Annotated in this window: 44 protein-coding genes, 1 pseudogene and 1 riboswitch (1 of these 46 running past the window's edge); of the genes and pseudogenes, 20 read left to right on the forward strand and 25 right to left on the reverse strand. The window is 64.5% G+C overall.

Annotation, left to right across the window (positions count from 1 at the left end):
* The 8 genes from scpA to QJT78_RS10320 all read right to left on the reverse strand — a co-directional run.
* Positions 1 to 199: the 5' end (the start) of a methylmalonyl-CoA mutase gene (gene scpA / locus QJT78_RS10285; RefSeq protein WP_038952474.1), read on the reverse strand. The gene continues 1958 nt to the left of window position 1, outside the view; 199 of the gene's 2157 nt are visible here — the first part of the coding sequence; its start codon is at positions 197 to 199; its stop codon lies beyond the left edge, outside the window.
* Between the two features lie 23 nt (positions 200 to 222).
* Positions 223 to 687, reverse strand: coding sequence for a GFA family protein (locus QJT78_RS10290; protein ID WP_028153540.1), 465 nt, complete (start codon positions 685 to 687; stop codon positions 223 to 225).
* Positions 684 to 2555 (reverse strand): methylmalonyl-CoA mutase family protein, encoded by a 1872-nt coding sequence (locus tag QJT78_RS10295; protein ID WP_028153541.1) that lies wholly within the window; start codon positions 2553 to 2555, stop codon positions 684 to 686. The genes QJT78_RS10290 and QJT78_RS10295 overlap by 4 nt, the downstream gene beginning before the upstream one ends.
* An 81-nt stretch (positions 2556 to 2636) precedes the next feature.
* The gene (gene folK, locus QJT78_RS10300) at positions 2637 to 3128 is read right to left on the reverse strand and encodes a 2-amino-4-hydroxy-6-hydroxymethyldihydropteridine diphosphokinase (protein ID WP_028153542.1); all 492 of its coding nucleotides are present in this window, start codon (positions 3126 to 3128) and stop codon (positions 2637 to 2639) included.
* Position 3129: 1 nt separating this feature from the next.
* A complete protein-coding gene (folB, locus tag QJT78_RS10305; protein ID WP_008553485.1) occupies positions 3130 to 3498 on the reverse strand; it encodes a dihydroneopterin aldolase in 369 nt (122 codons plus the stop codon).
* Complete coding sequence (gene folP, locus QJT78_RS10310; RefSeq protein WP_028153543.1) at positions 3495 to 4355, reverse strand: dihydropteroate synthase; 861 nt, start codon at positions 4353 to 4355, stop codon at positions 3495 to 3497. The genes folB and folP overlap by 4 nt, the downstream gene beginning before the upstream one ends.
* 243 nt (positions 4356 to 4598) lie before the next feature.
* Entirely contained in the window at positions 4599 to 5006 is a 408-nt protein-coding gene (locus QJT78_RS10315; protein ID WP_028153544.1) for a DUF4332 domain-containing protein, read from the reverse strand.
* 24 nt (positions 5007 to 5030) lie between these two features.
* Positions 5031 to 5396 carry a hypothetical protein gene (locus tag QJT78_RS10320; protein ID WP_028153545.1) on the reverse strand — a complete coding sequence of 122 codons (366 nt, stop codon included), beginning with the start codon at positions 5394 to 5396 and terminating at the stop codon, positions 5031 to 5033.
* A 349-nt stretch (positions 5397 to 5745) separates the two neighbouring features.
* On the opposite strand from QJT78_RS10320, the gene QJT78_RS10325 reads away from it, so the two are divergent.
* From QJT78_RS10325 to QJT78_RS10335, 3 genes are all read left to right on the forward strand, one after another.
* On the forward strand, positions 5746 to 7371 hold the full coding sequence (locus tag QJT78_RS10325; RefSeq protein WP_028153546.1) for a helicase HerA-like domain-containing protein: 1626 nt from the start codon (positions 5746 to 5748) through the stop codon (positions 7369 to 7371).
* A 188-nt stretch (positions 7372 to 7559) separates the two neighbouring features.
* A complete protein-coding gene (locus tag QJT78_RS10330) occupies positions 7560 to 8888 on the forward strand; it encodes a glycosyltransferase family 87 protein (protein ID WP_038942567.1) in 1329 nt (442 codons plus the stop codon).
* A gap of 24 nt (positions 8889 to 8912) precedes the next feature.
* Positions 8913 to 10307: a M20/M25/M40 family metallo-hydrolase gene (locus tag QJT78_RS10335; RefSeq protein WP_038942569.1), complete on the forward strand. Its 1395-nt coding sequence runs from the start codon at positions 8913 to 8915 to the stop codon at positions 10305 to 10307.
* Positions 10308 to 10636: 329 nt separating this feature from the next.
* Here the strand turns inward: QJT78_RS10335 and QJT78_RS10340 are convergent, their stop codons facing one another.
* Positions 10637 to 11416, reverse strand: a complete 780-nt coding sequence (locus tag QJT78_RS10340; RefSeq protein WP_028153549.1) for a class II aldolase/adducin family protein — start codon at positions 11414 to 11416, stop codon at positions 10637 to 10639.
* 214 nt (positions 11417 to 11630) lie between these two features.
* The gene (locus QJT78_RS10345) at positions 11631 to 13280 is read right to left on the reverse strand and encodes a glycosyltransferase family 39 protein (RefSeq protein ID WP_212481824.1); all 1650 of its coding nucleotides are present in this window, start codon (positions 13278 to 13280) and stop codon (positions 11631 to 11633) included.
* A gap of 312 nt (positions 13281 to 13592) precedes the next feature.
* Here QJT78_RS10345 and QJT78_RS10350 point away from each other — a divergent pair, with 312 nt between their 5' ends.
* Together QJT78_RS10350 and QJT78_RS10355 are read left to right on the forward strand one after the other, a co-directional pair.
* A complete protein-coding gene (locus tag QJT78_RS10350) occupies positions 13593 to 14453 on the forward strand; it encodes a hypothetical protein (protein ID WP_028153551.1) in 861 nt (286 codons plus the stop codon).
* Positions 14454 to 14611: 158 nt separating this feature from the next.
* The gene (locus QJT78_RS10355) at positions 14612 to 15025 is read left to right on the forward strand and encodes a MucR family transcriptional regulator (RefSeq protein WP_038942574.1); all 414 of its coding nucleotides are present in this window, start codon (positions 14612 to 14614) and stop codon (positions 15023 to 15025) included.
* Between the two features lie 5 nt (positions 15026 to 15030).
* On the opposite strand, the gene QJT78_RS10360 is transcribed toward QJT78_RS10355, so the two are convergent.
* Both QJT78_RS10360 and QJT78_RS10365 read right to left on the reverse strand, forming a co-directional pair.
* A complete protein-coding gene (locus QJT78_RS10360; protein WP_028149946.1) occupies positions 15031 to 15459 on the reverse strand; it encodes a SufE family protein in 429 nt (142 codons plus the stop codon).
* 68 nt (positions 15460 to 15527) lie between these two features.
* Complete coding sequence (locus tag QJT78_RS10365; protein ID WP_028149945.1) at positions 15528 to 15953, reverse strand: DUF5330 domain-containing protein; 426 nt, start codon at positions 15951 to 15953, stop codon at positions 15528 to 15530.
* Positions 15954 to 16362: 409 nt separating this feature from the next.
* Between QJT78_RS10365 and QJT78_RS10370 the strand changes: the two genes are divergently transcribed.
* From QJT78_RS10370 to QJT78_RS10380, 3 genes are read left to right on the forward strand one after another with little or no spacing between them, the layout of a single operon-like run.
* Positions 16363 to 18234: a PAS domain-containing sensor histidine kinase gene (locus tag QJT78_RS10370; protein WP_028149944.1), complete on the forward strand. Its 1872-nt coding sequence runs from the start codon at positions 16363 to 16365 to the stop codon at positions 18232 to 18234.
* Positions 18227 to 18940 (forward strand): peptidoglycan-binding domain-containing protein, encoded by a 714-nt coding sequence (locus tag QJT78_RS10375; protein ID WP_028149943.1) that lies wholly within the window; start codon positions 18227 to 18229, stop codon positions 18938 to 18940. Before QJT78_RS10370 ends, QJT78_RS10375 begins: the two co-directional genes overlap by 8 nt.
* A 57-nt stretch (positions 18941 to 18997) precedes the next feature.
* Entirely contained in the window at positions 18998 to 19342 is a 345-nt protein-coding gene (locus tag QJT78_RS10380; RefSeq protein WP_028149942.1) for a DUF1491 family protein, read from the forward strand.
* Here QJT78_RS10380 and QJT78_RS10385 read toward each other — a convergent pair.
* Positions 19339 to 20313 carry a DUF2336 domain-containing protein gene (locus QJT78_RS10385; RefSeq protein ID WP_028149941.1) on the reverse strand — a complete coding sequence of 325 codons (975 nt, stop codon included), beginning with the start codon at positions 20311 to 20313 and terminating at the stop codon, positions 19339 to 19341. The genes QJT78_RS10380 and QJT78_RS10385 overlap by 4 nt on opposite strands.
* 255 nt (positions 20314 to 20568) lie before the next feature.
* On the opposite strand from QJT78_RS10385, the gene QJT78_RS10390 reads away from it, so the two are divergent.
* Together QJT78_RS10390 and QJT78_RS10395 are read left to right on the forward strand one after the other, a co-directional pair.
* The gene (locus QJT78_RS10390; RefSeq protein WP_028149940.1) at positions 20569 to 20757 is read left to right on the forward strand and encodes a hypothetical protein; all 189 of its coding nucleotides are present in this window, start codon (positions 20569 to 20571) and stop codon (positions 20755 to 20757) included.
* 14 nt (positions 20758 to 20771) lie between these two features.
* Positions 20772 to 21533, forward strand: coding sequence for a hypothetical protein (locus tag QJT78_RS10395; protein ID WP_028149939.1), 762 nt, complete (start codon positions 20772 to 20774; stop codon positions 21531 to 21533).
* Here the strand turns inward: QJT78_RS10395 and QJT78_RS10400 are convergent.
* Positions 21530 to 22393, reverse strand: a complete 864-nt coding sequence (locus QJT78_RS10400; protein WP_028149938.1) for a LysR family transcriptional regulator — start codon at positions 22391 to 22393, stop codon at positions 21530 to 21532. The two genes, QJT78_RS10395 and QJT78_RS10400, sit on opposite strands and share 4 nt — an antisense overlap.
* 93 nt (positions 22394 to 22486) lie before the next feature.
* Between QJT78_RS10400 and QJT78_RS10405 the strand changes: the two genes are divergently transcribed.
* Together QJT78_RS10405 and QJT78_RS10410 are read left to right on the forward strand one after the other, a co-directional pair.
* Entirely contained in the window at positions 22487 to 23323 is an 837-nt protein-coding gene (locus QJT78_RS10405) for an MBL fold metallo-hydrolase (RefSeq protein WP_028149937.1), read from the forward strand.
* An 84-nt stretch (positions 23324 to 23407) separates the two neighbouring features.
* Positions 23408 to 23866 (forward strand): hypothetical protein, encoded by a 459-nt coding sequence (locus QJT78_RS10410; protein WP_155257829.1) that lies wholly within the window; start codon positions 23408 to 23410, stop codon positions 23864 to 23866.
* Between the two features lie 88 nt (positions 23867 to 23954).
* Here the strand turns inward: QJT78_RS10410 and QJT78_RS10415 are convergent, their stop codons facing one another.
* The 3 genes from QJT78_RS10415 to QJT78_RS53150 form a co-directional block, all read right to left on the reverse strand.
* Positions 23955 to 25034, reverse strand: a complete 1080-nt coding sequence (locus QJT78_RS10415; protein WP_038942577.1) for a Cj0069 family protein — start codon at positions 25032 to 25034, stop codon at positions 23955 to 23957.
* A gap of 157 nt (positions 25035 to 25191) precedes the next feature.
* On the reverse strand, positions 25192 to 25602 hold the full coding sequence (locus QJT78_RS10420; RefSeq protein ID WP_028149934.1) for a GFA family protein: 411 nt from the start codon (positions 25600 to 25602) through the stop codon (positions 25192 to 25194).
* Between the two features lie 248 nt (positions 25603 to 25850).
* Positions 25851 to 28151, reverse strand: a complete 2301-nt coding sequence (locus QJT78_RS53150) for a TonB-dependent receptor (protein WP_335337533.1) — start codon at positions 28149 to 28151, stop codon at positions 25851 to 25853.
* Positions 28152 to 28275: 124 nt separating this feature from the next.
* Positions 28276 to 28484, reverse strand: a riboswitch (cobalamin riboswitch).
* A gap of 231 nt (positions 28485 to 28715) precedes the next feature.
* Between QJT78_RS53150 and QJT78_RS10435 the strand changes: the two genes are divergently transcribed.
* The 4 genes from QJT78_RS10435 (at position 28716) to QJT78_RS10450 (ending at position 34258) form a co-directional block, all read left to right on the forward strand.
* On the forward strand, positions 28716 to 29081 hold the full coding sequence (locus QJT78_RS10435) for a hypothetical protein (protein ID WP_028149933.1): 366 nt from the start codon (positions 28716 to 28718) through the stop codon (positions 29079 to 29081).
* Between the two features lie 102 nt (positions 29082 to 29183).
* Complete coding sequence (locus QJT78_RS10440; RefSeq protein WP_038942578.1) at positions 29184 to 29576, forward strand: FixH family protein; 393 nt, start codon at positions 29184 to 29186, stop codon at positions 29574 to 29576.
* An 84-nt stretch (positions 29577 to 29660) separates the two neighbouring features.
* Positions 29661 to 31091 carry an efflux RND transporter periplasmic adaptor subunit gene (locus tag QJT78_RS10445; protein WP_028149931.1) on the forward strand — a complete coding sequence of 477 codons (1431 nt, stop codon included), beginning with the start codon at positions 29661 to 29663 and terminating at the stop codon, positions 31089 to 31091.
* Positions 31088 to 34258 carry an efflux RND transporter permease subunit gene (locus QJT78_RS10450; RefSeq protein ID WP_038952482.1) on the forward strand — a complete coding sequence of 1057 codons (3171 nt, stop codon included), beginning with the start codon at positions 31088 to 31090 and terminating at the stop codon, positions 34256 to 34258. Before QJT78_RS10445 ends, QJT78_RS10450 begins: the two co-directional genes overlap by 4 nt.
* A gap of 76 nt (positions 34259 to 34334) precedes the next feature.
* On the opposite strand, the gene arsC is transcribed toward QJT78_RS10450, so the two are convergent.
* The 7 genes and pseudogenes from arsC to QJT78_RS10485 all read right to left on the reverse strand — a co-directional run bounded on the left by arsC (position 34335) and on the right by QJT78_RS10485 (position 38231).
* Entirely contained in the window at positions 34335 to 34754 is a 420-nt protein-coding gene (arsC, locus tag QJT78_RS10455) for an arsenate reductase (glutaredoxin) (RefSeq protein WP_028149929.1), read from the reverse strand.
* Complete coding sequence (locus QJT78_RS10460) at positions 34751 to 35452, reverse strand: MIP/aquaporin family protein (protein ID WP_038942582.1); 702 nt, start codon at positions 35450 to 35452, stop codon at positions 34751 to 34753. The genes arsC and QJT78_RS10460 overlap by 4 nt, the downstream gene beginning before the upstream one ends.
* A gap of 50 nt (positions 35453 to 35502) precedes the next feature.
* A pseudogene (locus QJT78_RS10465) lies at positions 35503 to 35610 on the reverse strand (arsenate reductase ArsC); the annotation flags it as partial.
* Positions 35603 to 35965: a metalloregulator ArsR/SmtB family transcription factor gene (locus tag QJT78_RS10470; RefSeq protein ID WP_028149927.1), complete on the reverse strand. Its 363-nt coding sequence runs from the start codon at positions 35963 to 35965 to the stop codon at positions 35603 to 35605. The gene QJT78_RS10470 and the pseudogene QJT78_RS10465, both read right to left, overlap by 8 nt.
* A 121-nt stretch (positions 35966 to 36086) precedes the next feature.
* On the reverse strand, positions 36087 to 36629 hold the full coding sequence (locus QJT78_RS10475) for a hypothetical protein (protein ID WP_038942583.1): 543 nt from the start codon (positions 36627 to 36629) through the stop codon (positions 36087 to 36089).
* Entirely contained in the window at positions 36626 to 37891 is a 1266-nt protein-coding gene (locus QJT78_RS10480) for an MFS transporter (RefSeq protein ID WP_162136527.1), read from the reverse strand. Before QJT78_RS10480 ends, QJT78_RS10475 begins: the two co-directional genes overlap by 4 nt.
* Before the next feature lie 13 nt (positions 37892 to 37904).
* Positions 37905 to 38231, reverse strand: a complete 327-nt coding sequence (locus QJT78_RS10485) for a helix-turn-helix domain-containing protein (protein ID WP_028149924.1) — start codon at positions 38229 to 38231, stop codon at positions 37905 to 37907.
* Between the two features lie 143 nt (positions 38232 to 38374).
* Between QJT78_RS10485 and QJT78_RS10490 the strand changes: the two genes are divergently transcribed.
* The 4 genes from QJT78_RS10490 (at position 38375) to QJT78_RS10505 (ending at position 41184) form a co-directional block, all read left to right on the forward strand.
* Positions 38375 to 38575, forward strand: a complete 201-nt coding sequence (locus QJT78_RS10490) for a GDCCVxC domain-containing (seleno)protein (RefSeq protein ID WP_080586512.1) — start codon at positions 38375 to 38377, stop codon at positions 38573 to 38575.
* A gap of 89 nt (positions 38576 to 38664) precedes the next feature.
* Positions 38665 to 38982, forward strand: a complete 318-nt coding sequence (locus tag QJT78_RS10495) for a helix-turn-helix domain-containing protein (protein WP_028149923.1) — start codon at positions 38665 to 38667, stop codon at positions 38980 to 38982.
* Positions 38983 to 39031: 49 nt separating this feature from the next.
* Complete coding sequence (locus QJT78_RS10500; RefSeq protein ID WP_028149922.1) at positions 39032 to 40402, forward strand: NAD(P)-binding domain-containing protein; 1371 nt, start codon at positions 39032 to 39034, stop codon at positions 40400 to 40402.
* The gene (locus QJT78_RS10505; RefSeq protein WP_281460227.1) at positions 40399 to 41184 is read left to right on the forward strand and encodes an MFS transporter; all 786 of its coding nucleotides are present in this window, start codon (positions 40399 to 40401) and stop codon (positions 41182 to 41184) included. The genes QJT78_RS10500 and QJT78_RS10505 overlap by 4 nt, the downstream gene beginning before the upstream one ends.
* A 10-nt stretch (positions 41185 to 41194) precedes the next feature.
* Here QJT78_RS10505 and QJT78_RS10510 read toward each other — a convergent pair.
* Positions 41195 to 41386 (reverse strand): hypothetical protein (locus tag QJT78_RS10510; protein ID WP_281460228.1); only part of this gene is annotated, 192 nt, incomplete at its 5' end.

Here is a 41386-nt window from a genome sequence, read left to right on the forward strand (position 1 = left end):
TGGTCGGGTAGGGGCCGCGCAGGTAAGGCGCGATGCCCGGATAGGTCTCGAGGAAATCGAGTCCGGCAAGATCGGCCTCGCCATAGGCAGGCTTCACCAGGATGCCCTCGGGCGTTAGCCACGGCTCTGCGCTGCCGACTGGCGCGGCGGTCGCGGCGCGCTCGAAGGCGACGTCGGCGAAATCAGGAATGCGGCTCATGGTTTCAACCATATCATAAACGCTCAATCATGATCCGGATGCTGATGGCTGACGATGGTCGCCATCTTCTCCGGCCCGTAATTCTGTTGCGTGGTCTGGCTCGGCAAATTGGAGATTCCGACCACCCAGCCGAGGCGGGATTCAGTTCCGTATTGGCGCGTCGGCACCAGCTGGTCGGGCCGGTCGAAGGCGCCGGTCATGATCTCGATCCGGTCGCCGTCGATACGGCCGAAGCTCAGCGGCGTGCCGCAGGCGGCGCAATAGCCGCGATCGGCGATCGAGGAGGAGCGGAAGAACGACGGTTGCCCTTTGCTCCAGGCAAAATCCGTCCGGTTGATGTCGGCGAAGGACGCGAACGGCGCGCCGCTCGCCTTCTGGCACATCCGGCAATGGCAGATCGAAACCCTGTTGGGGGTTGCCGTCACCGCAAAGCGCACCGCGCCGCATTGGCAGCCGCCGGTGAAAACTGGTTTGCCCGCTTCGCTCATGCCTGCTCCATCCGTCGGTAGGCGTCTTGCAGTGTCGCAAGCGCATCGCCTCCGGCGAAGACAAAACCCGTGACGCCGGCCGCACGGAGTGCCGCCTCGGCATCGGTCGGACGGCCTGCCAGATAGATATGTCGCGCGCCCGCCGTTTGCAGGGCCTTCGCCGCGGCGTCGGCGTGTTCCGGATAGACCTTGTCGCTGGAACAAAGACAGGCAAGCTCGGCGCCGGAGGTCCTGAATGCGGCGGCCAATTTGGCCGGATCGGCAAAGCCCTCGCTGTCGACGGCCTGGATGCCGCCGGCCTCGAACAAGCTCTTGGCAAAGGTCGCCCGCGCCGTGAAATCGGCGGGCGTGCCGAGATTGGCCAGAAACACCTTTGGCCGCGCGCCGCGCGCCTTCAGCGCCGCATCTGATTTGTCGCGCAGTGCCTCGAACGGTTCCGCAAGCCGGATCGGCGGCAGCGCATCGAACTTATACTTCTGTTCGCCATAGGGTGCGAGCGCGACCGGCGTCGCCGTCAGCACCGCCGTTTCGCTCTCATGCAGGTTGGGAAACTCACTGGCGCCTGTCAGCACGTCGCGGCGCTTTGCGATGTTGGCGTCGCGCGCTTTTCGCGCGGCCCCGACCTTGCTCTGGAACAGGCCTTGCTGAAGCGCGGCGAAGGCGCCGCCGACTTTCTCGCTCTCCTGGAACAGCGCCCAGGCGGCCTCGCAAAGCTGCGCCGTCAACGTCTCGATGCCGCCCGCGCCGGCGGCGGGATCGCTGACCTTAGCGAGGTTGCTTTCTTCCAGCAGCAGGGCTTGCGTGTTGCGCGCCACGCGCCGCGCGAAAGGATCAGGCAGCCCGAGCGCCAGCGTATGCGGCAGCACGGTGATCGCGTTGGCGCCGGCGAGCCCGGCCGCGAATGTCGCGATGGTCGCGCGCAGCATGTTCACGTAGGGATCGCGCTGCGTCAGCATGCGCCAGGCCGTATCGGCGGCGATGAACAGCGGCTTCGGCGTCAGCCCGCACGCCGTCTCGATGCGCGCCCACAGCAGCCGCAGCGCGCGGAATTTTGCCATGGTCAAGAACTGGTCGGCATCCGCGGCGAGCCGCGCATAGATCATTCCCTGCGCCTGCTCCAGCGGAACGCCGGCGCCTTCGATCGCGCGCAGATAGGCGACGCCGCAGGCGAGCACGAACGCGAGCTCCTGCACCTCGGAGCCGCCGGCATCGTGGATCACGCGCCCGTCGGCGGATGCGAACGGTCCCTTGAAGCCGAGCGCGGCGAGCCCCTTGATGGCGCCGGTGACGGCCGGAACGATCTCGTCCCATGTGTAGGGGCTGTGCCCCCACACCGCGCCGGCCGCAAGCGGATCGAGCCCGAAGCGGATGTTGCAGGCGGCGGGATCGAGGCCGTTGCTCTTCACATATTCCGCGACATGGATCGCCGCCATCCGCGATTGCGGACCGATCTGGAGCTCGATGCCGATGCCGGCATCGAGATGAATATCCTTGAAAACCTTTGCGACCGCATCGGCCGAAGGTTCCAGCCCAAAGCCGTGAGCGCTACTGCCGCCGGCGAACACCAGCGCGAGACCCGTCGCGCCGTTCTCGAGATCGGTCAGCGCCTGCGCATTCGCGAGCGCTGCATCGGGATGGTCGATCCGCTGCATGATCTGCCACGGCGCGGCGGCAGGCCGTCCCACCACGGGCGCGACGCCCCGGGCGCGCGGATAGAGCGGGTCGATCTTGAGGCCGTCATAAGTCTTGCCGACCAGCTTCTCGAACGGCGCGCCCTTCAGCACGCCGTCGACCAGCTTGCGCCAGTCGTCGACCGTGGCCTTGGGGAAATTCGCCGCCAGCGGCAGGTCGTCAGTCACGGAGGTCATACGGCCAAGGGCTCCCAAAAATCTTGTTGTTCGCAGGCGAAATTGCCACGGCCGGCCGTCGCTGCAAACGGTTGTTTTTGGTTAACCGGTATCCGGAAGCCGCTCAATGCCTTGCGTCGAGACGCTGGCAAGCCCGTCACGCACACGAATGCCCGAGATCACGCGGTCGGGCGCGATTTCGGCCAGCGGCACCAGCACGAAGGCGCGCTCGAACAAGCGCGGATGCGGCAAGGTCAGGTCGGGCTTCTGCAAGCTGACATCGTCATAGGCGATCATGTCGAGATCGAGCGTGCGCGGGCCCCATTGCCGCTCCTTGTTCCGCGTGCGGCCGAATTTCTGCTCGACCTTCTGCATCACGAACAGCAGCGCGTGCGGATCGAGGTCGGTCTCGATCTCGACGCAGGCATTGATGAAGGGGTCCTGGTCCTCGTCGCCCCAGGGCGGCGTCGCATAGTCCGAAGAGCGCGCGATCATTGCGGCTTGCGCCATGCCGCAGATGTGCGAGATCGCCTTCCGGAACGTCGCGCGGACATCGCCGACATTGCCGCCGAGTGCGATCAGCACGCTCGCCATCTCAAGGATGCCGCGAACGCGTCAGCATGATGCCGACGTCGTCGAAGATCGCGGCGATCGGCGCATGCGGCTTGTGCACGGTGATCTTCACGGCGCGGATGCGCGGGAAGTGCGACAGGATGGCATCGGCGACCGCGCCGGCCGCCCGCTCCAGCAGCTTGTAATTTGTATTCTTGAACGCCGCCGTCGTGGTCGCCACGACTTCGGCGTAGGACACCGTATCGGCGAGCCGGTCGCTGCGCGACGGCTCCGACAAATCGGTATAGAGCTCGAGGTCGATGACGAAGCGCTGGCCGACTTCGGTCTCGTGATCCATCACGCCGTGGCGGGCGTGGATCGACAGGCCGGTGACGAAGATCGTATCGGTCATTGCTTGCTCTCGATTGCGTTCGCGACCCGCAGGGCCTGCAGGGTCTCGGCGATGTCATGGGTGCGGATGATTTTGGCGCCGCGCTGTGCAGCGATCAGATGCGCGGCGATCGAGCCGGCGAGCCGTTCTTTCGGCTCGGAGGGCGACACCGAGGCGATGAAGCGCTTGCGTGAAGCGCCGACCAGGATCGGCAGGCCGAACATGTCGAATTCGCGCAGCCGCGCCAGTGCGGTCATGCTTTGCTCGGCCGTCTTGCCGAAGCCGATGCCGGGATCGAGCACGATTTTTTGGCGCGCAATGCCCGCCTTCGTTGCGATATCGAGCGAGCGCTGGAAGAACGCCTTTATGTCCGCGACGATGTCGATGGCGGGATCGACGCTGTCGCGGTTGTGCATGACGATGACGGGGACGCCGCGCGCGGCGATAAGCTGCGCCATGCCGGTGTCGCGCTGCAGGCCCCATACGTCGTTGGCGATCGCAGCGCCCTGGTCGAGCGCAAAGGCCACGACTTCGGCCTTCATGCTGTCGATCGACACGGGGACGCCCAGCGCCACTACGCCTGACAGCACCGGCTTCAGCCGGGCCAGCTCGTCCGCCGCCGTCACTGGCCGGGCGCCCGTGTAGGGCCGGGTGGACTCGGCGCCGATATCGATGATGTCGACGCCGGCCTCGATCATCGCCCGCGCCCGCGCAAGCGCCAGCTCGGGCGCGATGAACTCGCCGCCATCGGAGAAGGAATCCGGGGTGACGTTGAGCACGCCCATCACTGCCGGAATCGGCCGCTCCAGCAGCGTCCGCAGCACGTCGGGCCCGGCCGAGCCGGCCGGCGGGACGGATGGGGATGGCGAGGCGTTCATGCGGCCCGCTTTAGCGGTCGGGGAGGGGGGATTCAAGGTGGGATTGGAGGCAACACGCGCCGCTCTATCACCGTCATCCTGAGGTGGCCGCTTCTTCAGCGGCCCTCGAAGGGCGACGGCCCGACTCTCTCCGCGCGGCGGCAGTGTGGCCGTCCATCCTTCGAGGCTCCCCGCGCGGTACTACGCACCGCACGGCTCGCGCCTCAGGATGACGGGGAGAGAATGGTGCGGATGGAAAGTGGGCTAATACGTAATCTTCGGCGGCAGCTTCTTCGCCTTGGCGATGATGTCGCCGACCGATTTTTCCGAGGGCAGGATGCGGACGAGCTTCTTCTTCTCGTTGGCTTCCCGCATGCTCTGGGCGAGCCGTGCCGGATTCCGATAGGCGAGCTCGCGCACGGTGGTGACGCCGGCGGCGCGGACGAGGCCGACCTTGGCCCGGCCCATCCCGGGAATGCGCATGTAGTCGGAGACGTTGGCCCATTCCAGCAGTTGCTGCTCGCTGATGCCGGTCTTGGCGGCGAGCGCCTTGCGGCCCTTCACGGTCGAGGCCGCCTCGAGCAGCGCGTCGGTCGTGCGGATTCCATGCGCCTTCAACTTGTTGGCCGCAAAGGCCGGCAGGCCCTCAATCTCGGAGATCGGATATGTCATGATGCTCGATATGAAAAGCGTCGCTCAGGCGAACTGGCTGAGGCCCGGCGTCCCCGCGATGATCTTGCCCATCTGATCCGCTCCGATTTTGTCTCGGCCGTAGCGGAAAAGTTCACGGGCAATGCTTTGAATCTCGGACATGCCAAGCCCCAGGCCCATCAGGCGCGTGCCGACGGCCATCAGGCCGCCGCCCATCAGCCGCGACAGTCCGCCGCTGCTCCTGGACGCCTCGATCGCCGCTTCCGCACCGGGAATCTGATCGATCAGCGCTTCGACGTTCTCGGAAGGACCTTCGCTGCGGAGGAAGCCCAGGATAATGCCGACGGTCTTTTCAGCGACAGCACTATCTATGCTGGCGTTCGATGCCAGCTGCCCGATCAGCTCGTCCATAATGCCCGCCCCTCAGCCGGTTTGCATGCCGGAGTATTGCTTCCGAAATGATCTTGATCCGGAGCGATGTGAATTACAAGCGATGAACGCACGCAACGTTCCGATTCACTCCCGAAGGCGCGAAAAGTGTTGCAGCGATGCAAGAGCGGAGCTGGATTTTTGCAAGAAAATGCCGCGGTGCGAACGCCTCGTTCCTACTTTCGGCTGATGTCGCCGGTAAGTTTCCGACAATGTCGCATGCTCGGGGCGCGTTGAACGGTTTTAATCCGCACGCGACATGCGTTAAACTACGGAACAGGCGCATTCGAGTTTCGATACGCGAAACACGGCAGAGAGATCAGAGAGAAGCATGACCGCACAGGACAGCAAGCTCGGCGACACCGACGACAAGATTTTCGTCGGCAAGGGAGACGAGCAGGCATGGCTGACGCTCGGGCTCGCCAATCGCCACGGCCTCGTCACGGGTGCTACCGGAACCGGTAAGACGGTATCGCTGCAAGTCATGGCGGAAGGATTTGCGCGCGCCGGCGTTCCGGTCTTCGCGGCCGACATCAAGGGTGACCTCTCCGGCATCTCCGAGGTCGGCGAGGCCAAGGATTTCATCGTCAAGCGTGCCACCGAGATGGGCCTGACGTTTCAACCCGACCAGTTCTCGACAGTGTTCTGGGACGTGTTCGGCGAACAGGGTCATCCCGTGCGGGCAACCGTCACGGAGATGGGGCCGCTTCTGCTCGCGCGCATGCTCGACCTGAACGACGTGCAGGAAGGCGTGCTCAACGTCGCCTTCCGCGTCGCCGACGACAACGGGCTGACCCTCATCGACATGAAGGATCTGCGCGCGCTGCTCGATGCCATCGTGCCGGATGCCGGCAAGAAGGGGGCGGACGCCGAGGAAAGCCCGCTTGCCGACATCAAGAAGGAGGCCCAGGGTTTTGGCAACGTCACCAAGGCCACCGTCGGCACCATCCAGCGCCAGCTGCTGGTGCTGGAGAACCAGGGCGGCACCAAATTCTTCGGCGAGCCGGCGCTGACGCTGAAGGACTTCATGAAGACCGACCGCGACGGCCGCGGCATGGTCAACATCCTTGTTGCCGACAAGCTGCTGCAGAGTCCACGGCTTTACGCGACATTCCTGCTGTGGATGCTGTCAGAATTGTTCGAGGAGTTGCCCGAGGCCGGCGATCTGCCGAAGCCGAAGCTGGTGTTCTTCTTCGACGAGGCACATCTGTTGTTCAACGACGCGCCGAAGGCGTTGATGGACAAGATCGAGCAGGTCGTGCGTTTGATCCGGTCCAAGGGCGTCGGTGTCTATTTCGTGACGCAAAACCCCGTCGACGTGCCCGATCGCGTGCTCGGGCAATTGGGCAACCGTGTGCAGCATGCGCTGCGTGCCTTCACGCCGCGCGACCAGAAGGCGGTCGCCGCCGCGGCCCAGACCTTCCGGCCCAACCCGAAGCTCGACACCGCCAAGGTGATCATGGAGCTCGGCAAGGGCGAGGCGCTGGTGTCCTTCCTCGAAGGCAACGGCACGCCGACGATGGTCGAGCGTGTCATGATCCGGCCGCCATCGGCCCGCATCGGATCGATCACGCCGGAAGAGCGCAAGGCGATCATGGATGCGAGCCCGGTGAAGGGCAAATACGACACTGCTGTCGATGCCGAATCCGCCTACGAGATGATCCAGAAGCGGATTGCCGGCACGGCTGCGACTGCCGATGCCGGTGCGGCCGACGGAGGTGGCGGCGGCATCCTCGGCCAGATCGGCTCGATGGTCGGCACCATCTTCGGCACCAACGTCAAGCGCGGCCGCCTGTCGGCGGGCCAGGTCATTGCGCGCGACGTGACGCGATCGGTCACCAACCAGGTGATCGGGGGGATGGCGGCCAATCTCGGCAAGTCGGTCGCCGGCCAGCTCGGTGGCTCGATCGGCCGCACCCTGGTGCGAGGCGCGCTCGGCGGGCTGCTGCGAAGGTAGGCAGAGAAGCCGGATTTGAGGCACTAAAGCCTCCACTGCGTCAAGCCCGGCATGACGAAATCTCGCGAGTATTTGGATGCGATTGCCCCGCACGCCGGGCGAGGCCGAACACCATAAATTCAGGTGAAGGGGGTTCTCCAAGCGTCCGTCGGTCTGCTACGTGCTATTTGTTTCCGACGGGACATAATGTGACATCACCGAATCTATCAGACAAACTCGGCCCGCACAGAGCCTTGTCGCTGCGCGCGCCGCTCGATCTGCTCTTCCTGCTCTGCTGCGTCCTCCTGACCGCCGACGTGCTCGTTCCCGAGATCTTCGGCCACGGCAAGACCAAGGATTATGGGCTGTGGTACTGGGCCGGGCAGCAGGTGCTGCACGGTGGATCGCTCTATCCCGACAAGATCGGCGAGTATTTCGAATTCATCTATCCGCCGCTGCCGGCGATCTTGCTGGCGATCCCGAGCTGGTTCGGCAAGATCCCGCTCTATGTCGTGCTGTCGATCCTGAACGTGGTGGCGTGGTGGTACACGGGCAACTTCTCCAATGCCATGACGGGATCTGGCCGCAGGCCCGGCCCGTGGCTCGAAGCGCTGCCGGCCATCGTCACCGTGACCTTCGTGTTCGACATGTTCGACCTCGGCCAGCCGAACCTCGTGCTGCTGGCGATGATGCTGTGGGGCTTCTGGTTGTTGCAGCGTCAACGGTCCTGGCTCGCGGGCTTCCTGTTCGCGCTCGCCACCGCCATCAAGGTATTTCCGATCGCGGTGCTGCCTTATCTGGTCTGGCGGCGGAAGTGGGCAGCCACCGTCGCTACGGTCGCCTTCACCGGCATCCTTCTTTATGTCGTACCCGCGCCGATCCGCGGCTTCGAGCGCAACGCAGTCGAGCTCAAGACCTGGTACCAGGGCATGGTCGGCACGAGCTCGGAAAAGGGCTTTGGCCAGCGCGACGAGCAGAACTGGTCGTGGGTCAACCAGTCCCTCATTGCCGTCACGCACCGTCTGGTCCGGCCGATCAACTACAATCAGGAAGATCCCAGCAAGCCACCGCGCACGATGAATGTCATCGACGTCGACTACAAGACGGCGAACTTGATCGTGCTGGCGTTGTCGGCGTTGCTCGGGCTCGGCTTCCTCGCGGTGATGCCGCCGCAAGCGCGGCGAACGGCGCGCTCGGATGCGGAGGAGCTCGGCATCCTGTTCTGCCTGATGACGGTGGCATCGCCGCTGGCGCGGCAATACTACTTCATGTGGCTGTTCTTCCCGATGACGGTGCTGATGCATCGCGCCGCCTTCGACGCGCGACCGAACGTGCGGCTGGGAACCTGGCTCGCGCTGGGCGCCGCCGGCATCCTCATGCTGCTGTCGCTGCCGTGGTTTCCCAATGTCATCCAGGCCTGGGGCAATAACCTTGCCGCGACTGCCATTCTTGCAGGTAGCCTCGCATGGCACATCCGGCATCCGCCGGTTGCGGCTGGCTCCGAGGCGGCGGCAGCGCTAAAACCCGGTACCTCTTGAGACTCAAAAGTCAGGAATACGACCATGGCCAATGCGCAGCTTCAATCGGTGCTCGATCACATCGACAAGGATTTCGACAACAGCCTGGAGCGTCTGTTCTCGCTGTTGCGGATCAAGTCGATCTCTGCGGATCCGGCTTTTGCCGCCGACTGCAAGGCCGCGGCCGAGCATCTCGCCAAGGACATCGCGAGCCTCGGTGTCGCCACTGAAGTGCGCCCGACCGCCGGCCATCCCGCCATCGTCGGCAAGACCGGGGCAGGCGGACGGCCGCATGTGATTTTCTACGGCCATTACGACGTGCAGCCGGTCGATCCGCTCGATCTCTGGCACCGTCCGCCGTTCGAGCCTGTCGTCACCGACCACGCCGACGGCCGCAAGATCATCGTCGCGCGCGGCGCCGAGGACGACAAGGGCCAGGTCATGACCTTCGTCGAGGCCTGTCGCGCCTGGAAGAAAGTGACCGGCTCGCTGCCGATCGACATCACCTTCCTGATCGAAGGTGAGGAGGAGGTCGGCTCCAAGAATTTCGTGCCGTTCATCGAAGCCAACAAGGACGAGTTCAAAGCGGACTACGTGCTGGTCTGCGACACCGGCATGTGGGACCGCAACACGCCCGCGATCACGACGTCGCTGCGCGGTCTGCTCTATGAAGAGCTGAAGATCACCGCCGCCAATCGCGATTTGCATTCCGGCGTGTTCGGCGGCAGCGCCATGAACCCGATCCGGGTGCTGACGAAAATCCTGGGCGGCCTGTTCGACGACGACAACCGCATCACCATCCCCGGCTTCTATGACGGCGTGAAGGATCTGCCGCCTGATATCCTGGAGCAGTGGAAGAAGCTCAATCTCACGCCGGAGATGTTCCTCAAGCCGATCGGTCTGTCGATCCCCGCCGGCGAGAAGGGCCGGCTGCTGATCGAGCAGGCCTCCTCGCGCCCGACCTGCGACGTCAACGGCATCTGGGGCGGCTATATCGGCGAAGGCTCCAAGACAGTGATTCCATCGCACGCCTCGGCCAAGGTCTCGTTCCGCCTGGTCGAAGGGCAGGACCCCCAGAAGATCCGCAAGGCTTTTCGCGACTACGTGACGGCGCGGCTTCCGGGCGACTGCAAGGTCGAGTTCGGCGACCATTCCGCCGCGCCCGCGGTGGCGCTCGACTGGAACATGAAACCGCTCGCCGCCGCCAGCAAGGCGCTGACCGAGGAGTGGGGCAAGGAGACCGTGCTGATGGGGTCGGGCGCCTCGATCCCGATCGTCGCCGATTTCAAGCGGACGCTTGGACTCGACTCGCTGCTGGTCGGCTTCGGATTGGACGACGACAACATCCATTCGCCGAACGAGAAATACGACCTCCGCAGTTTCCAGAAGGGCATCCGCTCCTGGGCGCGGATCCTCGCGGCGCTCGCGGACGTGAAATAGGCGCGGTGCCGCAGGGTGGGCAAAGGCGCAAAGCGCCGTGCCCACCATTCGTCCGCGATCGCGATAGAAGAGGTGGGCACGCTTCCGCCTTCGCTCTTCGAGCTACGGCGGACAAGTCGCGTTGCCTACCCCACGAAGACTCTCTCCTCGTCATTGCGAGCGTAGCGAAGCAATCCAGAATCCCTCCACGGGCACAGTCTGGATTGCTTCGTCGCTTCGCTCCTCGCAATGACGGGGCAAATAAAAACGCCGCCCGGAATTGGGCGGCGTTTTATTCCAGAACGTGCAGAGGTAGTTCGAGAACTATCCTACACGAAACCTCGAAAATCTCAAGACCTGTAGCCCGGCAGCTCGCGGTCGAGCTTGCGCAGCAGCGGCGGCCAGACCAGGTTGGTGGCGCGCAGCTCGGCGCGGTCGCGGTTGGCGAGCAGCTCGGTGTTCTTCTCGATCGCAATCTCCTCGACCGGATAGACCGGCGTGCCCAGCGCGCGCGTGCGCACCTGCATCGAGCAGGCGCGCTCGAGATGGTACATGCGCTCGAACGCGGAGGCGACCGACCGGCCGACCGTCAGCGTGCCGTGGTTACGCAGCAGCATGTGATTGTGGTCGCCGAGGTCCTTCTGCAGCCGCGGCCGCTCGTCGTGGTCGAGCGCGATGCCCTCATAGTCGTGATAGGCGAGGTCGTGGGTGACGAGCTGGGCGGTCTGGTTGAGCGGCAGCAGCCCTTCCGCGCTGCTCGACACCGCGGTGCCGTCGAGCGTGTGGAGATGCAGCACGCAGATTGCGTCCTCGCGCACCTCGTGGATCGCCGAATGGATGGTGAAGCCGGCCGGGTTGATGCTGTACTCGCTCTCGGAGAGCTGGTTGCCGTGCAGGTCGACCTTGACGAGGCTCGATGCCGTGATCTCGTCGAACATCAGTCCGTAGGGGTTGATGAGGAAATGATGGTCGGGGCCGGGCACGCGCGCCGAAATGTGGGTGTCGACCAGATCGTCCCAGCCGTACAGCGAGACGAGGCGGTAGCAGGCGGCGAGATTGACCCGTTGCTGCCACTCCGCCTCCGTCATGTTCGACGGCACTTCCTTCAGGCGCGCTTCCGCTGGCGACATGGCAAATCTCTCCGAACCTCGTTGTTGCGGGGAGGGAGCCTAGTCCCGGTCGGGGGCGGCAGCAAGGCGGACAAAGCGCGGCAGTTCAGCGTAGCCCGCATGGAGCCAACGGGTCGGCGCGATGCGCCGCCCGATGACAGGCTCTGCGTAATGCGGGGGCCGCTATCCCGGATTTCGCTTCGCTCCATCCGGGCTACAAGGCAGGAGAGAATTATTACGGCGCCGGGATCGACAGCAGGCTGGAAATGCTGCGGCCGCGGATGTCGTAGACGCGGGCGAACACCACGTCGTCGCGCTTGATCTCGACCATCACGGGCGCGGTGAGGCCCTTGCAGTAGAACTCGCCGAGCGTCATCGCGAAATCGGCCGCGTTGGAATCCCAGCCGATGGTGAAGTCGGGCCCGAGCGCGACCTGGGCCGGGCGCTGCGGACCGCACACCGCGACCTTCCATTTACGGTTGCCCGGCGCCACTTCCTGCCGCTCGACGATCTGCTCGCGCAGTTCGTCCGAGGCCTGCTTCAGCGCAAGGCCCCAATAGTCCAGCATGAAGCGGTCGTCGGCGCCGCGCACGGTGCCGGCGATGTGGTTGAAGTGCGTGTATTGATAGGGATGCAGCCGGATCATCTCGGCCAGCGAGAGCGCGAGGCCGAAGCAGAAGGTCGCGAGCACGACGGGCTGCCAGGTGCGGTGGTTGGTGCGCAGGCGCTCCATGGCCCAGGCAAAGGCGACGCCGCCGAGCACCGCCATCGGCGGGATCACGAAGACGAAGTGGCGGATGCCGTTGTACAGCGCAGGCCGCTTCACCATCGCGATCGCGAGCGGCAGGGTCGCCGCCAGCGTCAGCATCAAGAGGATGGTCTTGCGGCGCGCCGGAACCTCGCGGCGCGGCAGCATGGCGAAGGTACTGACCACGGCGCCGCCCATCAGCACCAGCATCACCTCGGGCAGCTGCAGCGCGAACAGCGTCGGCAGATAGGACCAGGGCATGTCGGGCACGGACACGATCGCGCCGTCGAACATCTCCTTCCAGGGCTTCTCGAAGAAGTGCGAGAAATAGGTCAGGGCCTCGAAAGGATTGCCGGGCTCCATGATCGACCATGGCCAGATCAGGCCCATCACGAGATAGCCGAACACGAGGCCGGGCAGCAGCACGTAGACGACATGGGCGAAGCGGCGGGCTGCTTCGCGGGCGCCTTCGGTGCGCAGCTCCTCCAGGAACAACGGCATGAAGCCGATCATGGCGTAGACCAGCGCGAGGCCGCCGAGGACGCGGCAGCCGAGCGAGAGGCCGGCACCCAGGCCGACGATCAGGATCGTGCGCGGCGACGGCTGCGGATATTCCTCGGCGAGGCGGACGAGGCCGAGCATCAGGATGATCATGGCCACCGCGAAGGGCGCATCCTTCGGGTTCATGAACATGTGGCCGTAGAAGATCGGGCAGAGCGCGAGCAGCAGGAGTGCGGCAAGACCGGCAAGGGGCCCGCCGATGCGGCGGCCGAGCCGCCACGTCACCGCAAGCCCGATCACGCCGACCATGGCGCCGAGCAGGCGTCGCGTCTCGAACAGTTCGAGCGGAATGACCTTGTGCAGGAGAGCCGCGACCATGTCGAAGCCGCCGCCATACATGTAGAGATTCGCGAAGGAGAGTGCCGCGGTGTCCCTGAAGCCGGAACCGAACATGCGCAGCAGCAGGTCGGCATATTCAGCGTGGGTGTAATCGTCCCAGCCGAGCCCGTAATCGCGGAAGGTCAAGCCTGCAGTCACGGCGACCGCAGCCAGCACCAGCATGGCGAGATCGTCGCAAGTCCGTTCAACCGAGCGCCGCAGCGGCGTGTCGATCGCCGAAGTCGTGATGGATGTCATGGCTATTGGTGACCCGGAATCCCCTCTTGGCCCTGCTGGTGCCCGCGGGCCACTTCCCCGGAATCCCTATATCGCAGTTCCATTACCAAGTAATTGGGCATTATGGCTAAAATCCTGATGCGACGCAGCAAATCCAGACAGTTGAGAGCAGCTTAGAAGTAGCGGGCCGTAGCTGAAGGGAATGTGAATAAGTCCCTGATATCCTTCCCTTTAGGAACGCAGGCTCTAATTCGCCGTTGGCGTGGAACACCGTATGACGGTATCTTGGCGTAACGGGTGTCGCGCACGGCTGCGCGACCAGGGGTGAGTTCGATGAGCTTGGCATTGTTGATTGTGGGGATTTTCGCCGTCCTGGCGGGCCTCCTTACGATCCTGTTCGGCTTCACCGTTAGGGAGGCCAGCCTCGGCAGCACCCTCATAATCTCCGGCACTATTGGCGTCTGCTCCGGAATGTTACTGGCCGGCCTCTACGTCGTGGTCGTGGAACTGAAGGGCATCGCCCGCCGGCTGGCCGGATCGGCCGCGCCGGGCGAGGTTCGGGTCAGGCCCGTGTTGCCGGGCCTCGCGGTGCCTGGCGCGTCAGTGTCCGAGCCGTTCCCGGCATCGGCGACGAAATCCGAGCCACCGCCGGCCGCGGGTCTGCCGCCGTGGCAGAGCGAGGCCGCCGCGCGCGAGCGTCCGCGCGCCGAGCCGCCGCCGGAGCCGGAAGCCCCGACACCGCCTGCGGCTCCGGAAGCGCCGCGCCGCCGCAACCTGTTGTTCGCATCGTCCTCCCGCAAGGAGCGCGAGCGCGCGGAGGCGAAGGCGACAGAGAGCTTGCCGCCGCAGCCTCATGACGAGCCCACGGAACCAACCGCCCCGGAGAGTCAGCCGGCGAGCTTCGACGATGCCTGGCCGAGGCCGGACCGTATGCGGCCGCCGGAACCGCCGGCCGCCGGGCGTCGCCCGCCGCCGCGCTCGCCGTCGATCTTTGCCGAGCCCGGCCCGCCGCCTCCGCCCGAACCGGCGCCGGCGGTCGAGCAGGCGCCCGTGACCGTGCTCAAATCGGGTATCGTCGACGGCATGGCCTATTCGCTCTATTCCGACGGCTCGATCGAAGCGCAGATGCCGGAAGGCATGATGCGCTTCGCCTCGATCGACGAACTGCGCGCCCATCTCGACCAGCGGTCGTGAGACCGCCGCGTCCAAGTAGAGCGCCATCGTTCTTGTCACTTCGTCAGTAATCAGCTCATATTCGTCAGTCGTCTTATTTCGGCCGAATGTATTGTTGACACGGAATACTTAGGCGTCGTCTCTCCGGCGAGACGCAAGGTCAGGGAAAGGTCGGGCCCATGTCGGATAACGGGGCTAAGAACTTCATCGAGCTGACGGCGAGCATCGTGTCCGCCTATGTCGGCAACAATCCGACGCCGGCGGCCGATATCCCGAACCTGATCAGCCAGGTGCATGGCGCCCTGGTGCGGGTCTCGTCAGGCCGCACCGAGACCGCGCCGCTCGAGCCGGCCAAGCCGGCGGTGTCGCTGAAGAAGTCGATCGCGCCGGACTATCTGGTCTGTCTGGAAGACGGCAAGCGCTTCAAGTCGCTGAAGCGCCATCTGCGCACCCAGTACAACATGACGCCGGAGCAATATCGCGAGAAATGGGGCCTGCCGGCCGACTATCCCATGGTCGCGCCGAACTACGCGGTGGCGCGCTCGCAACTGGCAAAGCAGATGGGACTGGGACAGCAGCGGAAGCGGAAGTAGCCGCTTCAGGTGGCTTCCGCGAGCGCCTCTTTCGCGTCGGTCTTGATGCGCTCGACCATCGAGCGCAGGCCGTTGGAGCGCTGCGGCGTCAGATGATCGCGAAAGCCGAATTCGTTGAACACCGCGATCGCGTCGGTCGCAAGGATCTGCTGCGGCGTGCGGCCGGAGTAAAGCGAGAGCACGATCGCGACCAGCCCGCGCACGATGTGGGCGTCACTGTCGCCGCGATATTTCAGGATCGGGGCGCCGCCATCGCGATCGACCAGCTTCTGGAGCCAGACCTGGCTGACGCAGCCATTCACCTTGTTCTCGGCCGAATGCTCGGATTCGGGCATCGGTTCCAGGGTGCGGCCGAGCTCGATGACGTACCGGTAGCGGTCGTCCCACTCGTCCAGAAGCTCGAAATTGTCCCTGATTTCGTCGATCGTCGTCATGCTGGCCCAATGTTCCCGTTCAGGCCAATATAAGGATGCGAGGAGGCGAAATCGATAGGGTTTGGGCGCTAATTCGCCGGCGCCACCGCAGGACCGCGCCATTCCAGCGCGAGGTCGTCCTGGCTCAGGGTGTCGCGCGGCGCCTCGCCCGAGGCGGCATCGCCTTCGCCGGCCAGCGCGATCGAGCCGGTATGATCGGGCGCCTTCTTGTCGGTCTTCTCGAGCTGCTCTTTCTTGTCGTTGATGATCTGGTAGATCTTCTTCGCGCCGTCCTGTGCGCGCTGGCCGATGATGGTCGCGGCCTGGCCGCCGACCTCGCAGGCCGCCGGCTGGCGCTTGCAGAACTGGGTCACGTCGGAGACGGCCGCGGTCGCAGCTTGCACCGCATCGGCGGCGCCGATCTGCGGCAGCTTTTCCGATTCGGGCGTCTTGTCCCGCGGCAGGAGCACCAGCACCAGCCCGAGCCAGAATGTGATGCGGAGCAGAAAGCGCATCTTATCGACCTGTATGTTAGATCCCGCCGCGGCGATGCCCGCGAGGCGCTGGACCTAGCAACTCTCGATAAATCGCAAGTGATTGCCTTCCGCTTAATTCGCGGAAAATCTACGCAAGAATCTTCCCGAACCGCCACGTCGTAAATTTTCGATTGACGCCGGAGCCCCGTGATTCCAGTGGCGCCGCTTGTCCACCAATTCGAAACCATGCGGGGACTGGTGAAACCCTGTGTTCACCATCCCCGATGATGACGCGGTCAAATCGCTTAAAAATCTCCGCGATGCCACAGTGTCCGGCGGCGGGCCGCATTGCCTTAGCACTCGTTTAAGGTCGCTCTGACACGGTGGCTCAACGATAAGGAGGCGTTCCGGCGCGTCTTCTCGACGAGTGGGCCGAAGCGCGAGACCCGTGACAGTTTTGAGTATCATCCGCGATTGTCTCGATGCACTGCTGCATCCCTCCGCGCGTTACGACGCGCTGACGCGAGCGCGCCATCGTGCCTTCATGGCGCCGCGGCTGCTCGGCAGCCTGGCCGCGTTTGCCGCATTCCCGGTCTATCTCGCCACGCGCGGCGCGCCGAGCGCGATCGAGGTCGCCGCCTTCGCATGGCTGATCGCCCCCATTCTCCTGTCATGGTTCCTGTCGCGCACCGGCCGCTATGAAGGCGCCCACGTGCTGTCGTCGCTGGCGCTCGCCGGCCTGATCATGGCGGTTGCCGGCAGCACCGGCGGCATCGAATCATTTGCCGCGATCTGGCTGGTCGTGGTTCCCCTGGAAGCCGCGTTGTCGGCCTCGCGCCGCGTCGCGGCCTTCGCCTCCCTGCTTGCGCTGTCCTGCGCCGGCGTCCTGATCCTTGCCGGCCAGCTCGGCTGGCTGCCGGCCGGAGGCGCCAGCGCCGCAGAACGCGGCGTGCTGATGGCGTTCGGCGTCGCCTCGGCGACGCTCTATGCCGCGGGCCTCGCCTTCGGCGCGGAATCGCTCGCGCGCACCAGCGTTGCGCTGCTGTTGCGCGAGGAAGAGCGCTATCGCCTGCTGGCGCGCAACATGAGCGACGTCATCTCGCGGCATCGTCGCAACGGCGCGGTGCAGTTCATCTCGCCGGCGGTGGAAGCCATGCTCGGCATGCCTGTCGCGCAGCTGCTCGGCCACGGCCTGTTCGACCGCGTCCATGTCGCCGATCGTCCGGCCTATCTCACCGCGCTCTCCGATGCCGCCCGCGGCGACGTGCGCAGCGTCGAGTTCCGGCTGCGGCGGGAGCCGGCCGGATCGGAGCGTGGCCAGGTCGATTTCATCTGGGTCGAGATGCGCTGCCGGCCGCTCGACCAGGATATCGGCCGCCAGGATATTGACGGTGACGCTACGCGCGAAGCGGAAGTCGTCGGCGTGATGCGCGACGTCACCGATCGCAAGCTCGCGGAGCAGGCACTCGATCAGGCGCGCAGCGCCGCGGAAGCGGCCGATGCCGCCAAGACGCGTTTCCTCGCCACCATGAGCCACGAGCTGCGCACGCCGCTCAACGCCATCATCGGCTTCTCCGAGATGATCGCGCAGGAGCAGACCCTGATGCTGGGTGCGGCCCAGCGCAAGGAATATGCCCAGCTCATCAACGATTCCGGCCAGCATCTGCTGTCGGTCGTCAACGGCATCCTCGACATGTCCAAGATGGAATCGGGCAATTTCGAGATCGCGTCTGAACCGTTCGCGCCGCGCGCATCTCTGATGCATTGCTGCAATCTGCTGGCGCTGAAGGCGCGGGAGAACGGCATCGACCTCATCACCGATGCGCCGCAGGACCTGCCCGTCATGACCGGCGATCCGCGCGCCTTCAAGCAGATCGTGCTCAATCTCGTCGCCAACGCCATCAAGTTCACCGAGCGCGGCGGTCAGGTCACCGTATCGGCCGCTGTGTCCGGCTCGCAGCTCGCGCTGCGCATCAGCGACACCGGTGTCGGCATTGCGGCGGATGATCTCAAGCGCATCGGCGCGCCGTTCTTCCAGGCCGGAAAAACCTATCAGCGCCGTCACGAAGGCACGGGTCTCGGGCTTTCGATCGTGAAGAGTCTGGTGGCGTTGCATCTCGGCGAATTGACTGTACAAAGCAGGCTCGGCGAGGGCACCTCCGTCACCGTCAGATTGCCGCTCGTCTACACGCCGCCGCAGGCCAAGACGTCCGATAGAATGGTGGCCGAGAGCAAGATCGCGACACTGACACCGGTGCCGCGCCAGGAGCTTCAGGACCAATCTCACGACCAACCCGCTCTGGTGAAGAAAAGTGCCTAAGAAGTCTGCCAAGGACGATGCCGCTCCGCGCCGCCGTGGCGCCAAGGCCGCAGTCATTGATGTCGAGACCGAGCGCAATCTTGCGATGCGCATCCTGCTGCATAGTCCCAAGGATACGCTGGCCGGTCTCGTTGCCGTCGCCGCAGTCAGCGCGATCGTTGCCAACGCGCTGTTCCTTCAGACCGGCCGGCATCCGGCGCCGATGTTCGGCACCGTGATCAATCTTCCCGCGCCGTCGGCCGTGCCACTGTCGAACCCGTTGCCGCGTCCGCGTCCCGTCGGTGCCGATACCTCGCCGCTGGAGCCGAGAGCGACGGAGTTCCGCGCCGAGCCCAAACCTGCCGAGCGCGCCGCCGAGAAGCCACCCGAAAAGCCCGTCGAGGCGACGGCATCGACGCCGCGCGCGGGCGATCCGATGACCAATCTGGTCAAGCAAACGACGTCGGCGCCGCCTTCCGTCGCGATCGCGCGTCCGCCGGCGCCTATTCCCGTGGCGCAGAGCCCGGCCGCGCGGCGTATCGCCGGCGTGCAGCGCGCGCTGTCCGAATACGGCTATGGCAATTTGAAGATCACGGGCACGATGGGCGCGGAGACGCAGTCCGCGATCCAGAAATTCGAGCGCGAGCACAAGATGCAGGTGACGGGTCAGGTGTCAGACCGCCTGCTGCGTGAGCTCGCGGCCGCGATCGGCCATCCGGTCGAATAGGCGTCATTGTTGCGCGCAGGCTGGTGCTGATTGCAGCGCTGGCCTATCGTGCTCTTCATGCGTTTGAAATCAAACATCTGGGTTTCCGCTTACCTGCGCCGGTGCCAGACCGAGGGCGTGTTCGGGGCGGTGCGCCGTCGCGGTGCCGAGGAGGCGGGGGCGGTATTCGTGAAGGTGTCGCTGCTCGACGGCAATGCGATGCTGTACGCGCCGGCGCCGCAGACCGTCTATGACGACGGCCGCCCGGTCGATCGCTTCTTCGTGCCGGTCGCGCAGCAGCCCTTGCCGGAGCACACCATCGAGGAGCGCCTCACCAAGGAAATCCGCTTCGATCCAGATGCCTGGATCGTCGAGACCGAGGACCGCGAAGGCCGTCACTTCCTCGAATTGGCGAAGACCTAGCGGTCCGATCCGTCGGTGCCCGTCCGCACCGCAGGCGCCGAGCCCGGCTGCACGCCCGGCCGGGTCTGGTTGGCGCCCGCACGCGCGCGCTGGCGTTCGCTGTCATGCAGCGACGACTGGTATTTTGCGCGCGTGACCGCGAGCGTCGAGCCGCGCCAGGCCGCCAGCATCACCAGCGCGGAGCGGTCGTTGAGCCGGTCGTAGAGCCGCGACAACCGGTACACCGCATCGACCGACGTGCCGATCTCCGGCTTGAAGAACAGGAGGATGCGCTGGAAGTTCGGGCTCGGCATGTCGAGCGCGCGCGCTGCGACCGCGAGCGCTTCGCCGCCGGCATCGTCGACGATCTGCGCCGCGACGCGCGAGGGCAGGATCAGGCTGTCGCCGAGCTCGTAGGTGAAATTCTCGACATCGTTGGCGATTGCCGCCATCTCCAGGATCTGGATCGCACGCTTGGCGCGCACGGTCGGAATCCGCGGCGCGGCCTTCAGCGGGGTCTGCGCCAGATTGTGCAGGACCAGCGCGCGCTGGGTCGCATCGGCGCGGAAGAACATGTCGTGGATCTCGGCCGCTTCCTTCGGCTGCATCGCCATGTTGGCGGCCATGCGCAACTCGGCGTCGGTCGGCGCGCGAGCTGGCGAAGCCGCCTGCGGGGAGCTGCGAATTTCGCGCGCGAGCGGAACCCTGCGGCCTTCCTGGGTCGCAACCAGCCCGAGTTTCTGCAGGACCGGGACGGGCGTCTGCGGATAGATCGCAAGCTTCGCCTTGACGGCCGCGCGCGTCGCATCGTCGACCTGGTCGATCAGCCGCGTCGCAAGCTCGATGAACTGGCGCTGCTCGTCGTCGCTGTGGGTGGGCGCCTGGACATAGAGGTCCGTCAGCACGCGCAGCAGCGTCGGGCGAACATCGACGCCTTCGCGACGGGAGAGGCTCATCAGCCCGTCGAATCCGGGAAACAGCGACTTGGTCATGGAGAGATACGCGACCTGGAAAAGATACTCGTCCGCGAGCCTAACGCAGGTTCCTTTAAAGGCTCGTTAAGGAAAACGAGGCGTGAAGTCGACACCATCATTTCAGGTGTTGTCGTCCCGCAACGGGACGCGGGAGGCCGCCCGTGAAGTTACGGTCCGGCAGGCGCGTTTACACCCCGTTAACCATGAACTGATCTTAATGAACGCACGTTGCACCAGCGCGCTCGGTCGCGCGGCAATTGATAGAGAGCTGATATGGGGACCATTATCGAATTTCCGGCCGGTCGCCGGGCAGGCTCGTCGGGGGATGCCACGCCGCGCACGGAAACGGGAACGATTCTGATCCTCCCCGTGATCCGCATCGAGCGCCAGCCGGAAGAGACCAGCGGCGATCGCGGGCCGGAGCAGGGCACAGCGCCGGGGCGCCGTCGTCGTCGCCGCTAGCATCCGGCTTCGCAATGCCGGATGCCATCCGCCAGATCCGCACCGTCGTAACGGCCGTCCTGCTCGCACTCGTCGGTGCGACGCTCGGCGCGTGCAGCGGCGGCGATTTCGGCCGCACCCGCGCTGACATGCGCAGCGACGACATGCATCGCTGGCTCGGGGCCGAGGCCACCGGCAGCGTCGGCCTGAAGTCGTCCCAATTCCAGCTCACCGACGCGGAGCGCCAGCTTCGCGATCTCGCCTATCCCATGATCGAGCCGCCGCTGTCGCGGCCGGCCTGGAAGAGCGTATTCGGCGACTACAAGGCGCTGCCGTCGCCCTGGCAGCAGAAGGTCGTGTTCGACCGCACCATGTATGGGCGCACGCTGATCGACGAGCCGCATCGCTCGCATTCCTCGCGCTATGCGCAGCTGATCGAGGACGTGCGCAACGACATCACCCGTTTCGAGCCGTTCTTCGGCTCCGCGATCCGCGTCATCGATCTCGACAGGAAGCGCGATGCCAGCATGGCGCGGGTCTCCGAGCTCTCGCCAAGGGAGAGGGACGATGCGGTCGCGCGCATGCAGGAGAACTCGCTGATCATCCAGTGGGTGCAGCAGTGCCTCGAGCAGCGCGTCTCGTCCTATCGCTGGGCGCTGGAGCGTCTGGTGATCCAGGCGCCCGACGGCATGGCCGCCGATGCCGACCGCCTGATCGGCGAGCTCGCAGCTCAGACCGCCAATCCGCCGGTTGCGGCCCAGCCGCCCTACGGGCGCGCCGTGGTCACGAAGGGCTAGGACTTCCTGCGCTTGTTACGCCGTGGGCCGATCTGATCCGGCTTTTGCCGCTGCTTCTGGAGCTTCCCGACAAACTCCTTCAGCGCATCCGCCAGCGGCTCTGAGGCGCGGTAGGCGAGGCCGACCTCGCGTTTGACCCTGACCTCGATCTCGCGTACCGCGACATCAGGATTGCCGCGCGCCACGCCTTCCGGGACGATGGCAATGCCGACGCCGGCCGCGACCAGCGCCATCGCCCAATCCTCCGATTGCGCGATCGCCGCGGTCTGCCTTCGTTGTGAGCTCCGACCGAAGAATTCGCTTTGCTCGCAATGGCAGCGGTCGATCAGGGGGACGCCGGCGAGATCGGCGGTCCGCAGCTTTTCCTTCAGCGTCAGCGGATGCGAGGGCGGAAGTGCCGCGACATAGCGCTCACTCCACAGCGTGACGAAATGCTCGTCGGCGCGGAGCATGCTCTTCGAGATGATGCGCGCATCGGCGCGCTCGTCGCTGCCGACGAGGCGGAGCGCGACGTCGGTGCGTGACGTCAGCGGCTTCAGCAGCGCGATCGTTCGGGGTATGTCGAGCGTGCGCATCAGTCCGAGCGTGACGGTGGTCTTCGTATTCGGCTTCCTGAACAGGCTGCGTGCGGCGTCCGCATCGTCGATGATGCGGCGGGCCAGCGCATGAAACTGCTCGGCTGAGGCGGTCGGCGCGACGCCCTTCTTGTGCCGGATGAACAGCGTGGTGCCGAGCTCGGTCTCCAGATGGGTGATCGCGGTCGAGATCGACGGCTGCGACACGAAGCATACGCGCGCCGCTGCGGTCAGGTTGCGCTCGCGGTACACGGCGGCGAAGTAGCGAAGCTCGCGGATGTCCATAGGATAAGCCTAGAGATAATATCAATATTCAATATTTTACCTATAGATGGCCCGGTGGCAAGAACGCCCTGCTCGCAACAGCAGGAACGCGCCATGAAGATCCACCACCTCAACACCGGCACGATGTGCCCCATGGGCCGCCGCCTTGTGAACGGCACTGGCGGCCTGTTCCAGCGCGCCCGCCTGGTCTGCCATTGCCTGCTGGTCGAGACGAAGGACGGACTCGCTCTGGTCGACACCGGCATCGGTCTCGGCGATATCGCAACACCCGATCGGCTGGGTGGCCGATGGCTGCGCCAGACCGCGCCGAGGCTGGATCCGGCGGAGACGGCGGTCGAGCAGGTGAAGGCGCTCGGCTACTCACCCGGCGATGTGCGCCACGTGCTGCTGACGCATCTCGACCGCGACCACGCCGGCGGCGTGCCGGACTTTCCCCATGCCGCGATCCACGTCCATCGCGCCGAATACGACATGGCGGTGCTACGCAAGCCCGCGCCGCCCGAAGGGCGCTATGTCACGGGGCAGTGGAGCCATGGGCCGGGCTGGGCATTCTATGGCGAGGCCGGCGAGGACTGGTTCGGCTTCAAGGGCGTGCGCGCGCTCGGCGACAAGGAAGCCGACATCCTGATGATCCCGCTCGCCGGTCACACGCTCGGCCATTGCGGCATCGCGGTGCGATCAGCTGACAGATGGCTGCTGCATGCCGGCGACAGCTATTTCCACCACGCCCAGCTCGACCCGTCGCCGCGCGTGCCGTTGATGCTGGGTTATTTCCAGCGCCGCGGCGACATGGATCGCAAGATGCGGATCGCCAACCAGGCGCGACTGCGAGCGCTGAAGCTCAACCACGGCGACCGCGTGAACATCGTCAACAGCCACGATCCCCACGACTACGAGAACTGCCGATGCGAAGGGCATCAGCTGTCATGAGGGCCGGTGCTCTCTAACAGATGGGCCCAAGTCCTGACAATTCGTGCTAAGGATGTCGCTTGGACGCCGGTAAGAACCAACAACATGATTTGTGAACAGTCTCGCGATCGGTTGGCTCTGGCGCTTCGGCGCTACGTGGCCGGACATATCAGTAACGACGATTTGGACGGCACCAAGGTCGATTGGCGGGATCGCGGCGCAGTTGCGGTCCAGCAGATGGCATGGAGCCTCTACGACGATACCAAGCACCACTATGCAACAGGCAGGCACGCGATAAACAGCGACGGCAAGCGGATTGTCGCAAGGTTGATCGTGTTTTTGCATAGTGACAGGGAGTATCTATGGCCCGACTATTCTTTCATTCAAATCATCAATTGGCCCCTCAACTTGTTGACCCTTGGCTGGTGGGAGCGCTGCAAGAACGTTCGTCGCCAGGAATTTGAGCAAGCAGGGGACTTCGCTGCATGGCCGTTCATAGCGATGACTGACCTTGATGAGGAAGCTCAAAAACCACGATACTTGTCAGGGCGCCGTCGGCACTGACTTCCGCTATGGGGCACAAAGGGGCATCTTGGCCCTGTCCGATCTTGGCGCGAGCGCGCCTCAGCCGAATGACGCTCGCCAGGAACTGTTATCTCCGGGAAGCAGTCCCTTGCGCCAGCAGAAGCCGATGCTTCACCGTTCGGGCGATTGCCGCCGGTGCGTCGTCGGGGATCGCGAAGCATGAGCTCGCGTTGATTTCGCACAGGACGTATGTGTCGGTGCCGGCGGCGTCGCGGGGCCCGTACAGGAAGTCGGCGTCCCCGATCACCGGCAGCGACGGTTCGTCGATGCCGAGCGTGTCCATCAGCTGCGGCGTCCATTCGTCCTCCATCGCTCTTCGGAGCGCCTGGAATTGCGAAGCATCGGGTCCGTGCATGATCCGTGGGCCCGGCTGCGCCTCGGGTGCGTCGGGGCCTTCCGGCGGCGGCGGGATCAGGGCCTTGATCAATTGATGCCCGAAGCCCGCGACCTTGGCGCCGCTCATGTAGCAGCGGATCATGCCGTCGGGCAGACGGGGTTGGAACGCCTGGTCGATGATGCAGCCGCCCCATCCGAAATACGGTTCGCAGCGGGCGAGGAGGGCATCGAGCGGCATGTCCTCGGGCAGACTGCCGCGTTGGGCATGCAGCACGCGAACCATGGCGTTCGCGTTGGGCAGCGCCTCCACCTTCCACACCCCCTGGCCGCCATTGCCGCGATTTTGCTTGAGCACGCGCGGACCGTTCGCCTGAAGGCGCGCGGGAAATTCGGCGCGGAAGCTTGCGGCGGTGTCATAGCGATGCGTGTCGGCTCCCCAGCCGAGATGACGCGTTCGGTGGAGCACGTCCTTGACGCCCATCTTCAGGATCACGTCGGGATGTGCGCTCACCCATGGCCCTTGCGCCGCAACGTCGCGAAGCAGCGGGTCGAGGGCCTCGCGCGTCTTGCCCTGATGGATCGGATCGACCCAGACGAGCACGCCATCGACGGCGAGCAGTTGATCGCGGACGGCGTCGGCGAAGATCTCGTCGTAGATCACCGGGCGGGCGTCGATGCCGACCGCGGCGAGTGCTTCGAAAACGCGGACGAAGCGGCTGTTTTGTGCCGTCGTGTCCCGGCGCGCCGCAGCGTCGCCGCGGGAAAGGATGGCAACGGTATGGCGGAGAGGAGGGTGGCGTTCGGTATCCATGCGCAAGCTCCACGAATGGCGTGCTGCGCAGAGCTTGGACCGAGGTCTCACGGGGAGTCTGCTTCGTCCCCACACCGATCAATCTACGTGAAATCGTCCGGCCGTTGCAAGATGGCGATTGTGCGGTTCCGTCCAGACGGCGAACCCCTCGCGCTCGCTACTCCGGTGGCGGCGGATAGCGGTCGAATGTCGGCAGTTCGTGCGCGCGCTCCATCCACCGAAGGCGCTCTGCGACCTGGATGTGCATCGTCGCCGGTACGGCATCGGGATCGTCGTAGGTCGCGCTCTGGACGTCGATGACCCCGGGCAACATGTCGGCATTGACATAAAACAGGCCGGTTCCGCAGTCGCCGCAAAAGTGCCGCCGCGCATGTTCCGAGGAGCTGTAGACCTTGGGCTCGCCCTTGGTCACCTTGACGGCATCGTCCGCGTACATCGTCCAGCCGACGACGGGAGCGCCGGCGTGAAGCCTGCAATCGCGACAGTGACACAGCGCATGCACGATCGCTTCGCCCTCGACCTGATAGCGGATCGCGCCGCAATGACAGCCGCCGGTGATGGTGCTCATGCGTTCCTCCCGATGGAAGCGAGGTTTCGTTGATCGATAGCTCTCGAGACCCGCGGCTTCAACGGCGCAATCGATTTGCGATTGCGTCCTACTGTCGCGTGACAACTCCTGCCACGGCGCGGGCGAGGTGATCCGCGACTACCATTTGAACGAAGCCGCGATCTCGTAGCTGCGCGGCGCGCCGAGGATGATCTGGTCGGTGTAACCCGGATCGCCCCAGGCGGCGTAGAGCTTGTTGGTCAGGTTCCTCACACGAAAGCTGATCCGGGTCTGGTCGACGCCCGGGAAATAGGCTTTGGGGATGTCGACGAATGCGAACGCGTCGAAGATCGTGTAGGCGTCCATCGTGACCAGATTGTCCTGGAAGTTGAAGCGGTCGCCGACGTGACGGACGAGGCCGCCGATCTCCACCGGCAGCTTCGTGTCGAAGCGATAGGAGGCGCCGGCGTTGGCGATGAAGTTGGGAACGTTGGGCGGCGTCTTGCCCGAATAACATTGCCGTCCACATAGGTGAAGTCGATGAAGCGCGACTGCACGAAGGCGACGTTGCCCCATAGTTTCAGGCCGGCGACCGGATTGACCGCGGCAGCAATCTCGACGCCCTTGGAGGCCATCTTGCCGGCGACGTTGAAGAGGATGCCGCTTTCGGGGACGTAGACGTTCTTGCGCTCGATGTCGAAGGCCGAGAACGTGGCCTCCGCGCGCTTGTCGGCCGATAGCAGCTTCACGCCGGTCTCGTAGGTCCGCGACGTCGTGAGCAGCAGCGGCGTCGTGGGCCTGAGGATGAAGATGTTCGCCACCGTCGGGTCGGCTGCCGTCGCGTACTGGCTGTAAAGCATCACGCCGGGCGCGATGTCCCAGGTGTAGCCGATGCGTCCGGTGACCGGATTGAACGTCTTCGAGAAAGGATAGCTGGCTTTCAGGAGGCCATTCTCGTCGAAGCGGGTCCGCGACAGCTCGATATTCTCAAAACGGATGCCGCCGATCAGCGCGAAGGTCGAGGTCAGCTTGAGCCGGTCCTCGAACGACAGCGAGGCGGTGTCGAGATGGGTATAGATCTTCTCGTCGGCGCGCGGGCCATAGAACCCCCGATCCGGGTTGAGGAGGTCGACGTAGTCATTGAAGAACAGCGTGTCCTGCGAGACGTTGAACTGATTGCTGCTCGCCGCCACGGTGGCGACGAAGCGATTGTCCATTCCGCCGACGTTGGAATTGACGGTGAGGTCGGTGATGTTGCCGTAGAGCCGCTGCGCGTGATCCAGCGCCAGGCGCTCGCGGTAGATGCTCAGCGCGCCTGCGAAACTGCCTACGGTCTGGTCGAACGACGAGATCTCGTTGTTGAACCAGTGCCGGTGGGCGTCATAGCCATAGACTTGGCTCTTCAGCGAGATGTTGTTGGTGATGTCCCATTGAAAGCCGCTGCGCAGCCAGAGCTCGTTGGCGCCGCTGTGATTGTCGAGCACGTTGTAGTTCGTGGTCAGCGTGCGCGCGTCGATGGTGACCGGGACCGGCGTGCCGCCGCCGAGGTAATAGTTGCTCCAGAGGCCGGAGACGACGCCGTACGTCGGCACGATGCCCGGCGCGTTCGCCGGCACCAGCGGCGTTCCCCAGTAGAACCGGTCGTTGTCCTGCCTGTATTCGACCGCGCCCCAGATCTTCAGGTTCTCGTTGACGCGATAGTTCAGCCGGCCCGAGACGTTGCTGAGCTTCGAATAGGTGTCGTCGATAAAGCCCTTGTTGTTGAAATGGCTGATGTCGAAGCGGTAGTCGAGGCCGTTGATCAGCGTGCTGCCGCCCGATCCGTAACCGGCGCGATAGCCGTTGAAGGAATCCCAGGAGGTGAAGGCGTCGTTGACGATTGGTCCGGTGTGCGGCACCTTGTTCACGTAGTCGATGGCGCCGCCGGTCGCACCGAGGCCCGCCACCAGCGAGTCCGGTCCCTTGATGATCTCGACCTGCTGGAGGCCAGCCACGTCCATGGGACGGCCGGTCATGGTCGACGGCCCGATCGGGATGCCGTTGTAGAGCGTGGAGATCTGGTCGCCGGAAAAGCCACGCATCGAGAAGATGGCGGGCGCGCCGGGCGCATCGCCGCCGGTGACGCCGACTGCAGCCTTGGCGACGTCGGTCGTGGTCCGGATGCCCAGTTCCTGCATCGTCCGCTGACTGATGACCTCGACGGTCGCCGGCATCTCGCGCGCGATGATGCCGAGCCGGGAGCCGACGTCGGTGACGGCTGCCGTGTTGAGCGGCGTCTGCACCGGGCCGCTCGGAGCTTGCGTGGCCGGAACGGAGACTGCAGGGGCGCCACGATTGCGTCCCGCGGAGCGCCGGGCCGCGCGCTGCTTCTGAGTGCCGGGGCTGACGGCAGGAGCCTGTCGCGGCGCAGGCGGCGACACGATCACCGGGCCGACCTCCCGGGAGCGGTTGTCCTGCGCCGCGCTTTGCGCGAGCGCCGCGGACGACAGCGACACCGACGAGAGCAGAGTAATCAGGAAAGCACGCGATAACGCCGGCCTTGCGCCAGCACGGAAATGAAGATTTTGCACGACAACGCTCTGCGGCGACGCAAACAAACCGTCACCGCGGTTGCCTTAGTCATCCACCTTCGCCCCAGGCGGCGGATGCACCGGCTACTTGTCCGACATCAGGGCACCCCGCCCAATGCGTTCGCGCGTGACCATGGCTGGCAGCAGGTTTCCTGGCTCGCGGGTCATCGCCTTCGACCACCTTCCCAGAGGCCCAAGCGGGGCTCCAGTGGTTCGTTTGGTCGTCGGCTATCCGCCTACAGTTGCGGGGGCAGCCGCGGAATTGCCCACTAAGGTGGACGCACCGCATTCCCTTGAAGAGTCCTTGCGGACACTACCGATCACGAAACTGGCATCAGGGGATGAGCGCGTCAACATCCGCGCGGGCTGCTGGACGGGCCGGTCGGTCGATGGTGGCCTTATGTTGCTGTTTTGCACGATAGTCCGAAGGGCTGCGTCGAAACGTCCAACCCGGCCTCCGGACGAGCCTGGGTAACGAACGCTTGACCACGATCAATGACTGCCTTTGGTGTCCGAATATGCTACTGAGGCCATGTTCCGGCCCGACAAGGTAAGTCGATATTGATGCAGTTCGTCCGTACCATCCTGGCAGTCGCCATCGCCATCTCCCTGGCGATGCTGCCGGTTGGCGCGTCCGCGGCGAACCTCGCAATGTCGTCGGATGATATGGCGACGACCATGCACATGAGCGGCGACGCCGACATGTCGATGGACGATTGTTGTCCCGACATGAAGGGAACGGGCTCCCATAGCGGCGGCTACAAGTGCGGGATGGGCTTCTGCTGCGTCGGTGGGATCATCGCGCTCGGTGATGTCAGGCCCGCGGCGTTCGAACGTCTCGCCGTCATGGCCAGCACGATGGCTATCCCCCCGGATCAGGTCGTTTCCTCCCGCGGCGGCAGTCCTCCTTTCCGACCTCCTCGAATCTGATCTCGCAAAGCCCGAGACGCGAGCGGCATGCCTGCTCGCGACGACGACTGACGTGCGCGCTTCACGCGCCACGGCGAAAGATCAATTCATGAGGACAGGACAATGCTTTCCAAGATCAGCACCGCGGCTCTCGCCGCCACCCTTTCGCTTGCCGCTTCCGCCGCGACGGCGGGCGCGGGCGACTACGCCTTCGAGCCCGTCAATCCGGAGATGAAGAAGGGCGAAGACGTCACGCTCGCCGTTCGCCTGACGAACAAGCAGACCGGCAAGCCGATACCGGACGCGGTCATCTTCAAGACCCGCCTCGACATGGCCCCGGACGGGATGGCCGAGATGGAATCGGCGGTCGCGCCGCTGCCGTCCAGGGAGCCGGGTGTGTACGCCTTCAAGACGGACCTGCCGATGGCTGGCCGCTACCAGATGACGCTGTCCGTGAAGGTGCAGGGCGAACCGGAGACCGTCACCGGCAAGGTGATCGTCACGGCGGTCAAGTGAGCGTTCGGGCGCTGCCCGGCGGCGCCCGACATTCCCCTTTTTCCTTCACACGGACGCGCGCTCCCGGGCGCGCGGATACACGACATGAAAACGCTGCGTCTCCTGACGGCACTTGCGCTGGGCGGCGGCCTGGTCCTGGCCGGCTACTACTGGCATTCGAACGGTGCGGGCTGGCTCGCTGAGGCCGACATATCATCGGCTGCGGCTGCCGCGGAGCGAAGTCCGCTCTACTACCGCGATCCAAGCGGTGCGCCGCTCTGGTCTGCGGGTCCGAAGAAGGACGACCGCGGGCGGGACTATCTGCCGGTCTACGACGACGGAGCGGCCGTCACGCCGGCGCCGCCGAAGGCGCAGGCGGCTTCGCCGCGAAAAATCCTCTACTACCGCAATCCCATGGGGCTGCCCGATACCTCGCCCGTCCCGAAGAAGGATCCGATGGGGATGGACTATGTCGCCGTTTACGAAGGCGACGACACCGACGACGGCACGGTGAAGCTGTCGCCCGGCAAGATCCAGCGCGCGGGCGTGAAGTCCGAGCCCGTCGCACGGCGCTCGATCCGGGTCTCGGTGAAGGCGCCCGGCACGATCCAGCTCGATGAACGCCGCGTGTCGGTGATCGCGATGCGCGCCGAAAGCTTCGTGCAGAAGGTCGCCGACGTGACGACCGGGACGCGCGTGAAGGCCGGCCAGCCGCTGATGGAAATCTACAGTTCGGCGGTGGCGTCCGCGGCGGCGGAATATCTCGCGACGATCACCTCCAAGACGGTCGGCGGTGTCGAGATGTACGGCCGCGGCTCGCGACAGCGGCTGGTCAATCTCGACGTTCCCGAGTCCGTCATCGCGGAGATGGACAAGACGCACACCGCGCCCGTGGCCATACGCTGGTCTGCACCGCGCGACGGGGTCGTGCTCGAACGCAACGCGATCGAAGGTATGCGGGCCAATCCCGGCGACGTCCTGTTCCGGATCGCGGACACCTCGGTCGTCTGGGCGCTGGTCGACGTGGCCGAGCGCGATCTCGGCAACATCGCGGTGGGCCAGTCGGTCGCGGTGCGCGCGCGCAGTTTCCCCGGCCGAACCTTCACCGGGACAATCGCCGTCGTCTATCCGCAGGTGAACCGCGACACGCGCACCGTTCGCATCAGGATCGAGCTCGCCAATCCGGACGCGGTGCTACTGCCCGACATGTACGTCGATGCCGACATCGACACGGCCGATGCCGCGCCCGTCCTGGCGATACAGGACAGCGCGGTGCTCGACACCGGCATCCGGCAGGCCGTCCTCGTCGACAAGGGGGAAGGGCGCTTCGAACCGCGGGAAGTCAAGCTCGGCCGTCGCGGCGGCGGTTATGTCGAGGTGCGCCATGGTCTCGCGGACGGCGAGGCGGTGGTAACCTCCGCCAACTTCCTGATCGATGCGGAAAGCAACCTGAAGGCGGCGCTGAAGGGGTTTGGCGAGGCGGCGTCCCAGGCCACCGACGCCGGCCCTGGCAATGCAACGGGAGATCATAAATGATCGCCCGCATCATCGCCTGGTCGGCGCGCAATCTGCTGCTCGTGCTGTTCGGGACCGGCTTCGCGGCCGCCGCCGGCCTCTATGCCCTGATTCACCTTCCGCTGGATGCGATCCCGGACCTCTCGGATACGCAGGTCATCGTCTACACCGAGTATCCCGGCCAGGCGCCGCAGGTGATCGAGGATCAGGTCACCTATCCGCTGACGACGGCGATGCTCACCGTGCCGAAATCGAAGGTCGTCCGTGGCTTCTCGTTCTTCGGCGTTTCCTTCGTCTACGTGATCTTCGAGGACGGCACCGACATCTATTGGGCGCGGTCGCGCGTCATGGAATTCCTGAACAGCGCGGCGTCCAGGCTTCCCGCCGGCGTCACCCCAACCATCGGGCCCGACGCGACCGGCGTCGGCTGGGTCTACCAATACGCCGTCGTATCGAAGGAATTGAACCTGGCGGACACGCGCACGATCCAGGACTGGAATCTGAAGTTCGCGCTGGCCAAGGCCGAAGGTGTCGCCGAGGTCGCCAGCGTCGGCGGCTTCGTCAAGCAGTACAACGTGGTCCTCGACCCGCAGCGGATGCGCGACCGCGGCATCAGCATGCAGAAAATACGTGAGGCGATCCGCGCCAGCAACGCCGACGTCGGCGGCCGCACCGTCGAGCTCTCCGAGTTCGAATACGTCATCCGCGGCAAGGGCTACATCAAGAGCATCAACGATCTCGGCAACATCGTGCTGAAGACGAGCAACGGCACGCCGGTGCTGTTGCGGGACGTCGCCAACGTCGAGCTCGGGCCAGACGAGCGGCGCGGCATCGCCGAATTGAATGGTGAGGGCGAGGTCGCAAGCGGCATTGTGCTGCAGCGGTTCGGCGTCAACGCCCTCGACGTCATCGAAAACGTCAAGAAGCGCTTCAGGGAGATCGCGAGCAGTCTGCCGAAATCGGTCGAGATCGTGCCGGTCTACGACCGGTCGAACCTGATCTACGCGGCCATCGATACCCTCAAGCATACGCTGTTCGAGGAGAGCATCGTCGTCGGGCTCGTCTGCATCGTGTTCCTGCTGCATGTCCGCAGCGCACTCGTCGCGATCCTGATGTTGCCGGTCGGCGTGTTGATGGCGTTTGGCGCCATGAAGCTGCTCGGGCTGGGATCGAACATCATGAGCCTCGGCGGCATCGCGATTGCCATCGGCGCCATGGTGGACGCCGCCATCGTCATGATCGAGAACGCACACAAGCACCTCGAACGGGCGAGGCCCGATCAGTCGCGCGTGCAGGTTCTGATCGACGCGGCATCCGAGGTCGGCCCCGCGCTCTTCTTCAGCCTGTTGATCATCACCGTGTCGTTCATGCCGATCTTCACGCTGGAATCGCAGGAGGGCCGATTGTTCAGCCCGCTGGCGTTCACGAAAACCTTCTCCATGGCCGCCGCGGCCTTGCTGTCCGTCACCCTGGTGCCGGCGCTGATGGTGATCTTCGTCCGCGGCAGGATCGTCCCGGAGAGCAGGAACGTCATCAACCGCTTCCTGATCTGGGTCTACCGTCCCGTGATCAAGGGGGTTCTGCGCGCGAAGACGCTGGTCATCCTGGCTTCGCTCGTCGTGCTTGCGGTGACGATCTGGCCGGCGCGCCAGCTCGGCACCGAGTTCATGCCGGCGCTGAATGAGGGAACGCTGCTCTACATGCCAACGACGCTGCCCGGCATTTCGGTCACCAAGGCGGCCGAGCTGATGCAGGTGCAGGACCGCATCATCAAGTCGTTCCCGGAGGTCGCTTCGGTCTATGGCAAGGCGGGACGAGCCGCCACTGCGACCGATCCCGCCCCGACCGAGATGTTTGAGACGATCGTCAACCTGAAGCCGAAGGAGCAGTGGCGCTCCGGCGTTACCGTCGACAGTCTCATCGCCGAGATGGACAAGGCGTTGCAGTTTCCAGGCGTCTCCAATGCCTGGACCATGCCGATCAAGGCGCGCATCGACATGCTCTCCACCGGAATCCGCACGCCGGTCGGCGTCAAGGTCATGGGCACGGACCTCGCCGAGATCGATCGGCTCGCGAAGCAGATCGAACGCGTCATCAAGACCGTGCCCGGCACGTCGTCTGCCTACGCCGAGCGCGGCATCGGCGGCTATTATCTCGAGATCGTTCCCGACCGTGAGGCGCTCGCCCGTTACGGCATCCTGATCCAGGACGTCCAGGACACCATCGCGGCCGCGCTCGGCGGTCAGACGGTCACGACGACCGTGGAGGGCCGGCAGCGGTTCACGGTGAACATGCGCTATCCGCGCGACCTTCGCGACAACCCCAAGGCCATCGCCAGCGATATCCTGGTGCCAATGCCGTCGGGCGGCGCCGTGCCGCTCGGCGAGGTAGCGAAGGTCGAACCCGCGCGCGGGCCGACGTCGATCCGGACGGAGAACGGCCAGCTTGCGACCTACATCTATGTCGACATCCGGGATCGCGACATCGGAAGCTACGTCGCCGATGCACAACGCGCCGTGATGGAGAGCATCCGGTTTCCCGCCGGCACCTACGTCGTGTGGAGCGGCCAGTACGAGTATCTGCAGCGCGCCGCCGCCCGTCTGAAGATCGTCGTGCCCGTGACGCTCACGATCATCTTCCTGCTGCTGTACCTGAACTTCCGCGCGATGACCGAGACGCTGATCGTGATGCTGTCAATGCCGTTCGCGCTGGTCGGCGGCATCTGGATGATGTGGTGGCTCGGCTTCAATCTGTCCGTTGCCGTCGCGGTCGGCTTCATCGCGCTCGCAGGCGTCGCCGCCGAGACGGGTGTCGTCATGCTGATCTACCTCGATCACGCGCTGGCCGAGGTGAAGGCCAGGTGCCGCGCCGAGGGGAGGCCACTGACGCGCCGGGATCTCCACGACGCCATCATGGTGGGCGCGGTTGAGCGCGTGCGGCCCAAGATGATGACGGTGGTTGCCATCATGGCCGGTCTGCTGCCGATCATGTGGAGCACCGGGGCCGGATCGGAGATCATGCAGCGCATTGCGGTGCCGATGATCGGCGGCATGACGTCGTCGACACTGCTGACGCTCGTCGTGATCCCCGCAATTTTCGGCTTGGTAAAGGGGCGGGGGCTTCCATCGGGCGAGCGATCGGCTCCTGCCGACGAATGGACCGCGCGCGCGTCGCAAGCCGCCGAATAGGCTGGGCGGAGGTCGTCTTCATGGCGACCGCCGCTCCGACGTGAAAAAGCCCGCGGCGGATTCCGACCGAGGAGCGTTAGGGGCGGTGAGTTGCCTGGCGCGCTTCGACCACCTCGCCGTCCTCCTTTACGAACCGGCCGACCGGATTGTCGAGGAGGTCGACGACGGCTTCGGAAGGGCGGCACAAGCGCGTGCCCTTCGAGGTCACGACGATCGGGCGGTTGATGAGAATGGGATGCGCGAGCATCTGGTCGATCAACTGGTCGTCGGTCCATTTGGGGTCGGCGAGGCCGAGCTCCTTGTACGGCGTGCCCTTCTCGCGCAGCAATGCGCGAACCGGAATGCCCATCGCTGCAATCAGCTGCTTGAGCGTCTCGCGCGATGGCGGGGTCTTGAGATATTCGATGACAGTGGGCTCCGCGCCGCTCTGCCGGATCATCGCAAGCGTGTTGCGCGAGGTGCCGCAATCGGGGTTGTGGTAGATCGTAACGTTCATCGGGTCGTCTCCGCAATCGGGATAGGGCCGCGCGACTTCGACTGTCCGAGCAGCCAGTTCATCAACAGCATGCCGGCGAATGCTCCGCAGAGCTCCGCAAGGATGAATCCGGGCAGGTCGGTCGGACGAATGCCCGAGAACGTGTTTGTCAGCGACCGCGCGATGGCCACCGCCGGATTTGCAAACGATGTGGAGGCCGTGAACCAATAGGCTGCCGTGATGTAAAGGCCCACCAGCCAGGGAACCGCGGTCCGCTGAAATCGGATGCCGGCCAGGATCGTCGCGACCAGACCGAAGGCGGCGACCGCTTCGGCGAACCATTGCGGCCCTCCCGTTCGAACCTTCGTCGAGAAATCGAGCAGGGGAAGTCCGAACATCAGATGCGCGGCCATCGTTCCCGCGATGCCGCCGGCGATCTGCGCGACCACGTAGAGCACGGCTTCGTTGACCGGAAGCTCGCGCTTGCCGGCGAAGACGAGGGTCACGGCGGGATTGAAATGCGCGCCGGAGATCGGACCGAGCACGGTGATCAGGACAACCAGAATGGCTCCGGTCGGCAGGGTATTGCACAGAAGCGCCAGCGCCACGTCCCTGGTCAGCGTCTCGGCCATGATGCCGGAGCCGACGACGGTGGCGACGAGAATGCCGGTGCCGAGCGCTTCGGCTGCGAGGCGCCGTGGAAGATCGAAATTGTCCATCAGCCGGCCTTCGGCGTTGAATGTGTTGCGCCCTCGGAGCGTCCGATCTCGGATTGAAAGCGGCCGACTCCGTCCTTGCGCAGGATCGACTCGGCGAGGATCGAGCGCGCCGAATTGCCGGTGCACAGGAACAAAACATTGTACATCTGGTCAGGCACGGCTTCGCTCCTTTCGTTTTGGCGGGCAGCAGGCTTGAAGGCTCTCGACGACCGGTTCGCAAACCTCCGGCCGGCCGCCGCAGCAATCCCGAAGCAGGAAAACCGCAACGTCCCTGAACTCCGCAAGGTTGGCGCGATAGACAATCGAACGACTGTGTCGCTCGGAGGTGACGAGGCGGGCACGCGTCAGGATCGAGAGATGAGCCGAAAGCGTATTCGGCGGGACTTCCAGCAGACGTGCGAGGTCGCCGGCCGCAAGGCCATCGGGCTCGTGTCGGACCAGCGTCCGGAAGGCCTCCAGACGGGTCGATTGTGACAGGGCGGCGAGCGCGAGGACGGCTTCTTCAGTTTCCATATATCCAGATTTATGGAATTATAAGATGCTCGTCAATCCGAAATCCGGAGAGCCCGTCTCGCGTCGGAAGGAGTTATTCGGCAACATTGGCTTGAGGGCATCGATTGGCGCGCATCGTAAATTACCGCATCGAGTGAAAATCATGGCGGGCTGGCGCCAACGGCGGCCACAGAAGCGCGCGAACGATGAGCGGAATACCAACCGCAAAAGGTATCAGCCAGTACATGAAATGAGGCAGGTCCTTCCAAAGCGGAAGCTGCTTTCCATTGTCCACGTAGAAAGCAACCAGCATCAGTATGTACGACAGGCCCATCCCCGCGATATGGAGCCTGACCCAATACCACCAGCGGCGCCGGAGCGCAGTGCGCCCGATCCAGGCGCAAGTGAATGACAACGCACCGAGAACGAACAAGTGATAGTTTTCGGCCCTGCGCATGAGCGACAGTAGCGTCGCGGACGCGAAGAGCGCCAGCAGGGACCAGAAATAGGTCGTTCCAAGCCTCGAATGACGCCCGCGACGCTTCTGACTCAACATCGCGATTGCGCCGATCGCAACGCACGCAAGGCCCAGGGGGATATGCACCCCCAGGACCACCGCCAGAAAGAAGGGGTCGGTCGAAGGAATTTCGATGCCTGCCACGATGGTCGTTTCTCCGCCCGTCATGGCGTTACTCCCATCTTGCAATTCATCATCGATTCGGCCGACGAGGACGGTCGTTTGACGGCAAATGCTCCGGCGCCGCAGACAATGCAAAGCGCGCAGCAGGCGATCAGGACGGCTGTATAGCTTCCCGTCCAATCGACACTTGCCGCGAAAGGCAGAGGACCGAACGCCGCGCCGGCAATGCCGAACACGAACGACGCGCCCCTAATTGCGCCCAGATGGTCTCGGCCGAAATACTGCGCGTAGCCGGCGGCGTTGATAGCTTGCTGCGAACCGTACGCCCCTCCCAGGCTCAGCGCGTACAGCACACTGATGGCGACGCCGTTGCCAAACGCCGGAAGGGCCGTCGCCAGCGCAAGCATGAACATCGCAAGTGGAACCAGGTGCCGCGGTTCATAGCGATCCACCAGAAATCCGGTGCCGAGTGTCGCAACAGCCTGAACGCCGGCAAGAAGCGACAACAGTAGCAGTGCGTCGCTGTGTGCGATCCCGGCCGTCTGCATGATGGAGAAATGATTGAGCAAGAGCGCGGTGCCGATGGCATTGGTCAGAAAGCCTGCCGCACACAGCAGCCAGAATACGCCGGTACGGAGCGCTTGTTCGCGCGTAAACGAGGGCTCCTCCCGTGGATATTCTGCGGCCGTTAGCAGCCCGGCGTCCGTGCTGAGGCCGAATTTTTCCGGCCGATCGCGAAACAGCACGGCAGCAACCGGCAGAATGGTGAGTGCGACAAGCCCGGCAAGCGCGAGATAGGCGCCTCGCCAACCGTAGAGCGAGATGAGAGCATCGATGAGCTTCGGAAAGATCATGGAACCAGTCGCGAGCCCGAGGCTGGCCGCCGCAGCGGCAATCCCGCGCCGACGCACAAACCACAGATTGACGACCTGCTGACTGACGAGGCTAAGGCCGCCGATCGCCGCGCCACGCAACAGCGCGAATCCGACGAGCAGCATTATTGCGGATTGAACTGTCGCCATGAGGGCGCAGGCCAAGGCGAGGCCACCGGCGATGATGGTCGCCGTCAGGCGGGGTCCACGCCGGTCGATCCAGCGACCGATCAAAGGGGCCGGCAGAATTCCCGCAAGCGTTCCAACTGCATAAGCGATCGAGGCCGATGTGCGCGAGATGCCAAGATCGGCAGTGATGGGATCGAAGAAAACTGAAACGCCTGCCGTTTGGCCGGGCAGGGTCATGAACGAGCCGAAGGTGCCCGCGCCCAGGATGATCCAGCCATAATGGAGAGCCGACGTTCGGGGGCTCACCACCCGCACCTGATCAACTCGCCCGGCGCGTCGCCGTCGCCGGCACATCGCTCGCAAATCCCTCGCAGCAATGCTCGCGCAAGAACTCGATGACTCCGTCCATGCGATCATATTGAGCGCGGCAGATCACCGTGCGCCCGTTTTTCTCTTGAGCGACGAGGCCTGCCGTAACCAGCCCGCGCAGATGAAAGGCGAGCGTTGAGGCCGGTACGTCGAGACGGGTCTGGATATCGGTGATGTTAAGGCCGGGTGGCCCGGCCCGAACCAGAAGCCGATAAATGTCCAGGCGCGTCAAATTGCCTAATTCGGCCAGGCAACGTGCAGCGATTTTGCGGTTCATGGGTTCCCTCATACCGCAAACTCCTGAGAATTAAAACTATAATCCTAGTTTTATAGTTTTAATAGAAATCCAATTTACGAACTGGCCGCGGTTACGCTGAACGACTAGAATGCGTTGTGTCTCGCGATCGAGGAAAGCCGGCGATGCAAACCCAATCGGTCATTACGTGTCCGGTCTGTCATCACGCGTCGGCCGAAACCATGCCGACTGACGCCTGTCAGTTCTTCTACGATTGCAAGGGATGCGGGACCCGGCTCAAGCCGACGAGCGGCGATTGCTGCGTCTTCTGTTCGTACGGATCGGTCCCTTGTCCGCCGATCCAGCAGAACGGAAAGTGCTGCTGAAGCAGCCCCGCCGGGGGTGGTCTCTCCCATATTTCCAATATTCTAGAAATACAGTTGACGGCGAGGGGGGATCGGCGCATCTTAGGGTCATGAAGATCGACGACGCAGCAGCACGCTTGGAAGCTCTGGGTAACCGGACCCGGCTTCAGATCTATCGGGCCCTGGTCCGGGCTGGACAGCCGGGCATGCCCGTCGGTCGCTTGCAGGACAAGCTGAAGATCCCGGCATCGACGCTATCTCATCACATCAAGTCTCTGGTTGCGGTCGGGCTCATTAGTCAGGTCCGCGAATCCACGACCCTGGTCTGCCACGCGAACTACGACGGGATGCGGGGCCTGGTGGATTTCCTGGTGTCGGAGTGCTGTGCGGACGAAACCGAATGCAAGGATGCCAAGACGGCGGCCTGATTTTTTTGGCCGAATTATTCGATGATTCTAGAATAATGGGAGTAGCGAAATGAGCGGCGGAAAGACAGTCGCCATTATCGGGGCGGGGCCGGTCGGCCTGGCTGCGGCCGCGCACGTGCTCGAACGCGGCATGTCTCCCATTGTGCTCGAGGCCGGACCCGAAGCCGGACACGCCGTCCGCCAGTGGCAGCAGGTTCAGCTGTTCTCGCCGTGGGAGTACAATGTCGACAAGGCCGCCGCGCGCCTGCTTGCACCGACGGGATGGAATTCGCCGGACCCGCAATCCTATCCGACCGGCGGCGAACTGCTTGACCGATACCTGATGCCGCTCGCGACGCGAACGTCGCTACGTGATGTGATCCGGACCTCCAGCCGCGTCTCGGCCATCAGCCGCGTCGGCTTCGACAAGGCAAAGACCAGGGGGCGCGAGCAGGCGCCTTTTGAAATCCGCTACCAGAACGGCAAGGGGCCCGAGGTTCTGCGTGCAGATGCCGTGATCGATACCTCAGGCACATGGTTCTCCCCCAATCCGGCCGGCCGCAACGGTTTGCCGGCGATCGGTGAGTCCGCATGCGGCGACCGTGTCGCCTATGGCATGCCGGATGTCCGGGGTGTCGCTCGTTCCAGATATGCTGGCAAGACCGTTGCTGTCTTGGGCGCGGGTCATTCAGCGGTGGGCACGCTGATCGATCTCGTACATCTCGCCGACGAAGTGCCGGGTACGCAGCCTGTCTGGCTGTTGCGCGGCGCCGATCCCGCGAAGGCTTTTGGCGGCGGCCGTAACGATAAACTCGCGGCGCGCGGCGAACTTGGCAGTGCCTTCGCCGCACTTGTTGCCTCCGGGAAGATCAAGGTCGAAACCGAATTCGGCGTCACGCACCTCTCGGACTCCGAAGGTCGCCTCAAGATCGCGGCAGGGTCCTGTTGCGGTGGGCGAAGCGTGGTCGTGGACGAACTGATCGTGTCGACAGGTTTCCGTCCTGACTTCTCGTTCCTGTCCGAACTGCGTTTGCGGCTCGATCCCGCCATCGACGCACCGGTCGCTCTCGCACCGCTGATCGACCCCAACGAGCATAGCTGCGGGACGGTGCGTCCCCACGGCGCGCGCGAGCTCGCGCATGATGAAGCGGGTTTCTACATGGCGGGCATGAAGTCGTACGGCCGCGCTCCGACCTTCCTGATGATGACGGGTTATGAGCAGGTTCGCTCGATTGCGGCCGACATCGCTGGCGACAAGGAGGCGGCGGCGAGGGTGGAGCTTGTGCTGCCGGAGACCGGCGTCTGCACACGTGGCGGTGTCGAGGCCGCCGGGACCGCATCGGGATGTTGCGGCGGGCCGGCGAAGGAGGATTTGTCCGCCTGCTGTGCTGCCGACGAAACGGCCAAGAAGGCCGGCGCTTCGGGGTGTGGTTGTTCATGACGCAAGTTCCTGCGGGCCAAGCCCGAGGCCCGCTCGGCGTCGTCGCCGCGCTCGGCACCGCGCAAACGGTTGCATGGGCGTCGAGCTATTATCTCCCGGCCATCCTGGCTGCGCCGATTGCGCGCGATCTCGGTCTCGCGCCGACTTACGTGTTCGGCGCGCTGTCGGGAGCGCTCGTCATCTCTGGTCTGCTCGGCCCGCGCGTGGGGCATGCCATCGATACGTTTGGCGGGCGCAGCCTGCTTGCCATTTCGAACCTCGTGTTTGTGGCAGGCCTGCTCCTGCTGTCCGTGGCCCATGGCGTGACGGTGTTGATTGCGGCCTGGGCGTTGCTCGGGATCGGCATGGACATGGGCCTCTATGAGGCGGCCTTTGCGACGCTTGCGCGCATCTACGGTACCAATGCACGACGAACCATCACCGGCATCACGCTGATCGCCGGTTTCGCCAGCACGCTCGGCTGGCCCCTCACGACCTGGCTCGCGTCGGAGTACGGCTGGCGCGTCGCCTGCCAGGTATGGGCGGCGATCCATATCGCTGTTGCGTTACCGCTCAATCTCTCGCTGCCGCGCGCCGTTCCATTGGACCAGCAGGCTCGACCGAGGCCGGGTGCAATCCAGCAATCCGGACGCCAGAGCGAAGCCTTCGCGATGGTGCTGCTGGCTTACATGTTCGCGGCAGCAAGCTTCGTCAGTTCGGGCATCTCGGCCATTCAGAGCTGGCCCCGGTTGTTTGGACAGCGCCCCGCTGGATTTAAGTGGATTCCTGCCGGGTTATGCTGAACGCGGGGCTTTACGATTTTGTCGTTGCGTCGGGAGGGCGTAGCCCGACCAGAGCGACGACAAAATCGTCGGCGACGGTCATGCGGCCATTGCGGAGATAAACTTCTTCGTATTTGACCGTGCGCCAGAGCCGCTCGACAAACACGTTGTCGCGCCAGGCGCCCTTGCCGTCCATGCTGATGGCGATCTTCGCGTCCAGCAG

It is taken from the genome of Bradyrhizobium sp. Mp27 (assembly GCF_029953005.1).
Classification (GTDB): domain Bacteria; phylum Pseudomonadota; class Alphaproteobacteria; order Rhizobiales; family Xanthobacteraceae; genus Bradyrhizobium; species Bradyrhizobium barranii.

Excerpts from the sequence above, each read along its gene's own strand:
- QJT78_RS10290 (WP_028153540.1), bottom strand. The coding sequence starts at position 687 with ATGAGCGAAGCGGGCAAACCAGTTTTCACCGGCGGCTGCCAATGCGGC.
- QJT78_RS10295 (WP_028153541.1), bottom strand. The coding sequence starts at position 2,555 with ATGACCTCCGTGACTGACGACCTGCCGCTGGCGGCGAATTTCCCCAAG.
- folK (WP_028153542.1), bottom strand. The coding sequence starts at position 3,128 with ATGGCGAGCGTGCTGATCGCACTCGGCGGCAATGTCGGCGATGTCCGC.
- folB (WP_008553485.1), bottom strand. The coding sequence starts at position 3,498 with ATGACCGATACGATCTTCGTCACCGGCCTGTCGATCCACGCCCGCCAC.
- folP (WP_028153543.1), bottom strand. The coding sequence starts at position 4,355 with ATGAACGCCTCGCCATCCCCATCCGTCCCGCCGGCCGGCTCGGCCGGG.
- QJT78_RS10315 (WP_028153544.1), bottom strand. The coding sequence starts at position 5,006 with ATGACATATCCGATCTCCGAGATTGAGGGCCTGCCGGCCTTTGCGGCC.
- QJT78_RS10320 (WP_028153545.1), bottom strand. The coding sequence starts at position 5,396 with ATGGACGAGCTGATCGGGCAGCTGGCATCGAACGCCAGCATAGATAGT.
- QJT78_RS10325 (WP_028153546.1), top strand. The coding sequence starts at position 5,746 with ATGACCGCACAGGACAGCAAGCTCGGCGACACCGACGACAAGATTTTC.
- QJT78_RS10335 (WP_038942569.1), top strand. The coding sequence starts at position 8,913 with ATGGCCAATGCGCAGCTTCAATCGGTGCTCGATCACATCGACAAGGAT.
- QJT78_RS10340 (WP_028153549.1), bottom strand. The coding sequence starts at position 11,416 with ATGTCGCCAGCGGAAGCGCGCCTGAAGGAAGTGCCGTCGAACATGACG.
- QJT78_RS10345 (WP_212481824.1), bottom strand. The coding sequence starts at position 13,280 with ATGACATCCATCACGACTTCGGCGATCGACACGCCGCTGCGGCGCTCG.
- QJT78_RS10350 (WP_028153551.1), top strand. The coding sequence starts at position 13,593 with ATGAGCTTGGCATTGTTGATTGTGGGGATTTTCGCCGTCCTGGCGGGC.
- QJT78_RS10355 (WP_038942574.1), top strand. The coding sequence starts at position 14,612 with ATGTCGGATAACGGGGCTAAGAACTTCATCGAGCTGACGGCGAGCATC.
- QJT78_RS10360 (WP_028149946.1), bottom strand. The coding sequence starts at position 15,459 with ATGACGACGATCGACGAAATCAGGGACAATTTCGAGCTTCTGGACGAG.
- QJT78_RS10365 (WP_028149945.1), bottom strand. The coding sequence starts at position 15,953 with ATGCGCTTTCTGCTCCGCATCACATTCTGGCTCGGGCTGGTGCTGGTG.
- QJT78_RS10380 (WP_028149942.1), top strand. The coding sequence starts at position 18,998 with ATGCGTTTGAAATCAAACATCTGGGTTTCCGCTTACCTGCGCCGGTGC.
- QJT78_RS10385 (WP_028149941.1), bottom strand. The coding sequence starts at position 20,313 with ATGACCAAGTCGCTGTTTCCCGGATTCGACGGGCTGATGAGCCTCTCC.
- QJT78_RS10390 (WP_028149940.1), top strand. The coding sequence starts at position 20,569 with ATGGGGACCATTATCGAATTTCCGGCCGGTCGCCGGGCAGGCTCGTCG.
- QJT78_RS10395 (WP_028149939.1), top strand. The coding sequence starts at position 20,772 with ATGCCGGATGCCATCCGCCAGATCCGCACCGTCGTAACGGCCGTCCTG.
- QJT78_RS10400 (WP_028149938.1), bottom strand. The coding sequence starts at position 22,393 with ATGGACATCCGCGAGCTTCGCTACTTCGCCGCCGTGTACCGCGAGCGC.
- QJT78_RS10405 (WP_028149937.1), top strand. The coding sequence starts at position 22,487 with ATGAAGATCCACCACCTCAACACCGGCACGATGTGCCCCATGGGCCGC.
- QJT78_RS10410 (WP_155257829.1), top strand. The coding sequence starts at position 23,408 with ATGATTTGTGAACAGTCTCGCGATCGGTTGGCTCTGGCGCTTCGGCGC.
- QJT78_RS10415 (WP_038942577.1), bottom strand. The coding sequence starts at position 25,034 with ATGGATACCGAACGCCACCCTCCTCTCCGCCATACCGTTGCCATCCTT.
- QJT78_RS10420 (WP_028149934.1), bottom strand. The coding sequence starts at position 25,602 with ATGAGCACCATCACCGGCGGCTGTCATTGCGGCGCGATCCGCTATCAG.
- QJT78_RS10435 (WP_028149933.1), top strand. The coding sequence starts at position 28,716 with ATGCAGTTCGTCCGTACCATCCTGGCAGTCGCCATCGCCATCTCCCTG.
- QJT78_RS10440 (WP_038942578.1), top strand. The coding sequence starts at position 29,184 with ATGCTTTCCAAGATCAGCACCGCGGCTCTCGCCGCCACCCTTTCGCTT.
- QJT78_RS10445 (WP_028149931.1), top strand. The coding sequence starts at position 29,661 with ATGAAAACGCTGCGTCTCCTGACGGCACTTGCGCTGGGCGGCGGCCTG.
- QJT78_RS10450 (WP_038952482.1), top strand. The coding sequence starts at position 31,088 with ATGATCGCCCGCATCATCGCCTGGTCGGCGCGCAATCTGCTGCTCGTG.
- arsC (WP_028149929.1), bottom strand. The coding sequence starts at position 34,754 with ATGAACGTTACGATCTACCACAACCCCGATTGCGGCACCTCGCGCAAC.
- QJT78_RS10460 (WP_038942582.1), bottom strand. The coding sequence starts at position 35,452 with ATGGACAATTTCGATCTTCCACGGCGCCTCGCAGCCGAAGCGCTCGGC.
- QJT78_RS10470 (WP_028149927.1), bottom strand. The coding sequence starts at position 35,965 with ATGGAAACTGAAGAAGCCGTCCTCGCGCTCGCCGCCCTGTCACAATCG.
- QJT78_RS10475 (WP_038942583.1), bottom strand. The coding sequence starts at position 36,629 with ATGACGGGCGGAGAAACGACCATCGTGGCAGGCATCGAAATTCCTTCG.
- QJT78_RS10485 (WP_028149924.1), bottom strand. The coding sequence starts at position 38,231 with ATGAACCGCAAAATCGCTGCACGTTGCCTGGCCGAATTAGGCAATTTG.
- QJT78_RS10490 (WP_080586512.1), top strand. The coding sequence starts at position 38,375 with ATGCAAACCCAATCGGTCATTACGTGTCCGGTCTGTCATCACGCGTCG.
- QJT78_RS10495 (WP_028149923.1), top strand. The coding sequence starts at position 38,665 with ATGAAGATCGACGACGCAGCAGCACGCTTGGAAGCTCTGGGTAACCGG.
- QJT78_RS10500 (WP_028149922.1), top strand. The coding sequence starts at position 39,032 with ATGAGCGGCGGAAAGACAGTCGCCATTATCGGGGCGGGGCCGGTCGGC.
- QJT78_RS10505 (WP_281460227.1), top strand. The coding sequence starts at position 40,399 with ATGACGCAAGTTCCTGCGGGCCAAGCCCGAGGCCCGCTCGGCGTCGTC.